This is a genomic window from Streptomyces sp. NPDC048248 (assembly GCF_043201875.1).
Taxonomy (GTDB): Bacteria; Actinomycetota; Actinomycetes; order Streptomycetales; family Streptomycetaceae; genus Streptomyces.
The window spans coordinates 361,145-417,134 of sequence record NZ_JBICZL010000009.1 but is presented as its reverse complement, the minus strand read 5'-3'; the positions used below and the strand labels follow the sequence as shown (position 1 = coordinate 417,134).

The window sequence follows — 55,990 nt, the reverse complement described above, 5'->3', positions numbered from 1 at the left end:
GAAGAGGTCGCCGTAGTGCGCGGCGACTCCTTCGTCGGGGGCTTCGGCGGGAACCGCACCGGGCAGCGACAGCAGGGGGCTGGCTTTCGAATGTCGCAGCATGAAGCCAGCCTACGACTCGGCCGCGCGCGGGCTACCCCTCGGCCTGGGCGGCCTTTGCGGTGCAGGACGTGCATCGCCCGAAGATCGCGAAGTGCTTCATGTCCGTCGCGAAGCCGAACCTCTCGCGCAGCTCCGCGGTGAACGGCTCGGCCACCGACAGATCCGCCTCGATGACCTCCGTGCAGTCCCGGCACACCAGGTGGATGTGGTGGTGGCGGTCGGCGAGGTGGTAGGTCGGGGCGCCGTGGCCGAGGTGGGCGTGGCTGACCAGGCTCAGCTCCTCCAGCAGCTCCAGGGTCCGGTAGACCGTGGAGATGTTCACGCCGCCCGCCGTCTTGCGCACCTCGGTGAGGATCTCGTCGGGGGTGGCGTGTTCCAGCCTGTCCACAGCCTCCAGCACCAGCTGCCGCTGTGGGGTCAGGCGGTACCCGCGCCTGCGAAGGTCGCTCTGCCAGTCGGTGGTCACCACACAGCCAGTGTAGGAGGGCGGACGGCCGGTGCGTACGGCGTGGGCGTCAGCCGTGGCGTACTCCGCGCAGATAGTGGGCCAATGCGCTGATCGCGGCGGGGTTGCGGGGGCTCTCGACGAGTTCGGCGTAGTCCATGACGTAGATCCGCCGGTGCTTGATCGCCGAGACGTTCGCCAGCGGGGGATAGGACAGCAGGAATTCCTTCTTCCGCTCGGCGCCGGTGTCGCCGTAGTCGTTGATGACGATGACCTCCGGGTCGCGGGCGACGACGGTCTCCCAGCCCACCGTGGTCCAGGAGTCCTTGAGGTCCTTCATGACGTGGTCACCGCCCGCCTTGGTGATGATGTCGTGCGGGCCCGCGTAGAAGCCCGAGGTCAGCGGCTTGTCGCGGCCGTCGTCGTAGAGGAAGACGGAGGGCCGGTCGCCCGGAGCGGGGATCTTGGCGCGGACCTGCGCGACCTGCTTCTCGTAACCCTTCACCAGGGCTTCGGCCCGGTCCCGCACGTCGAAGATCTTCCCGAGCGTCCGCAGATCGGTGTAGAGCGCCTTCAGCGGCGGCATCACGCCGCGGGCGCTGCCGTCCGGGCCCTTGCGGCAGGACTCGGTCAGGACGTAGCTGCCGATGCCGAGCTTCTTCAGGGAGGCGGGGGTGAGGTCGTTGTCCTCGCCGAAGCCGTAGTTCCAGCCGGCGAAGACCAGGTCCGCCTTGGCGTCCAGGGCCATCTCCTTGGTGACGGCCTTCTTGGAGAGCCGGGGCACCTTGTCGTAGGCGTCCTTGTAGGGCACCGCGTCGAGGTCGCCCTTGTCGTCGGGCATCACATAACCGGCCATGTGCTTCTCCAGGCCCAACGCGAACATCAGCTCGGTGATGCCCACGTCGTTGGTGACCACGCGCTGCGGTGCCTTGTCGTACGTCGTGCGGACGCCGCAGTTCTCGATGGTCACCGGATAGTGGCCGGAGCCCCCTGCGGCCTTCTTGCCGTCGGGGGCGACCTGCGCGCCGCAGCCGGCGAGTGCGAGCGCGAGGACGGTGAGCAGGGCGGCGGGGCGGCGGGCCGGGATCATCGGGCGGGTCCTCACAGAGCGGTCGGGTCGGCCTGGGCGGGCCGGGGGAGGGCGACAGGGGCACAGGCGCCAGGGGCGGCGCCCGCGTGCCCCAGGCGGTCGAACAGCAGCTGTACGGCGCCCGATTCGGGGTGCCGTACGCGGTGCGCGCGGACGCCGAAGACCTCGGCGAGCAGCTCGGGGGTCAGGACGTCGTACGGCGGACCGGAGGCGACGATCCGGCCGTGCGCGATGACGTACAGCTCGTCGCAGTGCACGGCGGCCAGGTTGAGGTCGTGCAGTGCGGTGAGCACCGTCAGCCGGCTGTCCCGCACCAGCGCGAGGACCTCCAACTGCTGGGCGATGTCGAGGTGGTTGGTGGGCTCGTCGAGCACCAGCACGGCCGGTTCCTGGGCCAGCGCGCGGGCGATGAGGACCCGCTGCTTCTCGCCGCCCGACAGGCTCAGGAAGCCGCGGCCCGCGAGGTGGTCCGCCCCGACCCGGGCCAGTGACCGCTCGCACACCTCGGTGTCCGTGCGCCGTGCGCGACCGGAGCCGCGCTGATGCGGCAGCCGTCCCATCGCCACGACCTCGGCGACCGTGAAGTCGAACTCGGTACTGGCCTCCTGCGGCAGCGCGGCCAGCAGCCGTGCGCCCTCCCGCACGTCCATGGCGTGCAGCTCTTCGCCGTCCAGGCGCACGGTGCCCGCGGCCGGGCGCAGCGCGCGGTAGACGCACCGGAGCAGCGTCGACTTGCCGCTGCCGTTGGGGCCCACCAGCCCCACGAGCCGGCCGCTGCCGGCCCGCAGCGCGATGTCGTGGACCAGCCGGTGCCCGGCCACCTCCACCGACAGGCCGTCGATGTCGAGCCGCATCAGGCGCCGCCTCCGAAGGTGTAGCCGCGCCGCCGCATCAGCAGCACGAAGCAGGGCACGCCGAGGACGGCGGTGATCACGCCCACCGGCAGTTCGACGGGCGCGAGCAGCACACGCGAGAGCAGATCGACCCACACCAGCAGCACCGCGCCCAGCAGAGGCGCGACCGCGAGCACCCGGCGGTGGTCGGCGCCGACCAGCATCCGCGTCACATGCGGCACCATCAGCCCGACGAAGCCGATCGCGCCGCTGACCGCGACCACCGCCCCGGTGACCGCGGCGGCGATCACGAACAGCTCACGGCGCAGCCGCTCCGCGTCGACCCCGAGCGCCGCCGCGGTCTCGTCGCCCATGGCCAGCGCGTTCAACCGGCCCGCGGAGAGCAGCAGATGGGCAAGGGCGGCGGCCACCGCGGCCGCCGAGATCGGCACCGAACCCCAGCCGGCCCCGCTCAGGCTCCCCAGCAGCCACATCATCGCGGAGCGGGCCGCCTCGCCGCGGTCGGCGGTGAACACCATCAGGGTGGTGACGGCGGAGAACCCGTAGTACATCGCGGTACCGGTCAGCACCAGGCGCAGCGGGGTGAGGCCGTGGGCGGTGCGGGCGGCCGCGTACACCAGGACCATCGCGATCAGCGCGGAGACGAACGCGGACACCGACAGGGCCCAGACGCCCAGCGCGCCCAGCGCCCCGAAGAGGAGTACCGCGTTGGCGCCGACGGCGGCGCCGGAGGAGATGCCGAGCACGAACGGGTCGGCGAGCGCGTTGCGGACCAGTGCCTGGACGGCGACGCCGATGGCGGACAGTCCGGCGCCCACGACGGCCGCCAGCACGGCCCGCGGGAAGCGCAGCTCCCACACGATGGTGTACGCGGAGACCTCGTCCGCGTCGATTGTGCCGCCGGTCAGTCCCGCGCCGAGATACCGCACCACCTGCGCCCAGCTCAGTCCGGCGGCGCCGAGGCCGACGCCGCACAACAGGGAGCCGAGCAGGACGACGGAGAGCGCGGCCACCAGGAACGGTACGGGCAGCCGTCGGGGCGGCACGGGGCCGGGCGGCGGTGCGGGGGCACGGGGCGTGGCCTCGGTGGTCGCCACGGGCGGTCCGCCTTCGGTCGGGCCGCGTACGGAAGGAGGCACGGCCCGGCGCGGGTGGCGGCGGAGGCGTCCCCTCGCAGTCCACGGCGAGTTGTCAGGATCCGGCGCCGCCGCGGGCGATCGGGCTTGCGGAAAGTGTGCTTCCGCTTACCGTTGCGGGTCAGCGCCGGACTCTCACCGGACTTCCCCCGCGGGGCGCTGTCGTGCGTGTGCAGATGTACGGCAGTGGCGGGCCGCGGTCCTGGGACCGCGCGGCCCGCTCGCCGCCGGGCGTCCTACTTGAAGAAGGCGATGCCGTCGTCGGGCAGGTCCTTGAGGTCCTTGGCCCACTCGCTCGGGTCGACGACCTTCTTCAGGTGTGCGGACATGTACGGGCGCAGCGGCACCTCGGGCGTGGCCTTCTCGCCGACCCACATCAGGTCGCTGTTGACGTAGCCGTAGAGCCGCTTGCCACCGCTGTACGGGCCGGAGGAGGCGGTACGGGCGACGGCGTCAGTGGCCAGGTCGATCTGCGGCTTCTGGTCGGCCAGCTCGCCGTACCAGACCTCTGCCACGCCCTGGTCGCGGATCATCACGACCTCGACCTTGCGGTCCGCGTCGATGCGCCAGTAGCCGCTCTCGGTCTCCAGCGGGCCGACCTTCTTGCCCTCGCCGTCGAGCACCCAGCTGTGCGAGGTGTATTCGATGAAGTCGCGGCCGTCGTGCGTGAAGGTGACTTCCTGCCCGAAGTTGCACTTCTCGGTGCCGGGGAAGTCCGCGACGCCCGCGCCCTCCCAGTTGCCGAGGAGGAAGGCGAGCGGCACCAGGGCCGGGTTCAGGTCGGACGGGATCTCGATCATGAGCTCAGACGATCTGTAGGAGAGGGGACAGCCGGGGCGCGCGGCGCTCCTGCTGAGGGCAGGGGGAGGGGCAGGTTCAGCGCTGGCCCTGGTACAGCTTCTTCCAGGTCAGGCCGGCGAAGGCGACGACGCCGACGGCGACCAGGACGAGCAGGGTGGTGAAGACTGCCTCAAGCACGAGCGCGCTCCTTGGACGGAGTGAGGTGTTACGGACCGCAGGCAAGTCTAGTCGGCGCCGGGGCGACCGGCGCTGTGAGGTTCCCCGCCCCGCCCCGCGCCCCGCCGCGCCGGGCGGGGCGCGGGGCACGGGGCCGTACGGGCGCGGGTCCCCGGAGGCGGTCGGCCGGGCTCTAGGCTGAGGCCATGGCGAAGAAGCTCGTGATCAAGGTGACGGCGGGTGCGGACGCGCCCGAGCGGTGCTCGCAGGCGTTCACGGTGGCGGCGGTGGCGGTGGCCAGCGGCATCGAGGTGTCCCTGTGGCTGACCGGCGAATCGGCGTGGTTCGGGCTGCCGGGGCGGGCGGCCGAATTCGAGCTGCCGCACGCCGCGCCGCTGCCGGAGCTGATCGACGGCATCATCGCGGGCGGCGGGGCGATCACGGTCTGCACGCAGTGCGCGGCCCGGCGCGACATCGAGGAGAAGGACCTGATCGAGGGCGCGGGCATCGCCGGCGCCCAGGTCTTCGTCAGCGAGATCATGCCGGAGGGCGTCCAGGCGCTGGTGTATTGACGCGGAGGGCGGGCCGGACGCGGCGCCAGGCCCTGGGGCCCTGGGGCGTGTCCTACTGCGGGTGCTTGTCGTCCTTGTCGTCCAGCTCGCGCCACCAGCGGTCGGACTCCGGGTCGCCGGACTCGTCCCACCAGCGCCAGCCGGGCTCCCGGCGGTTTCCGACGATCGCCGCGACCGGCGGGATGACCATCGCGACCACGCACATCCCCACAGCGGCGGGCACCGACCAGAGGCGCACGACGCTCCACGCCAGCACGAACAGCACGATGCAGACGCCCATCAGCAGGAAGTACCTGCGATGGCGGCGTTGCGCGGGCAGCAGGCGACGGGCGTGCATAGCTCCACGGTAAGACCGCGGCCGGTGGGAGAGAAGCCCGGACGCGCGGGCGCGCAGCACGGAGGGCCGCACCCCGGTCAGGTGTCCAAACCCCTGGGGTGCGGCCCTCCGGCCGTAAGGATCGCTGCCGATCCCGTCCTCCATGCCGTCAGACGGCGATGGCGACCTCCGCCAGGCCACCCTGCTGGGCGACGACGGTGCGGTCCGCGGTGCCGCCGGGGACCAGGGCGCGCAGCGTCCAGGTGCCCTCGGCCGCGTAGAAGCGGAACTGTCCGGTCGCCGAGGTGGGCACCTCGGCGGTGAACTCGCCGGTGCTGTCCAGCAGGCGGACGTAACCGGTGACGGGCTCGCCGTCGCGGGTCACGCTGCCCTGGATGGTGGTCTCACCGGGCTTGATGGTCGAGGCGTCCGGGCCGCCTGCCTGTGCTCCACACATGGGGGTACTTCCTTGAGGGGTCGGGGAGGGAAGCTTGCTTACTTGTTCGCGCCGAGCTCGATCGGCACGCCGACGAGCGAGCCGTACTCGGTCCAGGAACCGTCGTAGTTCTTGACGTTGGTCTGGCCGAGCAGCTCGTGCAGCACGAACCAGGTGAGCGCGCTGCGCTCACCGATGCGGCAGTAGGCGATGGTGTCCTTCGCCAGGTCGACCGACTCGCCCTCGTAGAGCTCCTTGAGCTCGTCGTCGGACTTGAAGGTGCCGTCGTCGTTGGCGTTCTTCGACCAGGGGATGTTGCGGGCGCTGGGCACGTGGCCGGGGCGCTGCGACTGCTCCTGCGGAAGGTGCGCCGGCGCGAGCAGCTTGCCGCTGAACTCGTCGGGGGAGCGCACGTCGACGAGGTTCAGGTTGTCGATCGCGGCGACGACGTCGTCACGGAAGGCGCGGATGGCGGTGTTCTGGGCCTTCGCCTTGTAGTCGGTCTTCGCGCGGGTGGGCACCGCGTCGACCAGGTCGCGGGAGTCCAGCTCCCACTTCTTGCGGCCGCCGTCGAGCAGCTTGACGCTGTCGTGGCCGTAGAGCTTGAAGTACCAGTACGCGTAGGAAGCGAACCAGTTGTTGTTGCCGCCGTAGAGGACGACGGTGTCGTCGTTGGCGATGCCCTTCTCCGAGAGAAGCTTCTCGAAGCCCGCCTGGTCGACGAAGTCGCGGCGCACCGGGTCCTGGAGGTCCTTCTGCCAGTCGATGCGGATCGCGTTCTTGATGTGGTTCTTCTCGTACGCGGACGTGTCCTCGTCGACCTCGACGATGACCACCTTCGGGTCGTCGATGTGGGCCTCGACCCAGTCTGCGTCCACCAGGACGTCGGTACGGCTCATGTTCTTCTCCTCCGGGGCAGTTGCGGGGGGCAGTTGCAGAAGTGCACGCGGTGACGCCGGATGCGCGCGGCTGACGGCGCGCGGCGCTGCGCGAGGGCATGCGGGAATCGGCCCGGGGGCCGAAAAAGGACGGGACGCGGAAAAGGGGCCCGTCAGACAGGGCGACAGAGCATGGCGGCGACGCGGCACAGGTCCACTGCCCGCCGCTTCGTCAGGACCGCCTGTCCCCGCGGACGGAGACCGCTCAATGAGCTCTGCATGCCACCGATCGTAGGGAGAGACGGCGGGGCGTGTCACCGGCGTGTCATATTGCGAGATGTGATTGTCCGCGATGTGGGATGCGGATGCCGCGGGCGGTCGCACGGAGGTGCGGGCGGGGCCGTGTTCCGGTGCGGACGTCTGGCCGACGGACTGCCCTGTCTCAGGGGGTGGACGTCGGCCGCAGGGGGTGCACCGGGGACCGGGAGGTGCGGTGAAGCCCGGCCAGGGGCGGTACGGGGTGCGGGCGGGCCGGTGGGGCGGCCCGCCACGCGGTCGGCCGGTCAGCCGGAGAGTTCGACGTCCTTGCCCGAGGCGGCGATCGAGATGCCCTCGGCCGTCGTCACGACCTTCTCCAGCTTGAGGTTGCCGGGCAGCTGCGCAAGCTTCCACTCGTGGTCGGTCTGCGAGCGCACCTTCGACTCGCAGCCGGGGATCGTCCGGCACATCGCCGGGATCGAGTCGGCCCGCAGGCGCACCGTGTCGCCGCCGACGGTGGTGATCGAGCCGGTCACCTGGAGGGAACTGAGGAGCGGGACGTTCGGCGAGATCGTGACCTGGCTGCGGCCGTTCTCCTGGCCGGCATAGCTGATCTTCACGCCGCCGCCTGCGGCCTTCGTCAGGTCCGCGTAGCTGATCCGGGCGGTGCCGGTGGCCGAGGCGGCCCGCTCGACGGAGGAGTAGTCGCTGGTCAGCTGCACGTCGTGAAACTGGGCGCTGAGCTTGCTCACCCGCAGGGTATGGCCCTGGGCACTGGCCTCGACGCCGTCGAGGTCCGCGTCCACTTCTTGGAGGGACCGCCCGGCGACCTGGGTCAGGAACGGAAAGCCCTTGATGGAGATGCCCGGCGCCTTCGCCAGGCCCCCGCTGACGCGGATCTTGTCCGCGACCTTCTCCTCCGCGAGGCTCACCGCGACGCGGTCGCCGACCACGAACAGCGCCCCGAGTATGACGACGATGACCAGCAGCACCCGTAGTGCACGCATCGAACCACTTTCCCCACGCAAGGGCCGGACGCCCGGCCGTCTCCGCCATGCCTGCAGGCTCCCCGGCCTGCGCACGGGGAGCCTAGACGACCGGGTCCGGCGGGCGCTCCCGTTGGCCGCGGGAGGGCACGAGCGGCCTCCCGGGGCGGGACGGGCGCACCCGCCGGTCCGTGCGGCTCAGGCCAGGGCGCGTCCCAGGACGTACACGGCGGGTGCCGCGAGGGCCAGGGGCAGGGCCACGCCCGCCGTCATGTGGACGAAGCGGGACGGGTAGTCGTAGCTGGCCACCCGCAGGCCGATCAGCGCACAGCCACCTGCTGCGAGTCCCAGGAGCGCGCCCGCAGGACCGAGGTCGGTCAGCCCCCCGGCCGCGACCCCGGCGCCCGCCGAGGCCACCAGGGCGACGGCCACGGAGACATAGGGCGGCAGCGGCAGGGCGCGGGCGAGCGTCGCGACGCCCACCGCGACGGCGCCGACCACCACCGCGTGCGGTGCGGCGGCGAGCTGGCCGGAGGCGAGCACGGCGAGGGCGGTCGAGGCGAGCCCTGCGGTCAGCGCGTACATCCGCTCGTCCGCGCTGCTGCGGTTGCGCAGCTGGAGGACGAGGACGAACAGGCACCACACGCCGAGCGTGCCGACGGCCACGACGGGGGCGTCCCCGCGGTCCGTGGCCAGCAGTGCCACATCGGTGGTCAGGCCGGCCAGGAAGGCCAGCGCGATGCCCTGCCGCGCGGGCCACATGCCGTTCAGCCGGAACCAGCCCGCCGCGGTGACGGCCTGCAGGAGGACCACCGGCACGAAGAGCGCCGGTTGGCCCAGCGGCGCGGCGAGCGCGAGCAGCAGGGCGAGCGCGGCGGTCAGGAAGGCCGGCTTCCGCCCGGGCGGGATGATCGGCGAGCGGCCTTCGGCGCGGGCCCGCTGATGGGGCGCCAGAGGAGCTGCCGGGCGGGCGGCGGCCGTGCCCTGTGGGTGCGGCTTGGCCCGCTGGGGGTGCTGCCGGGCGTACGGCTCCTCCGCCGGCGGCGCGGTCTGGTGCTGGGTGGGCAGGTGGGTGGTCTCCGCGGCGGCTGCCGGGACCGGCGGCTGGGTGCCGGTCTCCCAGGTCGGGGCGTCCCAGGTCTGCGTCTGCGGGCCGTGCGACTGCGGGGCCTGCGGGGTGCCGTGCGCGTCCCGGGCGTGCGGCTGCTGCGCGGCGGGGTCGTAGCCGTACTGGCCGGAGCCGTACTGGGCGTGCCGGCCGCCGGCCGCGGGCCATGGCGTCTGGGGCTGCTGACGGGGCTCCTGCTGCGGCTGGTGAGGCTGCTGCGCCGCGTAGGGCTCGTGCGGCTGCCCCTGGGCCGGTCCCTGCTGCTGCCCGTAGGGACGGCCGTACGGCGCCTGCGGGTCGTAAGGGGCCTGCGGGTCGTACGGGGTCTGCGGGGTGTTCTGGGCGTACGGGTCCGGTGCGGCGTAGGGCTCGTGGGAGCCCTGGCTCTCCGGGTGCAGGTAGGGGTCGTGCGGTTCGTACGGCTTGCGGTGGCGCGGCTGGTTGTCGCTCATGATCGTGGGCTCACCCTCCCGCGAACGGCGGCAGGACCTCGACGGTGGCGCCCTGGGCCAGCGACACCGCCGCGTGGTCGCGAGTGCCGACCGGGTCGCCGTCCACCAGGAAGGAGCAGCGCATCAGGACACGCGCGAACTCCGGGTTCGCCGCATGCGCGGCGCGCGCCGCGTCGAGCGCCTCGGCGAGCGTCGCCGCCGCGTACGGCTCCTCTGCCGTGCCGGCGGCGGCTTTGGCCGCGGCCCAATAGCGCACGGTGCCAGTTGTTGTCACGGCGACCTCTTCATCGTGTCGGTCGTAGGAGGGCGGGCCGTCGGTGTGGACCGCCCCCGTCGTTGCCGCCTCCATGATGGCGTACGGCGCGACCGGCCCGGTTCCGGGCAAGTTCCGGCAAAGGTCGCGGGCGGGGCGCCGGGGAAAGCGGATAATTCGATTGCCGAAGGCAAGCGTTCGCATAGGCTCACTCCGTGTTGGTCCGACTCGCGAAGGCCCATCTGCGGCCGCATAGGCGCTCCATATCCCTGATCGTGGTGCTCCAGCTCATCCAGACGCTGGCCACCCTCTACCTGCCCACCCTCAACGCCGACATCATCGACAACGGTGTCGTCAAGGGGGACACGGGCTACATCCTCCGTCTCGGCGGCCTGATGACCGCCGTCACGCTGCTGCAGATCGTCTGCGCGATCGGCGCCGTCTACTTCGGCGCCCGGACCGCCATGGCCCTCGGCCGTGACATCCGCGCCGCCGTCTTCGACCGGGTGCAGTCGTTCTCCGCACGGGAGATGGGCACCTTCGGCGCACCGTCGCTGATCACCCGCACCACCAATGACGTCCAGCAGGTGCAGATGCTGGTGCTGATGACCTTCACGATGATGGTCTCCGCACCGATCATGTGCGTCGGCGGTGTGGCCATGGCGCTCAACCAGGACGTGCCGCTGTCGGGCCTGCTCCTCGTCATCGTCCCGGTCCTCGGGATCCTCGTCTCACTGATCGTGCGCCGGATGCGCCCGCTCTTCCGCGGGGTGCAGGAGCGCATCGACACCGTCAACCGGGTGCTGCGGGAGCAGATCACGGGCATTCGCGTCATCCGCGCCTTCGTCCGCGACCGGCACGAACGCGAGCGGTTCGGCGCGGCCAACACCGACCTCTACGACGTCTCGCTTCGCGCGGGCCGGCTGATGTCGATGATGTTCCCGCTGGTCATGCTGATCGTGAACCTCTCCAGCGTGGCCGTGGTCTGGTTCGGCGGACTCCGCATCGACAGCGGCGACATGCAGATCGGCGCGCTCACCGCCTTCCTCAGCTATCTGATGTACATCCTCATGTCGATCATGATGGCGACGTTCATGGTGATGATGCTGCCGCGCGCCGAGGTCTGCGCCGAGCGCATCCAGGAGGTGCTGGCGACCGACACCAGCGTCACCCCGGCGGAGCACCCCGTCACCGAACTGCGCCGGCACGGCGAACTGGAGCTGCGCGGCGTCGAGTTCCGCTTCCCGGGCGCCGAGGAGCCGGTCCTCAAGGACATCTCGCTGGTCGCCAGGCCCGGCGAGACCACCGCCGTCATCGGCTCGACGGGCAGCGGCAAGTCGACCCTCCTCGGCCTCGTCCCGCGGCTGTTCGACGCGACCGGCGGCACGGTCCTGGTGGACGGCGAGGACGTCCGCACCCTCGACCAGGAGACCCTCGCCGACGCCATCGGCCTGGTCCCGCAGAAGCCATACCTCTTCTCCGGGACCGTCGCGACGAATCTGCGCTACGGCAAGCCGGACGCCACCGACGAGGAGCTGTGGCACGCGCTGGAGACCGCGCAGGCGCGCGACTTCGTCGAGCGGATGGAGGGCGGCCTCGCCGCGCCGATCGCGCAGGGCGGCGGCAACGTCTCCGGCGGTCAGCGACAGCGGCTGGCGATCGCCCGGGCGCTGGTGCGCCGGCCGGAGATCTACCTCTTCGACGACTCCTTCTCCGCGCTGGACTACGCGACGGACGCCGCACTGCGGGCCGCGCTCTCCCGTGAGACCGGCCGGGCGACGGTGGTGATCGTCGCGCAGCGCGTCTCGACGATCCGCGGCGCCGACCGGATCGTCGTCCTGGACGAGGGCCGGGTCGTCGGCTCCGGCACACACGCCGAGCTGATGGCGGACAACGAGACCTATCGGGAGATCGTGCTCTCCCAGCTCACCGAGCAGGAGGCGGCGTGACCACCGCGGACAAGGAAGCGGCCGGGCCGTCCGAGGCCCCACCGGCACCGGAGGCGCCCCGGCGCGGACCGGCTCCGGCGGCCGGGCCCGGCCGGATGATGGGCGGGCAGCCCATCGAGAAGTCGATGGACTTCAAGGGCTCGGGCAAGCGGCTGCTGCGCCAGATGCGGCCCGAGCGCGGCGTGATCTCGCTCGCGCTGGTGCTGGGCGTGCTGAGCGTGGCGCTCAGCGTGGTGGGGCCCAAGGTCCTCGGCCATGCCACCGACCTGATCATGGCGGGCATCGTCGGCCGGGGGCTGCCCGACGGCATCACGAAGGCCCAGGCCGCCGACCGGCTGCGAGCGCGCGGCGAGGACGGGCTCGCCGACATGCTCGGCACGATGCCGGTCGTGCCCGGCCACGGCATCGACTTCGGCGCCGTCGGCGTGGTCCTGCTGTGGGTCGCCCTGATCTACGCGGGCGCCTCGCTCTTCGGATTCGTCCAGGCGCGGATCGCCACCCGCGTCGTCCAGCGCGCGGTCTTCCGGATGCGCGAGCAGGTCGAGGAGAAGCTGGCCCGGCTGCCGCTGAGCTACTTCGACAAGCAGCAGCGCGGCGAGGTGCTCTCCCGGGCGACCAACGACATCGACAACATCCAGCAGACGCTCCAGCAGACCCTGAGCCAGATCGTGGCCTCGCTGCTGACCATCGTCGGTGTGCTGGTCATGATGTTCTGGATCTCGCCGCTGCTCGCGTTGGTCGCCCTGATCACCGTCCCGGTCTCCGTGGTCGTCGCCACCAAGGTCGGCAAGCGCGCCCAGCCGCAGTTCGTCCAGCAGTGGAAGACCACCGGCAAGCTCAACGCGCACATCGAGGAGATGTACACCGGCCACGCCCTGGTGAAGGTCTTCGGCCGCCAGCGGGAGTCCGCGGAGCTGTTCCGCGAGCAGAACGACGCCCTGTACGCCGCCGGCTTCAAGGCGCAGTTCATCTCCGGGATCATCCAGCCCGCGATGATGTTCATCGGCAACCTCAACTACGTCCTGGTCGCGGTCGTCGGCGGCCTCCGCGTCGCGTCGGGCAGCCTGTCCATCGGTGACGTCCAGGCGTTCATCCAGTACTCCCGGCAGTTCAGCCAGCCGCTCACCCAGGTCGCCTCGATGGCCAACCTCGTGCAGTCCGGCGTCGCCTCCGCCGAGCGGGTCTTCGAACTCCTCGACGCGGCCGAGCAGGACCCCGACGCCCAGCGGCCGGCCCGCCCCGAACACGTCACCGGCCGCGTCGAGTTCCAGAACGTCTCCTTCAGGTACGACGAGGACAAGCCGCTCATCGAGGACCTGTCGCTGGCCGTCCATCCCGGCCAGACGGTCGCCATCGTCGGTCCCACCGGCGCCGGCAAGACCACCCTCGTCAACCTCCTGATGCGGTTCTACGAGGTGCGCGGCGGGCGGATCACCCTCGACGGCGTCGACATCGCCGAGATGTCACGCGAGGAGCTGCGCTCCCATATCGGCATGGTCCTCCAGGACACCTGGCTCTTCGGCGGCACCATCGCCGAGAACATCGCCTACGGCGCGCCAGCGGGCATCTCGCGCGACAAGATCGTCGAGGCGGCCAGGGCCACCCATGTCGACCGTTTCGTGCGCACCCTGCCCGACGGCTACGACAGCGTCATCGACGAGGAGGGCGGCAATGTCTCGGTCGGCGAGAAGCAGCTGATCACCATCGCCCGGGCGTTCCTCGCCGAGCCCGCCATCCTCGTTCTCGACGAGGCCACCAGCTCGGTCGACACCCGCACCGAGGTGCTGATCCAGCACGCCATGGCACAACTGCGCACCGGCCGCACCAGTTTCGTCATCGCGCACCGCCTCTCCACCATCCGCGACGCCGACGTCATCCTGGTGATGGAGTCCGGCGCGATCGTCGAGCAGGGCACCCATGACGGGCTGCTTGCGGCCGGCGGCGCCTACGCCCGCCTGTACGCCGCGCAGTTCGCGGAGGCGATGGCGGAGACCGAGTGAGCTGAGCGAGCCGGCGGCCCCGGGCCTGTGGTCCGGGGCCGGCCGTCGCGACCCGGTGGGTCAGCCGTGCGCGGTGATCCACTCCCCGATCCGCTCCAGCAGCTCCGGCTCCGCCGCGTTCTCCGCGTGCCCGAAGCCGCGCTCCAGCCACAGCTCGGTGCTCGCGGGGTCGGCGGCGGCCATCAGCATGTGGGGGTGGTCCACGGGGAAGTACGGGTCGCGGTCGCCGTGGACGAGCAGCAGTGGGGTCGGCGCGATCAGCGGAACGGCCTCGGTGGGCGACAGCGGGACCGGGTCCCAGTCCTCGGGATGGATGCGGGTGCGCAGGCCGAGGCGGGAGACCAGGCGGCCGGTGGGCCGGGTGACGACCCAGTGGAGGCGGCGCATCGATGTGGTGCCGCGGTAGTACCAGCGGGCGGGGGAGCTCACCGCGACCACGACGTCGGTGTGCGCACCTGTGCGCCCCCCACGCTCCCCCTGGCCGTAAATCGCCGCATGCCGCAGCACGACCGAGCCGCCCATCGAGAACCCGACGGTGGCGACCCGGCGGTACCCCAGGGACCGCGCCCAGCGGACCGCGGCGGCCAGATCATGGACCTCCCGGTCGCCGACCGTGGAGTGCCCGCCGGAGCGGCCGTGCCCACGGAAGGAGAACGTGACCACGCCGGCACGCTGGGTGAATGCGGCAGCCGCCCGGCGCAGCGCGGGGCGTTCCAGGGCGCCGCTGAAACCGTGCGCGAGGACCACCACAAGATCGTCCGAAGGCGGCCCGGCGGAGGCCGTACGGGGGGTGTGAGCGGCCTCGATGCGAACGTCGTCCTCCGTCAACAATGACGCCCGATGACCACTCGAAGTGATCGACGAAACACAGGAACGTGCAAAATCGGCCTCGGCTCCGGAACCCATGTGAGCTATTCTGTCGGGCATGAAGGATCCGGGCAGCGTTGCCCCCGGGTCCTTTTGTGCTTTCAGCCAGGGTGAGCCGCGGCTGGGAGAACCGTACGAAGCAGTGCCGCAGACTCCCCCGGCCAGTCCGGGTGGTGCCCCCGTCGCAGGGACCGAGGAGGAACCAGACGTCATGGGCGAGCGAAGCGAGCAGGACCGCGAGCAGCACAGGATGAAGCACGCCGAGAACCGGGTGGGTGGTCGGAAGTGAGTTCGCTCCTGCTGCTGACCAACGCACTCCAGCCTTCGACGGAGGTGCTCCCGGCGCTGGGCCTGCTTCTGCACAGTGTGCGGGTGGCTCCCGCCGAGGGGCCGGCCCTGATCGACACCCCCGGGGCCGACGTCATACTGATCGACGGCCGTCGTGATCTGCCGCAGGTGCGCTCGCTGTGCCAGCTGCTGCGGTCCACCGGTCCGGGCTGTCCCCTGGTCCTGGTGGTGACGGAGGGCGGACTCGCCGCGGTCACCGCGGACTGGGGCGTCGACGACGTCCTGCTGGACACGGCGGGGCCCGCCGAGGTCGAGGCGCGGCTGCGGCTGGCCATGGGCCGCCAGCAGATCACCACCGACGACAGCCCGATGGAGATCCGCAACGGTGACCTGTCGGTGGACGAGGCGACCTACAGCGCGAAGCTCAAGGGCCGGGTCCTGGACCTGACCTTCAAGGAGTTCGAGCTGCTGAAGTATCTGGCCCAGCACCCCGGCCGCGTCTTCACCCGGGCCCAGCTCCTGCAGGAGGTCTGGGGCTACGACTACTTCGGCGGCACGCGCACGGTCGATGTGCACGTCCGGCGGCTGCGCGCCAAGCTCGGCCCCGAGCACGAGTCGCTGATCGGCACGGTCCGTAACGTCGGCTACCGCTTCGTGACCCCGGAGAAGGTGGAGCGGGCGGCCGCGGAGGCCCAGGCCAAGGACAAGGCGGCGCAGGCCGCCAAAGCCGCCAATGCGGCCAAAGCCGTCGAGGGCGATGCCCGGGCCGGGAACGGCGCGGCGAAAGCCGTGGCATCGGGTGCCGAATCGGCCGGCGGACGGCCTGCCCAGCGGTAGGACCACCCGCGTAGACTGCCGCGCGTGGCCAAGGTGACGCGGGATGATGTGGCAAGACTGGCGGGTACGTCCACCGCCGTTGTCAGCTACGTCATCAACAACGGACCAAGGCCGGTCGCCCCGGCCACGCGCGAGCGGGTGCTCGCCGCCATCAAGGAGCTCGGCTACCGGCCGGACCGCGTCGCGCAGGCGATGGCGTCCCGCCGTACCGATCTCATAGGGCTCATCGTGCCGGACACCCGGCAGCCGTTCTTCGCGGAGATGGCGCACGCCGTCGAGCAGGCCGCCGCCGAGCGCGGAAAGATGGTGCTGGTCGGCAACGCCAACTACCTCGACGAGCGCGAGGTGCACTACCTGCGCGCGTTCCTCGGGATGCGGGTGTCCGGGCTGATCCTGATCAGCCAGGGCCCCAGCGAGCACGCCGCCGCCGAGATCGATGCCTGGGATGCCCGGGTGGTGCTGCTGCACCGCAGGCCGGACGCCATAGACGATGTCGCGGTCATGACCGACGACGTGTGGGGCGCCCAGCTGGCGACCCGGCATCTGCTGGAGCACGGCCACCCGTACGTCGCCTTCCTGGGCGGAACGGAAGAGACCCCGAAGTCCGGCGACCCGGTCACCGACCACGTCGAGGGCTGGCGCCGCGCCATGCAGGAGTCGGGCAAGTCCGTCGAGGGCCGCTACTTCCAGGCACCGTACAACCGCTACGACGCCTACCAGGTCGCGCTGAAGCTGCTCGCGGGCCCGGACCGGCCGCCGGCCATCATGTGCGCGACGGACGACCAGGCGATCGGTGTGCTGCGGGCCGCCCGCGAGCTGCGGATCGATGTGCCGGACGGGCTGGCGGTCGCCGGGTTCGACGATGTGAAGGAAGCGGGGCTGACCGACCCGCCGCTGACGACGGTCGCCTCGGACCGCGAGGCGATGGCGCGGGCCGCGGTCGACCTGGTGCTGGACGACGGACTGCGGGTGGTGGGATCGCGCCGCGAGCGGCTGCGGCAGTTCCCGTCGCGGCTGGTGGTCCGGCGGTCCTGCGGCTGCCGGGACTGACGCGGCCGACGCACGGCCGAGCCGCCCGCCCGGCGGGAAGGCGTCCGCGGCACCGGCGCTCCCGGCGTCTTTATACCGGGCATACCCACTTCTGTCGGGTCTCTCAGGGCACTCTCAGACCGTTCTCATGCACCGGTCGCACAGTCATAGTCATGACCGAGAGCTACCGCCGAAGCGGCGACGACATCCCCCAGGGCCGGCCCTACGACCACGGCTACGGCGCCCCACAGGACGCGCGGCGCGAGCGCGAGCGGGCGTTCCCCCCGCCGCCTCCGTTCGCGCCGGCCCGTCCCGTCGCCGCGGGTGACGGGGTCACGGTGTGGCCGGGCGAGGGCAGCGGTACGGGTGCGGCGGACGGCGCGGGGGCGCCGGGCGGGTACGCCGTCCACGGGGCGCCGGCCCCGTCCGCGGCCGGCGGGGGCCAGGGGGGCGATGGCGCGTACGCCGGGTTCGGTGCGGGCGGCCCGCACGTCCCCGGGCCGCGGGAGCACCGCAAGGCCCGCCGCCCGATCGCCCTGATCGCGGCGGTGGCGCTCGCCTCCGGACTCATCGGCGGTGGCAGCGCGGCGCTGCTCGCGGGCGCCGGCGGGAGCACGGGGAGCAGCGCGGGTACCCCGGTCGTCAACGCCGGGCAGAGCAGCGGCAGCGGCGTCTCCGCGGTCGCCAAGGCGGTCAGCCCCGCCATCGTGGAGATCAACGCGCGGACTTCCGGCGGCCAGTCGACCGGCTCGGGTGTGGTGATCACCGGTGACGGCGAGATCATCACCAACAACCATGTGGTGTCCGGGGCGGACACGGTGTCCGTCACCTTCAGCGACGGCAGTAAAAAGACCGCCGACGTCGTGGGGACCGACCCGGACAAGGACCTGGCGCTGATCAAGGTGCGGGGCGCCAAGGGCCTGACCAAGGCCACGCTCGGCGACTCCGGCAAGATCGCGGTCGGCGACCCGGTCGTCGCCATCGGCTCGCCCGAGGGGCTCACCGGCTCGGTGACCAGCGGCATCGTCTCCGCGCTCAACCGGGACGTCACGGTCGCGAAGGACGAGGACCAGGGCCAGGGCCAGGGTGGCCAGGGCGGCGGAGGCGGCTGGCCGTTCGAGTTCGGCGGGAACCAGTACAACGGCGACACCGGCTCGTCGAAGACCTCGTACAAGGCGATCCAGACCGATGCCTCGCTCAACCCGGGCAACTCCGGTGGCGCGCTCATAAACATGCAGGGCCAGATCGTCGGCATCAACTCGGCCATGTATTCGCCGAGTTCGGCGACGAGCAGCACGGCGGGCAGTGTCGGTCTCGGCTTCGCCATCCCGATCAACACCGTCAAGGCCGACCTCGACGCCCTGCGCGGCGGCGGCAGCGGCAGCAGCGGCGTCTGACCGCGCTCCCCTTCACCGAGTACGTCCTAGGAGGCCGACATGGCCCACAAGATCACGGTTCCGGTCCACCGTGCCCGACGGGCGCTGGCCTCGGCCATCGCCTGGGGCGCGGGCGGCGAACGCCGCAGCGCGCAGCTGCACTCCGTACGGCACCGCTCCGGCCGCACCGGTCCGGCGGACCTGGACCTCGCACTCGCCTCGGTGCTCGCCTCGGCCGTCGCGGACGCCGCCCGGGTGGCGGCGGTGCCCGCGGCGGACGGCCGCCCCGACGAGGTCGCCGCCGAACCGCGCACCCGCGGACGGGCTGCGGCAAACCGGCGCCGGGCAGCGGCCAGGTGGTGACCGCCGGTCCCCGCGTCGACCGACGCGCCCCACCCGGCACCGTGCAAGGCTGAAGGGCGACTCCGACAGTCGTCAGCCGTCCGTCATCCCACTCCCGAGGTAGTCACGCACATGAGTTCCGCCGAGCACGGTGACCAGCCCGCCCGCATCCTCATCGTCGACGACGAGCCCGCGGTCCGCGAGGCACTGCAGCGTTCGCTCGCCTTCGAGGGCTACGGGACGGAGCAGGCCGTCGACGGCCTGGACGCGGTCGAGAAGGTCGCCGCCTTCGACCCCGAGCTGATCGTGCTGGACGTCCTCATGCCGCGGATGGACGGGCTGACGGCTGCCCGCAGGCTGCGGGCGAGCGGTGTGACCGTGCCGATCCTGATGCTGACCGCGCGGGACACCGTCGGGGACCGCGTCACCGGCCTGGACGCCGGCGCCGACGACTACCTCGTCAAACCTTTCGAACTGGATGAACTGCTCGCCAGAATCCGGGCGTTGCTGCGGCGCAGCTCCTACGCGGCGGCGGCCGGCGCGCGCCCCGAGGAGGGCGAGGTGCTGGCCTTCGCCGATCTGCGGATGGACCTGGCCACCCGCGAGGTGACCCGGGGCACGCGGCCGGTGGAACTGACCCGTACCGAGTTCACGCTGCTGGAGATGTTCCTCGCCCATCCGCGCCAGGTCCTCACCCGTGAGCAGATCCTCAAGGCCGTGTGGGGCTTCGACTTCGAGCCCACCTCCAACTCCCTGGATGTGTACGTGATGTATCTGCGCCGCAAGACCGAGGCGGGCGGCGAGGCCCGGCTGGTGCACACCGTGCGCGGTGTCGGCTACGTCCTGCGTGTGGACGGCGGCGCCGAGTGACCGGCCTGGACCGCTACCGCAGACTGCCGCTGCGCTCGCGCCTGGCGATGCTCACCGCCGTCGCGGTGGCCATCGCCGTCGCCGCCTCGGCCGCCGCCTGCTGGCTGATCACCCGCGACCGGCTCACCGAGCAGCTCGACACCACGCTGCGGACCGTGGACGTGAACTCCGGCTATGTGCAGGCGCTGACCGCCGCGTGCTCCGGCACCGCGCCCGACGGCATGCGCTTCCAGCCCACTCCGTACACCGTCCAGCTGGTGTCGGTCGAGGGCGAGGTCTGCACCTCGCCCGAGAAGTCGCCGATTCCCGCACAGCGGTCGGACGTGGCGGTCGCCGAGCGGCATCTGCCCAGCTCGGTGCACACCACCAAGGCCAGGAACGGCGAGGAGATGCGGGTCTCCACCGTGCCCCACCGCGGCCCGGTCACCGACGCCCGCGGCAACCGCCTCGCGGTGTCCGTCGCCGCACCCATGGACCAGGTGACCGATCCGCTCAACCAGCTCGCACTGGTGCTGCTGATCGTGACCGGCGTCGGTGTGCTGGGCGCGGCGACGGCGGGCCTGTGGGTCGCCCGCGCCGGCCTGAAACCCGTCGACCGGCTCACCGAAGCCGTGGAACACGTCGCCAGGACCGAGGACTTGGCCATCCGCATCCCCGCGGAAGGTGACGACGAGATCGCCCGCCTCTCCCGCTCCTTCAACTCCATGACGGCCGCGCTGGCCGCCTCCCGCGACCTCCAGCAGCAGCTGATCGCCGACGCCGGACACGAACTGCGGACCCCACTGACGTCGCTGCGCACCAACATCGACCTGCTGGTCCGCAGCGAGCGCTCCGGCCGGCAGATCCCGGCCGCGGACAAGGAGGCGCTGCTGTCCTCGGTGAAGGCGCAGATGGGCGAGCTGGCGTCGCTGATCGGCGACCTCCAGGAGCTCTCCCGGACTCCGGAGGCGGGCCCCGGCAGTGCGGGTGCCGTCCGGGTCGTCGCGCTGCACGAGATCGTCGGCGCGGCCCTGGAGCGTGCCCGGCTGCGCGGCCCCACGCTCACCGTCATGGCGGACCTGGACCCCTGGTTCGTACGGGCCGAGCCCGCCGCCCTGGAACGCGCGGTGGTCAACCTGCTCGACAACGCCGTGAAGTTCAGCCCCGCCGGTGAAACCGTCCTGGTCCGGCTGGCCTCCGGCGAACTCACCGTCCGCGACCACGGCCCCGGCATCCCCAAGGACGAACTGCCACACGTCTTCGAGCGCTTCTGGCGCTCACCCTCCGCCCGCAGCATGCCCGGCAGCGGTCTGGGCCTGTCGATCGTGGCCCGCACAGCGGAACAGGCGGGCGGCGGCGTCCGCCTGCGCCCCGCCGAGGGCGGCGGCACCGAAGCGGTACTGACCCTGCCGGGCGCCGCGACACCACCACCGGAACTGCCGACGGGGGAGGGACCCGCCGAAGAGTAGCGGGACACGCCGCACACCACTGCCGCCACAGCTTGTTTCGTCCGACACGGGCCGCGCGTCCCGGGGCTCGGGCCGCGCGCCTGGGGCCGGTCAGGTGCGCGGCTTCGGTGGTCGTTACCGGGGGAAGCCCGACCCCAGTGCCGCGCCCGACTCCGGGCCGCCCAGGGTGCCGGGGCCGTAGGAGACCGCGCCGGTGGTGGTCAGGCCGGTGGGGGAGCCCAGCAGGGACCAGGCGGCGCCGGTGTCCTTGAGGGTGGTGCCGTCCTCGCCGGGGGCGCCGGTGGTCAGGTCGGCCTTGCCGTCGCCGTTGGTGTCCAGGAGGGCGAGCGCCTCGCCGTGCCGGTCACCGGCCTCGGCGACGCCCGGCACACCCGGGGTGTCCTGGGTGAACGCCTGGGCTCCCGTGCCGGACAGGCCGCCCTTGCCGCCCTTGAGGAGCACGGTGCTGCCCGCGTCCTTCAGCGCCCGGCCGGCGGAGTTGGTGAGGTCCTCGAAGGGGATGCCGACCGCGACATCCGCGTAGCCGTCGCCGTTGACGTCACCGGCGCTGAGGCTGTAGCCGAACTGGTCGCCCTCCTCACCGACCCCCGGGACACCGGCGCTGTCCTGGGTGAGCGTCGTGGTGCGCGCGCCGGGGCCGCCCGCCGCGCCGTAAAGGACCTTGACGGTGCCCTTGTCGTACGGCTGGTCCTCGACGACGCCGTTGGGTACGGGGCGGAAGATCAGGTCGCCGTAGCCGTCGTTGTCGACGTCGCCGACGGCGCCGGCAGCGGCGTCGGGCAGGGCGGTGGCCGTGCTGCTCAGGCCCTCTCCGGTGCCCCGCCACAGCTGGCTGCGCTCGGACATCTCCTCGAAGGCGTGGAAGCTGACCAGGTCGTCCTTGCCGTCGCCGTCCAGGTCACCGGCCACCAGGTCCACGGAGCCGAAGGTGCGTCCGGTGTTGATGGTCCCGGTCGAGGCCGGCCGGCCGTCGCGGGTGAACGGGCCGTAGGCGACGTGTAGTTGCGGCTCCTCGCCGTCCTTGGCGTCGGAGACCAGATCGGTGTGGCCGTCGCCGTTGAAGTCGCCGGCGGTGACGTTGCGGCCGATGCCGGGCAGCGTCGACGCGCCGCCCTTGCCGTCGGTCGATCCCCAGAGCACGGTCATCTCGGAGGCGTAGCCGGTGTCCATGACGAGGTCGTCGCAGCCGTCGCCGTCCAGGTCGCGCGCGACGGTGCGGTACCCGAAGAGCCCGTCCTCGGTGGGTTCTCCGGGGACGCCCGCGGTGGCCTGGCTGATCACCTGGCGCTTGGCGGTGTCGGCGCCCTTCGCAGAGCCGTGGACGACGGTGATGTAGCCGGCACCGGGCTTGCCGGCGACGGTGCCGTGCGGAGCGGTGGCAACGATGTCGGCGTAGCCGTCGTTGTTGAAGTCGGCGGTCGCTGCGGTGGGGCCGGCCGGTTCGCCCTCAGCCGCGGTGGCGACGGGGCCGCTGACCGCGAGCGGGGTGGCCAGCAGAGCAGCCACCGCGATGCGGCGCGCGGTGGTGGAACGGGAGCGGTGACGCACAGGTCCTCCTGGGGCCGATGGTGGCGTGTGCGCGTACGCCGCGTGCGCGCCGTCGCGCACCCTCGGTCAAGCACCCGCACGCCGGTTAGGACGTGGCCTCCGTGCGCGCGGTTCTGTCGTTCACCACCCCGTTACCTGTCCAAGCCCCCACCGCACCCCGCTCGTTCACCCGGTGCCGCAACCCCGTGCCCGTCGCCCGATGCGTCGCCCCGCTACTTCTTCGCGGCGTCCCCGAAGGGCAGGTCCGTGCCCGACAGGTCGGCGCGGATGCCTTCGCGCTCGACGCTGATGTTGCGCAGCCGTACGTCGCCAGGCGTCTTGGGCAGCTGGAAGGAGAGCGACAGCTGGTCCGCGAGCTGCGGCTTGGTCAGGGCGGTGAGGCCGCCGAGGACCTTCGGGTCGATGCCGACCTTCTCCAGCAGCCACGGGTGGTCGGCCACCACGTCGACGAGGTTGACCTGCATCAGCTTGCCGATGAAGCGTGGCGACCCGGTCAGCTGGTGCAGCTTCTCCTCGCTCTGCAGCGCCTGCTGGATGTACGGCCGGGGGATGCCGATCCGGTCCGCGATCGCGGGGACGGAGAGCATCGCCTTCACCTTGGCCGCCTGGCGGCTGACCTCGGCGGCGGCCTTGCGGGTCAGCCGCAGGCCCTCTTCCTTGCCGGTGCCGGGGCGGTAGACGGCGACGTCACCGAGGTCCAGGCGCATCCGGCTGATGTCGGTGGAGATGCCGCGGTCGCCCGCGCGCTGGATGCGGGCCTCGGCCCGTACCCGCAATTCGTGCCCGGCGATCGGCAGCCGGCCGACCGCGCGCACCGCGTTCGGGCCCATCTCGCTGAATTTGACCTGGGAGGCGCCCAGTTCACGATTCATGTCGTCGAAGGCGAGCAGTACGCTGCCGTGCATTCTGCCGATCGTGGCGCCCTTGATCGAGCTGGGCAGATCGCCGTTGATGCGGACGTCGTTGGCGCTCGCCTCGAATTTCGCCAGGGAGACCCGGTCGGCCGCGAGGTCCGGAATGGCGACGTCGACCTGGTCGAGACGCTTTCCGAAGACCTGGGTGAGGAAGGGGAAACCCTTGATATCGACTTCCGGGGTGGCCGTGAGGTGCAGCGAATCCTTCAGCTTTTCCTCGGCCTTGTTCTGCGCGTACAGCAAGGCGAAACGGTCCGAAACCGTCAAAAAGGCCGTGCACGCCAGGACGGCGACAAGCAGCTTCGCGGCGAACGGGACGGCGGCGAAGCGGCTGACGCCGCGCTTCCTGCGCCGGTGGTTGGGCGGTGTCCAGTCCTCGCTCTCCTCGTCCGAGCGGAGACCCAGGCCGAGCGGGTCGTCACTGTCGTCGCGCTCGTTGAGGTAGCCGCGCGTCGGCTCGGGGTCGGCGAGGGCGGCCAGGTCCGCATAAGGATTGACGGTTTCGATCTCTCTGGTGTCGCCGCGCGGGTCGTCCTGCGGGGCCGACGCGGGCGATTGGGAATGCAGCCCGGCGGTCGGTGAGGACGACGATGAGGGTATGCGTGTGGGGGTTCGCATCCGCTCATCCCACCACGCGCTGGGCCCTTGAACGCAAGTCTTACCGGAAGTAAGTGAGGTACGCGAAGGTTGTCCGGCCGACTTGGGGAAAGTTGCCCGATCCGTGTGGCGAAAAAGCGCCGGGTGGTGGGGCCGCCTGAACTGCCGTCACCCTGCTCGGCGCAATGAACAACGTGGTGACGCCAACAATCCGGCGGGATGAACAAAAGCCGGTGAAACGGCCCCTGTCACGGAATGTGCCCGGACTGTCGCACACCGGAATTGCGCCGTTGGGCCGTGCCGAGCGCTCCCATGATCGCGATAACCGGAGCGATCGGCAATACCGGCGAGATCTCCCACAGCCCTCCCGTTCTTTCTTCTGCCGGGGCGCCGCCGGAAAACCCGTTGATCTTTCCGAGTCGCCCGTCCTACGGTCCGCGCATGCTGCCTCGCGTGGACACGGACGAAGAGTGGGACGCGATCGTCCCCGACGAACAGGTGATGCGGCCGGGCGCCGAGGCGCTCTGCGGGCGCCTCGGCCTGACCGGCGCCCCACTGGTCCGCTACCCCACCGGTTCCCAGCCCGTCTACGCCGTGGGGAACCGCTACGTCCTCAAGCTCTTCCCGGCCGCCGCCGCGGACGACGGCCTCGCCGAGGCACATGTCCTCGCCCACGTCCAGGGCCGCCTGCCGGTCCCCACCCCGTACGTCCACGACGCGGGGGAGTACGACAACGGCTGGCGCTATGTGCTGATGTCCCGGCTGCGCGGCACCGACCTGGCCGTGACCTGGCCCCGGATCCCCGCCACCGAACAGGACCGCATCGCCACCGAGGCCGGGGAGACCCTCGCCGCGCTGCACTCACTGGACCCGGCCCCGCTCGCCGACATCCTGGGCCCCGGCGACTGGGCCGCATTCCTCGACGCGCAGCGCTCCTCGGCCGTCGCCCGGCAGGCCGCCCACGGCCTCGCCGAACCCTGGCTCGAACAGATCCCGGGCTTCCTCAACTCCGTCGCGCTGCCCCCGGAGCCCGCGGGAACCCTGCTGCACACCGAGTTCATGCGGCAGCATCTGACCGTCGACGAGTCCGACGACTGGCGGCTGACCGGACTCCTCGACTTCGAGCCCGCCATGATCGGCCACCGCGGCTACGACTTCGTGGCCGTCGGCCTCTTTCTCTCCCGCGCCGATCCGCGGCTGCTGGCCAGGGTCCTGCGCGCCTACGGCGAGACCTTCGACCCCCGCGAACTCCTCGCCTGTGCCCTGCTGCACGTCTCCAGCGATCTCCCCCGGTATCTCCGGGAGCTGCCCGCCCCGCCGGAGCCCACGCTGGAATCCCTGGCGCAGGCGTGGTTCGGGACGGGCTGAGGTCCTGCCGTGCCGTGGCGGCCCGCCGGGCTCGGCAACCGGCGCGTGCCCGGAGGCCGCCGTCGGCTCAGAAGTCGACGCGGGCGCGGTCGTCCACCCGGGCCACCGACTCCTGGGCGAATCGCTCGGTGTACGCCGCCCGGATCAGCTCGATCTTCGGGTCGTTCGGGCGGGCCCGGGACGCGGGATAGAAGAGAGTCAGCTCGTAGGACCGCTCCCGCTCGATGATGCCGTGCGCGTCGCGGTACTGGCCGTACCCCTCCTGGACGGTCAGTCCGCCGGGGAATCTCGGGGTGACGACCTGGTCGACGAAGGCGCGGAACTGCCGGTCGGTGACCGCCGGGCCGCCGTCCGGGCGGGCGGTGCCGAAGAACAGGCTGGTCTCGACATACGGGCTGCCGTGCGCGAGCTGCGGCGGCCGGGAGGCGGGGGAGTGCGCGGGGGCGGCGGGGGCCGCGGCGCCGAGCAGGGCGGTGGACACCGCCAGGACGGCGAGACGCAGCAGTGCCGGAGGCTTCGGGGGCAAGGGCTTTCCTCTCGTGGTGACTTCGGCTGGGTAACGACGAGAGGGCGGCGAGGGGATGCGGCTCGCGATGTGGTCCGCCGGGCGGGCGCCGCTGTCCGGGTGACGCGCGACGACGGCCGGTGGGGGAGCCCCCACCGTCCGTCGTGTTTGCCGCGCCGGGCAGAACCGGCTCGGGTGCCGAACCATCGGCCCCGGAGTGCTACTTCACCACCGTGATGCGATCGGCCTTCGGCGGGGCGAGGGGCTTGTCCGCCGAGGAGTGGGCCGCCAGGTAGGCGGTGAAGGCGTCGAGGTCGGAGGCGCCGACGTACTTGTTCCCGCCGTCCTTGAAGGCGGTGAAGCCGTCGCCGCCGCCGGCCAGGAACTCGTTCATGGCGACCCGGTAGGTCTTGCCGGGGTCGATGGCCTTGCCGTCCAGCTTCACCGAGTCCTTGACGACGCGGTCGGCGCCGGACTTGGTCATGTCCAGGGTGTACGTCAGGCCCTCGGAGACCTGGAGGACCTTCGGGGACGCCTCGTTCGGGCCGCTGACCTGCTGCTGGAGGCCGCTGAGCAGTTGCGCGCCGGTGAGGTCGACGACGTTCATCATGTTGGTGAAGGGCTGGACGGTGAACGCCTCGCCGTAGGTGACCACGCCGTCGCCTTCCGCCCCGGACGCCTTGAAGGCCAGGTCGGAGCGGATGCCGCCCGGGTTCATCAGGGCGAGCTGGGCGCCTCCCTTGTCGGCTGCCGTGGTGGCCTCCAGCTGGGCGTCGGAGATGAGGTCACCGAGGGGCGACTCGGGGGCCCCGGAGCCGCGGCCCGCGATGTCGGCGGAGACATGGCCCACGGGGCGGCCCGCCACCGGTGCGGCGAGCTTGTTCCAGCGCGCGATCAGGGAGGTCATGTCCGCGGCCTTGGGCTGGGTGCGGTCGACGACGTGGTTGGCCGCGCCGGGCGCCTTGACGCCGGTCCGCACGATGTCCTTGGTGCGGCGGTCGTACGTCAGCGTGGTGTCCGTGTAGAGCTTGCCGTAGGACGCGGCGGAGGTGACGGTGCGCGGCGCGCCCGACGGGTCCGGGACGGTGCAGGCGTACGCCTGGTGGGTGTGGCCGGTGACCAGCGCGTCGACCTTCGGGGTCACCTTCTCGGCGATCTCGGTGATCGGCCCGGAGATGCCGTCGCCCGGGCCGGGGCTGTCGCAGCGGTAGTTGTACGAGGTGGAGGCGGGCAGGCCGCCCTCGTGGATGAGCGCGACGATCGACTTCACGCCCTTGCGGTTGAGGACCTTGGCGTACTTGTTGATCGTCTCGATCTCGTCATGGAACTTCAGGCCCTTGATACCGCCCGCGTTGACGATGTCCGGGGTGCCCTCCAGCGTCACACCGATGAAGCCGATCTTGACGCCCTTGTGCTTCCAGACGGTGTACGGCGCGAGCAGCGGCTTTCCGGTCTTGTCGTCGGTGACATTGGCCGTCAGGTAGGGGAAGTCGGCTCCCCGGAACTTCTTCCCGTCCTCGAAGCAGCCTTCCTTCGGGTGGCAGCCGCCCCGCTGAAGGCGCGTCAGCTCCGTGCGGCCCTCGTCGAATTCGTGGTTGCCGACGGAGGTGACGTCGAGGTCCAGCTTGTTCATGGCCTCGATGGTCGGCTCGTCGTGGAACAGCCCGGAGAGCAGCGGGCTGGCCCCGACCATGTCGCCGGCCGCTGCCGTGACGGAGTAGGGGTGGCCCTTGCGGGCCGTCCGCAGGGACTGCGCGAGGTATTCCACCCCGCCGGCCTGGACGGTCTTCTTGCTGCCGTCCGGCTGGAGCTCCTCGACGGTGCCGGAGGAGCCCTGCGGGGGTTCGAGGTTGCCGTGGAAGTCGTTGAAGGAGAGGAGCTGGACGTCGACCGTGCGGCCGTGGCGCGGCCTGCCGTCGTCGGCGCCGGCCGGCAGGGCCGTCGCGGTGACCCCGACGGCGGCGGCCAGTACGGCGGTCGCGGCCGTCAATCTGCGGACGGTGCGCCGCCGTTGAGGTGTCGCTGGCATGAGATCCCCTTCGTGGACCGGACGGGCGGCCGTGGTGGCTGCCCGAGCGGTCGGCAGCATATTGTCAACGCGCGTAGCGCAACAGGGGGAAAAGGGTTACGAGCTGGTTGCCGCGAGGTCGGCGCCGCGTCCTGCGGCCTTCCCCGGCGCCCCGGGCCCGTTCGCCGCCCGCGGGGCGAGCTGGTCGTACGCTTCACGCATGACTGACGCTGCACACGAGACGGGCCGGATGGGCCGCAGGATTCAGGTGGCCGACGAGCTGGCGCCGGAAGAGGCCGCGGCCGTCCTCGAACTGATCGAGCAGGCCGCGCACAGGGACGGGCAGCCCGCCGTGTCCGAGCAGGGCCGGTTGCAGTTGCGCGGCGGGCCGCGGGAGGGCGTCCGGCATGTGCTGGTGTACGTGCCGGGGGAGGACGCGCCCGAGCTCGTCGCGTACGGACAGCTGGAGGACACCGACCCGGTGGAGGCGCCGGCCGCCGAGCTGGTCGTGCACCCCGGGCACCGCGGTCGCGGCCATGGCCGGGCGCTGGGCAGCGAGCTGCTCGGCCAGTCCGGGCGCCGGCTGCGGGTCTGGGCGCACGGCGGGCATCCGGCCGCCCGGCACCTCGCCCAGACCCTGGGCCTGACGAAGTTCCGCGAGCTGCGGCAGATGCGGCGCTCGCTGGCGGACCTGGAGCTGCCGGAGCCGGTGCTCCCCGAGGGGGTCTCGGTGCGGACCTTCCAGCCGGGCACCGACGACGCGGCCTGGCTGGAGGCCAACGCCGAGGCGTTCGCCCACCACCCCGAGCAGGGCGCGCTGACCCAGCGCGACCTGGACGACCGCAAGGGCGAGGCGTGGTTCGACCCGAAGGGCTTCTTCCTCGCGGAGAAGGACGGCCGGCTGGTCGGCTTCCACTGGACCAAGGTGCACGCCGAGGAGGGCATCGGCGAGGTCTATGTGGTCGGCGTCCTGCCGGGCGCGCAGGGCGGTGGCCTGGGCAAGGCGCTGACCGCGATCGGGCTGCGGCACCTGGCCGGGCAGGGCCTGCCGACGGCGATGCTGTACGTCGACGCGGACAACGTCTCTGCCCTCACCGTCTACGAACGGCTCGGCTTTCTCACGCACGAGACGGATCTGATGTACCGCTCGGAGACCTGAGCGCACGCCGGAGATGAGGAGGGCGGGACGGTCCTTCGCGACCCCGTCCTCCGGTCCGGCTATCCGGCCCCGCCCGCCCGTTCGGCCTCCTGCGCGTGCCACTCGCGCGCCAGGAGGGCGTAGACGACCTCGTCGCTCCATTCGCCGTGGAGGAACTCGTTCTCGCGCAGATGGCCTTCGCGGCGCATCCCCAGGCGCTCCAGGAGCCGGGCGGACGCGCCGTTGCGGCCGTCCAGCTCGGCCTGGATGCGGTGCAGCAGAAGGTCATCGAAGCCGATCCGCAGCAGGGCGCGTGAGGCCTCGGTGGCGTAACCGCGGCCGGCGAAGTCGGGGTTGAAGACATAGCCGATGCCGCCCTGGCGGTGCTCGCGGCTGGTCAGGACGAGGGTGACGTCACCCACCAACTGCCCTGTCTCCCGCACCACGACGGCGAGTTGGAGGACGTCACCGCTTTCGCGCAGGGTCGTGCGGGCCGCCTTGGTGGTGACCGAGGCACGCGACGCGGCCTCGTCGAAGGGGCCCCAGTAGAGATAGCGGCAGACCTCCGGGCGGCGCTGGTAGGCGTGGATCGCCTCGAAGTCGTCGGCCCGCACGGGGCGCAGGTCCAGCCGCTCGGTGCGTATCGGGTAGTCGGGGCGGTACGGCAGCGGCGGCGTGGGAGGCGCGGTGGGTGTGGGCACGCGGTCAGCGTAGGCAGCCGGGGGTCCGGGTGCAGCCCGATTTTCACGTGATCAGGTGCCGGCGCTTTCCGGTAACGCGGCGGCGCACGCCGGGGGCGCTCCGGCCGGCCCGTGACGGCATCGGGGGCCGTGGGCGGGTCTGAGACGCGCGGCGCGGGGTAGACACCCGGAGCGGGCCGCCCGGACCGTCGCACTCCGCTTCCCTCCGGGCCCGTCAACCGCTCGTGATGTCACCGCGAAGCCCCGGGGAGTAGCGCCCCGCTTGCCTGGTCGCCATATCCGCGTTACCGGCGATTCAATGTCGCTTGCGAGCATCAGCGAATGCAGCCCGCCGTGCCGAATGTCCCGAGCCCGGGGCGCCGTGTGGATCCGCCCCCGTCCGACGCGCCTGGACGGGCCGGAGCGCGGAAGAATGGGGTCATGAACCAGCAGCCCAGCGCTCAGGCCCAGGTCCAGCCCGAGACGGCCTCCCGCAAGCCCCGGCAGGCCCCGCCGGAGGGCTCGGGCTCGTCGGCCCAGCCGTCGGTCGGCTCCATCGCCGCGCACCGGCCGCACGCCGTCGCCGCGGCGCTGCCCGAGCTGGAGCCGGACCTCGACGCGGAAATGGACGCGTACGAGGACGAGGGCGTGCCCGGCGCGGACGGCGAGGAGCTGCCCAGCGGCCGGTTCCTGGACCGTGAGCGCAGCTGGCTCGCGTTCAACGAGCGGGTGCTGGAGCTGGCCGAGGACCCGGCCACCCCTCTCCTCGAACGGGCGAACTTCCTGGCGATCTTCGCCAGCAATCTGGACGAGTTCTTCATGGTCCGGGTGGCCGGTCTCAAGCGACGGATAGCGACCGGCGTCGCCACCCGCTCCGCATCCGGTCTGCAGCCCCGCGAGGTGCTGGACCTGATCTGGACGCGCTCGCGCGAACTCATGGCCCGGCACGCCGCCTGCTACCAGCAGGACATCGCCCCCGAACTCGCCGACCGGGGCATCCACCTCATCCGCTGGCCGGAGCTGACCGAGAAGGAGCAGGCTCGCCTGTTCACCCTCTTCCGCCAGCAGATCTTCCCCGTCCTCACGCCCCTCGCGGTGGACCCCGCGCACCCGTTCCCGTACATCTCCGGGCTGTCCCTGAACCTGGCCGTCGTCGTCCGCAACCCGGTGAGCGGCCACGACCACTTCGCGCGGGTCAAGGTGCCGCCGCTGCTCGCCCGCTTCCTGGAGGCGTCCCCGCAGCGCTACGTCCCCATAGAGGACGTCATCGCCGCGCACCTCGAAGAGCTCTTCCCCGGCATGGAAGTGCGTGCGCACCACATGTTCCGGGTCACCCGCAACGAGGACCTCGAAGTCGAGGAGGACGACGCGGAGAACCTCCTCCAGGCGCTGGAGAAGGAGCTGATGCGGCGGCGGTTCGGCCCGCCGGTGCGCCTGGAGGTCGAGGAGTCCATCGACCCGGCCGTACTGGATCTGCTCGTCCAGGAGCTGAAGGTCTCCGACGCCGAGGTCTACCCGCTGCCCGGGCCGCTGGACCTCACCGGCCTGTTCGGCATAGGAGCGCTGGACCGGCCCGAGCTGAAGTACCCGAAGTTCGTCGCCGGGACCCACCGCGACCTCGCGGAGGTCGAATCGGCGTCAGCGCCCGACATCTTCGCCGCCCTGCGCGCCCGGGACGTCCTCCTGCACCACCCCTACGACTCGTTCTCCACCTCCGTGCAGGCGTTCCTGGAGCAGGCCGCCGCCGACCCGGACGTGCTCGCGATCAAGCAGACGCTGTACCGCACCTCCGGCGACTCGCCGATCGTGGACGCCCTGATAGACGCCGCCGAGTCCGGCAAGCAGGTGCTGGTCCTCGTCGAACTCAAGGCACGCTTCGACGAGCAGGCCAACATCAAGTGGGCCCGCAAGCTGGAGGAGTCCGGCTGCCACGTCGTCTACGGGCTGGTCGGGCTCAAGACGCACTGCAAGCTCTCGCTGGTCGTCCGCCAGGAAGGCGAGATGCTGCGCCGCTACTCCCACGTCGGCACCGGCAACTACCACCCCAAGACCGCCCGGCTGTACGAGGACCTGGGGTTGCTGACCGCGGACCCGCAGGTCGGAGCCGACCTCTCCGACCTGTTCAACCGGCTCAGCGGCTACTCCCGCCGGGAGACCTACCGGCGGCTGCTGGTCGCCCCCAAGTCCCTGCGGGACGGCCTGATCCAGCGCATCACCGACGAGATCGCCCACCACCGTGCGGGGCAGCCCGCCTTCGTGCGCGTCAAGGTCAACTCCATGGTCGACGAGGCCGTCATCGACGCGCTCTACCGCGCCTCGCAGGCCGGCGTGCCCGTCGATGTGTGGGTACGCGGAATCTGCGCGCTGCGCCCGGGCGTGACCGGCCTGAGCGAGAACATCAGGGTCCGCAGCGTCCTCGGCCGCTTCCTGGAGCACTCCCGGGTCTTCGCCTTCGGCAACGCCGGCGAGACCGAGGTCTGGCTGGGCAGCGCCGACATGATGCACCGCAATCTGGACCGGCGGATCGAGGCGCTGGTGCGGGTGGCCGACCCGGCCCACCGCACCTCCCTCACCAGGCTCCTGGAGACCGGGATGTCGGACGCGACGTCCTCCTGGCACCTGGGACCGGACGGCAATTGGACCCGGCACGCGGTGGACGCGGAGGGCGCGCCGCTGCGGAACGTACAGGAAATGCTCATTGACGCGCGGAGGCGCCGGCGTGGCCCAGCGACATGACCAGCCGGCCGGGGGGCCGGCCGGTCCCACCGGTATCGGATACGAGCCCGCCGGGGCTCCGGGAGCCCGCGCCGCGGTGGTGGACGGGCCGCCGGGACACGCCGGCCCGTACGACCCGCACGGCCTCCTCGACAGGCAGGACCCGGCGGACGGACCGCTCGGCGGCCGCACCGCGGGGGAGGTGCTCGCCGCATACCTGCACCGGCAGTCGGGGGACTTCCTGCGCAGCCTGCGGCTGCACCGCGAGAGCGGATCGGACGCGGAGGGCGCCGGTGAGGCCACCTGGCAGCTGCGCTGCGCCGCCCGCCGTATCAGCGCCACCCTGCACACCTTCCGCCCGCTGACCGAGGAGAGCTGGGCCGATCAACTCCGCTCCGAACTCGGCTGGTTGTCCGGCACCCTCGCGCGTGAGGAAGCCTGCACCGCCCGCCGCGAGCGGCTAATGACGGCCCTGGCACGGCTGACCGGACGAGCCGAGCGGGCCGACCGGACGGACCGCCCGGCGGCGACGGGCCGAGGGACCGCGACGGGCCGCGGCGAGCGCACCGCCGTCGCGAGGGCCGCGGAGCCGGACCCGGAGGGCGCCCTGGCCGCCGGCGCGGCCCGCGCCGGAGCACTCCTGGACCGCCAGCTCACCCTCGCCCGCACCCGCGCGCACTCCACCGCCCTCCAGGCGCTCGGCTCCTCCCGTTTCCACGCCCTCGCCGACTCCGTCGCGGTACTCGCCTCGGAGGCGCCGCTGACCCGTACGGCCGCGGACGGCCAGGCCGCCGAGGTGCTGCCGCCGCTCGCCGAGCAGGCCCACCGGCGGCTGGCCGAGGCGGTCGCGGCGCTGCCGCTGTCCCGCGCCGGCCACCCGTACAACGCCGACGCCCTGGCCGCCGACCACCGCCAGGACGCGCCCTGGCACCAGGCGCGGATGCTGGTGCGGCTGAGCCGCTACGCCCAGGAGGTGCTCGGGCCGGAGCATGCCGATCCGCGGCTTGTGGAGGCGAGCCGCGCGCTGGAACGGCACCGGGACGCCGCTGAGGCCGCCGCAGCTGCCGCCGCGGCGGCCCGCACTCCCCGGATCGCGCCCGCCACGGCGTACGCGCTCGGTGTGCTGCACGCCGACCAGCGACACGAGGTGGAGGCGGCCCGCTTCGCCTTCGGCCGGGTATGGCTGCCGGGCCCGGCGGGCGACATGGGACGGGGGCGTGGCCAGGGCTAGCGGCCCTGTGAAGGCGGACCTGGCAGGCTGAGGCCACGCGGCCGTGCGTGGGACGACGGAGCGGAAGGGACGATGACGTGACGGTGACTCAGGATCCGGTATACGCGGCGGGTTGCGTGCTGTGGCGCCGCGCCGCGTCCGACGACGGAGGACTGGAGATCGGGCTGGTGCACCGTCCCAAATACGACGACTGGTCGCACCCCAAGGGCAAGCTCAAGCGCGGCGAGGGCGCGCTGGCCGGAGCGGTGCGGGAGGTCGCGGAGGAGACCGGCATGGACTGCCGGCCCGGTGCCCCGCTGCCCACAGCGCACTACCTCGCCAACGGCCGCCGCAAGCAGGTGCGTTACTGGGCGGCGGAGGCGTGCGCGGGCAGATTCCGTCCGAACCGCGAGGTCGACCGTCTGGTGTGGCTCTCGCCGGCCGAGGCCAGGTCCCGGCTCACGCACGAGCGGGACCGGCCGCTGGTCGACGCGCTGCTCGCCGCTCTGCACCTGGCGTGATCCCGGCCCACGCGGGCGGCCGGTGGGTCAGCGCCTGCGCAGGGACGCCTCGGTGAGGGCCGGCGGCAGGTAGTAGCTGTCCGCCCGGTTGAGGTCGGTGCCCGGTGGCACGATCGCGTCGATCCGGTCCAGTACGTCCGCGCTCAGCGCGACCTCGGCGCCTTCGAGCAGACCGGTGAGCTGGTCGAGGGTGCGCGGGCCGATGATCACCGAGGTGACGGCCGGGTGGGCGCGGACGAACGCGGTCGCCAGGTGCGGCAGCGACAGACCGGCTTCGGCGGCGACCTTCGCCAGGGCGTTGACCGCCTCCGCCTTCCGCGCGTTCTCCGGGACCGACAGATCGAACTTCTGGGTCTCCAGACCGGCCCGCGAGCTGGCCGACAGATCCCGCCCGGACAGCCAGCCCGCGCTGAGCGGGCCCCAGGTCAGCACGCCCATGCCGTAGCGCTGCGCGGTCGGCAGCACCGCGGCCTCGGCGCCGCGCGCCAGCATCGAGTACGGCGGCTGCTCGGTGCGGAACCGGACATGACCGCGGCGCTCGGCCGTCCACTGCGCCTCGACGATCTGCTCGGCCGGGAAGGTCGAGCAGCCGACGGCCCGCACCTTCCCGGACCGTACGAGGTCGGAGAGCGCGTCCAGCGTCTCGTCGATGTCCGTCGCGGGATCGGGGCGGTGCACCTGGTAGAGGTCGATGTGGTCGGTGCCCAGCCGGCGCAGGCTGTCCTCCACCGCCCGGATGATCCACCGCCGGGAGTTGCCGCCGTGGTTGGCGTCCGGCCCCATCGAGTTGAAGAACTTGGTGGCCAGCACGACGTCGTCGCGCCGCCCCTTGAGCGCCTTGCCGACGATCTCCTCGGACTCGCCCGCGGCGTACACGTCCGCGGTGTCGACGAAATTGATGCCGGCGTCCAGCGCGCGGTGCACGATCCGTACGCAATCGTCGTGGTCGGTGTTGCCCCAGGCGCCGAGCATCATCGTGCCCAGCGCGTACTCGCTGACCGAGATGCCGGTGCCGCCGAGGATCCTGCGCTTCATGAGCTGCTCCTTCTGCAGAGTGGGTCGATTGGGTCGAGGGCCGGGTGGATCGAGTGGGTTCGAGTGCGCCGGGTGCGCCGAAGGGGACGAGCGCCGAGGCGGGGCCGGTGCGGGTGGCCGTGCGGCCGGCCCCTTGCCGTGGGAGGGGACCCCGCCACCACCTTGGGGTCCGCCGTGGCAGACGACCAGGCCCGTCCCAGCCTGGGTCCGGCGGAACCACCCGACCGGCGGTGCGCCGCATACTGGACGGATGCTGCATGCCGAAGTCGAGATCAGCTCATTTCTCAAGGCGCGCCGCGCGGCGCTGGACCCGGCCGAGATCGGTCTGCCGGGCGGGATCAACCGACGGCGGGTGCGGGGGCTGCGGCGCGAGGAGGTCGCCCAGCTCGCGGGCATCAGCGTCGACTACTACACCCGGATCGAGCAGGGCCGGGCGCACGCCATCTCCGACTCGGTCCTGGACGCGATCGCGCGGGCGCTGCGGCTGACCGACGGCGAGGTGACCTACCTGCGCAACGTGGCCGATCCGCGGCGCCGCACGGCCGACTGCGCCCCCGCAGGCCCCGGGCAGACCGTGCGCCCGGAGATCCAGCAGCTCCTGGACGCGATGGAGTCCGCCGTCCCTGCCATGATCATCGGTCGTGGGATGGACATCCTGGCCTGGAACGCCCTCGGTGGCCGGATCGCGTTCGACCTCGAAGCGCTCGACCGCCGCCGCCGGAACTCGGCGCTGCTGGTCTTCCTCGACCCGGCGGCGCGCGCTCTGCACCCGGAGTGGGAGCGGATCGCGGAGGAGGTCGTCGGCAATCTGCGGGCCGAGAGCGGTCGCCATCCGGAGGATCCGCGGCTCTGTGAGGTCGTCGGTGAGCTGCTCGACCGCAGTGCGCAATTCCGGCGGGCCTGGGAGGCGCAGGCCGTGCACGAGTGTCTGCGCGGCACCAAGCACATCGTGCACCCCCAGGTGGGCGAGCTGCAGGTGAGCTTCGAGAGCTTCCGCCTGAGCACCGACCCCGACCAGGTTCTGGTGACCTACAACGCGCCGCGCGGCTCGGTGACCTCGGCGCGGCTGCGCCACCTGGCCGAGCTGGTGGCCGCCGACCGTACCGCCGCCGACCGCCCCGCCCCCGACCGCCCCACGGCGCCGCTGTCCGGCCCGGTGGCCAGGGCCGGAGTGGCGTAGGCGACGCACGAGTCGGCGCCGTCGGGCGGAAGGACCGGCGGGCGTCCGCAGGCAGCGGGCATCGGACAGGAGCGGAGCCGTCGGGCGGCGGCCACCCGTCTCACCTCCGCGGGGCCAGGGCCTCCCACCGCACCGTGACCTCGCCCTGACGGCGGCGCCGCGGGTCACCGGCGAGCGGCCAGTCGGCCGCCAGGCTGCGCACCGCGGCGAGCCACCGCTGGCGCGCGCCCAGTGCACCCAGCGGGGCGGCCGCCGCCCAGGCACGGTCGAAGTCACGCAGGAAGGCGTGCACGGGCTCGCCCGGCACATTGCGGTGAATCAACGCCTTCGGAAGGCGTTCCGCCAGGTCGGATGGGGTCTGTAGGGAGCCGAGCCGGGTCGCGAAGGTGACCGTTCGGGGCCCTTCGGGACCCAGGGCCACCCAGACGTGCCGCCGCCCGATCTCGTCACAGGTGCCCTCGACCAGCAGCCCGCCCGGAGCAAGCCGCGCGCACAGCCGCTGCCAGACGGCGGCCACCGCCTCCTCGTCGTACTGCCGCAGGACGTTCGCGGCGCGGATCAGGACCGGCGCCCGGCCGGGCCCGCCGGGCAACGGCACCTCGAACCCGCCGTGCACGAACTCCAGCCCCGGTCGCTGATAGTCCCGGGCGGCCTCCACCCGGGCCGGTTCGATCTCGACGCCGACGACCCGGGCGTCCGGGCGCACCGTGCGCAGCCGGCCGAGCAGCTCCACCGCGGTCCAGGGGGCGGCGCCGTATCCGAGGTCGACCGCGACCGGGTCGCCGGTGCGCCGCAGCTCGGCGCCGTGCTCCGCGGCGATCCAGCGGTCCATGCGGCGCAGCCGGTTGGGGTTGGTGGTGCCGCGGGTCACCGTTCCGACGGGACGGGAGGGTGAGGGTGGGGATGCCGGGACGGCGGAGACGGAAGTGCGGCGGGCCATGCCGTTGAGCCTACGGGGGCGGGGGACCGGGACCGGACGGCCGGAGTCGGTCACGCTTTGGCAAAGTATGAAGAGTGCGCGCCGGACGGAAATGCGGGGCTGCCTTCCCTTGTTGACGGGGGTCGGAGGCGCGCAGCCCGCCCCGGCTAGGAGGTAGCTCGCAGTGAGCCCATACGTATCCCGGCTCCGCAGCCGTCCCCACGGCCAGTTCCCGGGCCAGTCGCGCCTGCGGCTGCCCGGCGGCGCGCGACGGCCGCGGCGCGTCGCGATGCTCAGCGTGCACACCTCCCCGCTGCACCAGCCCGGCACCGGCGACGCCGGCGGCATGAACGTCTACATCGTCGAGCTGGCCAAGAAGCTCGCCTCGATCAACATCGAGGTGGAGATCTTCACCCGTGCCACCACCGGCACCCTCCCGCCCACCGTCGAGCTGGCCCCCGGCGTCCTCGTCCGGCATGTCGACGCCGGACCGTACGAAGGTCTGGCGAAGGAAGAGCTCCCGGCCCAGCTGTGCGCGTTCACGCACGGCGTCATGCAGGCATGGGCGGGCCACCGCCCCGGCTACTACGACCTCGTGCACTCCCACTACTGGCTGTCCGGGCACGTCGGCTGGCTCGCCTCGGAACGCTGGGGCGTCCCCCTGGTGCACGCCATGCACACCATGGCCAAGGTCAAGAACGCCTCGCTCGCCGTCGGTGACAACCCGGAGCCCGCCGCCCGCGTCATCGGCGAGACCCAGGTGGTGCGGGCCGCCGACCGCCTGATCGCGAACACCGCCGAGGAGGCCGACGAACTCGTACGGCATTACGAAGCCGACCCGCAGAAGGTCGCCGTCGTGCATCCGGGCGTCAACCTCGACCGCTTCCGGCCCCTCGGCGGCGATGTCGCGCGGAGCCGGGCCGCGGCCCGCGACCGTCTCGGCCTGCCGCAGGACGCGGTCATCCCGCTGTTCGCCGGCCGCATCCAGCCGCTCAAGGCCCCCGACATCCTGCTGCGCGCCGCCGCCGCGCTGCTGGACGAGGACCCGTCGCTGCGGTCCCGGCTGGTGGTGCCGGTGGTCGGCGGGCCAAGCGGCAGCGGTCTGGCCAAGCCCGAGGGCCTGCAGAAGCTGGCCGCCCGGCTCGGCATCGCCGACCTGGTGCAGTTCCGTCCGCCGGTCGGCCAGGAGCAGCTCGCCGACTGGTACCGCGCCGCGTCCGTGCTGGTCATGCCCTCGTACAGCGAGTCGTTCGGACTGGTCGCCATAGAGGCCCAGGCGTGCGGCACCCCGGTGATCGCGGCCGCTGTCGGCGGTCTCCCGGTGGCCGTCCGCGACGGTGTCAGCGGCTTCCTCGTCCCCGGACACATCCCGGCCGACTACGCCCGGGCGATCGGCCGTTTCGTCGCCGACCCGGCCCTGTCGACCCGCATGGGTGCCGAGGCCGCCCGGCACGCCCAGTCCTTCGGCTGGGACACCGCCGCCGCCGCGACCGGCGAGGCCTACACCGCCGCCCTGCAGGAACACCGGCGTCACCTACGATCCCCCCATGGGTGACGTGGCTGATGTTTCTGACGGGTCCGGTGCGGCCGGTGTTTCCGACGGGCCCGGTGCGTCCGGCGCGTCCGGAGTGCATCCGACGGGCGAGGTGGCTACCGCGCGCCAGGTGATCGAGCGGACCCTCGACGACGCCGACCTGGAGTGGGAGTCCCCCTCGGAAGGCACGTACGTCGTCAAGCTGCCGGGCACCCGCAAGCTGTCGACGACCTGTTCGCTGATCGTCGGCAAGCACTCGCTGTCGGTCAACGCCTTCGTCGTGCGGCATCCGGACGAGAACCACGAGGCCGTGCACCGCTGGCTGCTCGAACGCAACACCCGCCTGTACGGCGTCAGTTACGCCATCGACAAGCTCGGCGACATCTACCTCGTCGGCAAGCTGCCGCTCGCGGCCGTCACCGCGGACGAACTCGACCGCATCCTCGGCTCGGTCCTGGAGAACGCCGACGGCAGCTTCAACACCCTGCTGGAGATGGGCTTCGCGACAGCCATCCGCAAGGAGTACGCCTGGCGGGTGGCGCGCGGCGAGTCCACCCGCAACCTCGACGCGTTCACGAACCTGACCGGCCGGTCGCCGGAGTAGCCGATGCCGGGCGGGGGCGAAACCGCGCCCCGCCCGTCGCCCCGCTTCACGCGACCCTCGCTGTCTACGCCGACGCCGACGCCGACGCCGACGTTGCCGGGGCGGGCGCCGGCTCCGCACCCGTACCCCCACCCGCAGGTGTCTTCGCCGTGGAAGCGGCCACCGGTTCCGTCTGTCCCGGCACCTTCCGCAGCAGCAGCCCGTAGCCCACCGCGGCGACCGTTCCCACGACCGCGCAGCCCGCCCAGAGCGCGTTCGCGCCGAACCTGTCGATCACCGCGCCGCCGAGCAGCGGCGCCGCCAGCGAGGCGATCGACCAGGACAGCGCGTACATGCCCTGGTAGCGGCCGCGGCCGTGGACCGGCGAGAGGCGGACCACGAGTCCCATCTGCGTCGGCGAGTTGATGATCTCGCCGAGGGTCCAGACGGCGACCGCCACCGCGTACATGGCGACGGAGCCGGCCAGGGCCGTCAGCCCGAAGCCGTAACCGGCGAGCAGGGCCGAGCCGATCAGGAGCATCGCCGGGCTGCGGTGTTCGATGAAGCGGGTCACGGGGATCTGGAGCAGCACGATGAGGACGCCGTTGACCGCGATCACCAGGCCGAAGTCCGCGCTGGAGAAGCCGTCCTGACCCATCGACACCGGCATCGACACGTAGGCCTGCTGGAAGAGCAGCGCCAGCAGGAGGTTCAGGCCGACGACAGTCATGAAGCGGCCGTCCCGCAGCACGGTCAGCATCGAGATCCGTGCGGGCGCCGCACCGGCCGGGTCCTCGGAGCCGGACTCCCGGCCCGCTTCGGGGCGCGATTCGGGGAGCTTCCGGAAGACCACGAGCGCGCAGGCCAGGACGAGTGTGGCCTCGCCCAGGAAGAGGGCGAGATAGCCGTGCCGGGCGATGAGCCCGGCCGCGGCCGAGGAGATCGCGAAGCCGAGGTTGATCGCCCAGTAGTTGAGGGAGAAGGCCCGCACCCGGTCCTCGGGGGCGACGATGTCCGCCATCATCGCCTGCACCGCGGGCCGTGAGGCGTTGGACGCCATACCGACCAGACAGGCGACCACCGCGATGACCACCGGGTCCGTCATGAAGCCGAGCAGCGCCACGGACGCGGCCGTCGACAACTGGGCGATCAGCATCGTGGGCCGCCGCCCGAGCCGGTCGGTCAGCACGCCGGCCCCGATCGACGAGACCACGCCGCCGAGCCCGTAGAGCGCGCCGACCAGGCCCGCGTAGGAGGCGGAGTGGCCGCGCTCGACCGTCAGGTAGAGCGCCAGGAAGGTCGCGACGAAGCCGCCGAGCCGGTTGATCAACGTGCTGGTCCACAGCCACCAGAACTGCCGCGGCAGCCCGGAGACGCTCTCCACGGCGGCCCGTCGTAGCGTCACCCCTCTGCCCGTACGCGCCTGACCGGCCGGACCGCTCGCGTCGGCCGACGGCCCTGATGTGGATGCGGACATGACATCTCCCCCCGTGGAGTCGTGCGGTGGTGGCGTGCGGCCGCCGAAAGTGGCAGGCGGTGGTGCGGAACGCGGTGCGGAAGCGGTGCGGGTGCGCGCGGCGCGGTGGGGCGGCGCGCGGAAGCGGCGGTGGGAAGGGGTGGGAGCGCCGCGCCCCGTGTAAGCGGTGCAAGCGCAGTTCACAACCTACTTTTGCCGGGTCTTCCGCCGCCACTCAATTGACGGGAAGCGTCAAACGTCGCCGCGGATTCCAGGTACTGGGCCCCGGCGAGGCCCCCTTCGGTTTTCGATTACGCTCGACGCCATGGCCGACGCACCGTACAAGCTGATCCTCCTCCGCCACGGCGAGAGCGAGTGGAATGCGAAGAACCTGTTCACCGGCTGGGTGGACGTGAACCTCAACGAGAAGGGCGAGAAGGAGGCGGTCCGCGGCGGTGAGCTGCTCAAGGACGCCGGTCTGCTCCCCGACGTGCTGCACACCTCCCTCCAGAAGCGCGCCATCCGCACCGCGCAGCTGGCCCTGGAGGCCGCCGACCGCCACTGGATCCCCGTCCACCGCAGCTGGCGTCTGAACGAGCGCCACTACGGTGCGCTCCAGGGCAAGGACAAGGCGCAGACGCTCGCCGAGTTCGGCGAGGAGCAGTTCATGCTCTGGCGCCGCTCGTACGACACCCCGCCGCCCGAGCTGGCCGACGGCTCCGAGTTCTCCCAGAGCGACGACCCGCGCTACGCGACCATCCCCAGCGAGCTGCGCCCCCGCACGGAGTGCCTCAAGGACGTCGTCACGCGGATGCTGCCGTACTGGTACGACGACATCGTCCCGGACCTCGTCGCCGGCCGCACGGTCCTCGTCGCCGCCCACGGCAACAGCCTCCGCGCGCTGGTCAAGCACCTCGACGGCATCTCCGACGCGGACATCGCCGGCCTGAACATCCCCACCGGCATCCCGCTCGCCTACGAGCTCGACGCCGACTTCCGCCCGGTCAAGACCGGCGGCACCTACCTCGACCCGGACGCCGCCAAGGCCGCCATCGAGGCAGTGAAGAACCAGGGCAAGAAGAAGTAAGCACGGCGATCAGGCTCCTCGCCTGCACTTTTGGTGCAGGCGAGGGGCTTTCGTCGGCGCCGGACCCTCTGTGGGCCCTCAGTGCAGAGAGCCGGCTGGCCGCGTCCGCTCGCCGACAGCCTTGCGCGCACGGTCACGACCGCTTCCTCCGGCGTCAGCACGCGCGCTGCCGCGGGTACCACCCACTCTCTGGGCGGCACCCGCCACCTCGCCGTCGTCCCGCACTTCGCCACCGGCCCTCTCTGGTCGGCCGCTTTCCGGCCTGCGCCGACGGCCCGACCGATCGGGGGAAAGGGGTGAGTCGTCGCCAGAAATTGCGAACGACGGTGGGTGGCGTCGACGACTCAACAAGGATGTCCAGTCGGGTGCCAAGCAGGGCACCAAGGGGCGCGATGCCTCGGCGACCGATGAGGTGCGAAATGTCTTCGGCTGACCAGGCCGCTATCTGTGCCGGTCCCTCCCTTCGCCGGGTGGGCGCGGCACCTCGCAGCGCCGGGGCGTGGTTCGGCGCACTGGGGCTGGTTGCCCTCGTCTCCGTCTTGCCGCTGTGGCTCTTCTGCTCGGATCCGGAGCCGCGCCGGACGGCGATTCTTGTCGCGCTGGGGTGCGCCCTGGCCTCTGTCGGCGGCATCGCTGTCTCCCGGCGCGCGGCAGGGGGGCGTCGGCCGTACGCCGCGGTCGCCGTCGCCGAGTTCTCGGGTGCCGCGGAGACGGGCGGACCGGGTGCCGCGGAACCGGTGGCGTATCCGCCCCGGGTGCTGCCCTCGCGCCGGCGCCTGCAGGTGCGTTCCCTCGCGTGGTACCTGGGGGTCTGCACAGCGCTGGTGACCCTTCTCGCGCTGGTGATGGGGGCGCCCCAGCGGCCGGAACACATGCAGCGGATCGCCGACGCCGGTGCGGAATTCGCACTCGTCCCAGTGGAGAAGGTCAGCGACGTCCAGTTGCACGACCCGAGCAAGGGCCGTGACTACTACACCTCCACGACGGTCGTCCGGCTTGCCACGGGAGCGGGCGGGGAGCCGTTGACGGCAACGGTCCATCCGGTCACGCCCGAGCGTCCGCACGCGGGGGGCAGGGTCTCGGTCCTCCACGCCCCGGCGCGTCCCGGATTGGGCGCCCTCGCGGGGGACGAGCACAGTCTGGGTGCGGCATTGGAGGGCTCCACGATGGGGACCGGCCGCGTCTGGATCGTCGGCCTCGCCTGGGCCGCCGGCATCGTCCTCTCCGTGGTCGGCCTTTCCCTGCGCCATGGGTTCGGTTCCTTCTCCCGGCTGGGCGCCGCCGACATGGCCGTGCGCGGGAAGTGCCTGGGGCCCGGATTCTGGCAGCGGGACTCCCAAAAGGAGCGGTGCCTGAGAATCGTCACCACGTCATCCCGCACCGCGCATTTCCTGGCCTCCCTCGCAGAGGACCATGTGCCCGAATCCCTGACGGGTCAGCAACTGTGGCTGTGCTGGGACGCCCGGCGCTGCGCCGACGGCGGTCGGTCCTCCGCGGGCAGCACCCCGGCGGCGCTGGTGTCCGACGACGGCTGGGTGATGCACGGGATGCTCAAGGTGGACGATGCGCGGATGATGGCCGCCGAGGGCGTCTCCGTCGAAAAGGCCGCCGCCGGGAACGTCGAGCCACGCGCTCTGCGGCTCTGGGACCCCCACTCCGCGTGGCTTCTTTATGTGGCACCGTCCGTACTGGTGCTCGCCGCGGTGCTCATCGGCTGCGCCGCGCTGCTGACCTTCGACATCGCGGGCGTCTGGCGCTGGGTGACCGGCATTGCCGGCGCCGTCGCCGGGCTGACTCTCGGCTATCTCGCGACGACTGCGCCGTACTCGTCGAAGGCGCGCCCCGAAGAGACCCAGGGCAAGAAGAAATAACCCGTAGCAACGAGCCCCCTGTCTGTGGATTCTTCGCAGGCAGGGGGCTCGGCTGTGCTTGGGGCCTCGTGGCTCGGTGCGATCAGCCCTCGGCGCCCGGGGTGACCGCGGTGACGGTGAAGGTGTCGCCGCACACCCGCAGGCCCTCGGTGCGCGCGGTCATCGCATCGGTGGAGCCGGGCGCGTAGACGTAAACGATCTTTGCTGTCGGTCGGCACGGGACGTCCTTGACGCCGTCGTTGAGGGTGTGGAGGACGGCGTGCGCGCTCCGGCCCGGGGCCAGCTTGACCACCTTCCCCGCGCCTCCCTCGTGCGTCGCGGGCGCCCCGATCTGCCGGCCGTCGCCCGCGCGCAGCGAGACGCCGGGGAAGCCGCGGAGGGCGCAGGTGCTCTTGCCGGTGTTGGTGAAGACCAGCGGGTAGTGGATGTTGCCGGCACCCGGGTCGGCGTGGCCGAGGCGCAGGCTCATGTCCTGGGAGGTGCACCGGTCCGTGCCCAGCTGCGCCGAAGGACCGGAGCCGGAGGCGGCCCGTGCGGTGCCGGACTCCTTGCCCGGCGTGTCCTGTCCGGCGGCACCGCTGTCGCTCGCGGACGAGGCCGCCGTGGTCTGCGCCGAGGAGTGGGGTGCCGCGCTGCTCTTCCCGTCCTGGCAAGCGGTGAGCGCGAGCGCCGCGGCGCCGATCATCGCGGCGGCGGCGACCTGGCGGCCGCGGCGGAGGGAGGAGCTGGTGAGCGACATGAGGTTCCCCTCGTTGTGTGCGTGCGAGCTGTCCTGCGGTGTACGAGGAAGAGCCTGGTGCGGGCTGCTGGTGATCGGCTAACGAGTCACTAACGGGCCGGGCCACGGGAGCCGGAGAGAGTCGGGAGAGCTCGAAGGCCGGGAGAGCGGCCCTCCGAGCTTGCGGCTTCCCTCGTAAGCCCGGAAAGCCGGGAGACCGGGGAAGTCTGAGCCCGCACCGGCCGCCAAGGGCGGGGGCCTCGCTACACACCAGGGAGGTAGCTCCACCGGGGCGCGTACACGTCCTCCGGGTCACGCCGCGTCCGTATCCCGTGTCGCCGCCCCGATCACCCGCGCCGCGCCTTCCCCTCCCCGTCGTCCCCCTCCACCTTTGGTCACGACACCTCTGGTCACGACAACGCACAGCGGCCCCGACCGGCGGTCTGCCGTTCGGGGCCGCTGCTGCGCAGTCGCGCACGCGCGATCGCGCGGCGAAACCGTGTCGCGCCGTGGTCCTGCGCTGCTGCGCTGCTGTGTCGCGCCGTGCCGCCGTGTGTCGGTGTATGCCGCTCCGGACCGCTCTGACCGCTCCGGACCGCTGCGTGGCGAGCTGGCTAGCAGCCTCCGCACTGGCACGGTCCGCCGGATTGGCAGCCGCAGCTGCAACCGGAGCCGCAGCCGCAGGCGCCGAGCACCGGGAGTCGAGGGCGGTCGACGGCCGTCGGCTCGTCGCGCGGCGCCGGGTTGGGGGAGTCCGCCGTGAGTGCCATGAATTGCCTCCTAGGGGTCACCTTGTGGCCATTGCATGCCCGGACCGAGCGGCGCGTCAACGGCGCGCGGAGGCATGGCGGCACGGCGCACGGCGGCACGAGAGGCGCTTGAGCGCCCCTCTCACGCCGTCCCGGTCACGCGCCTTCCACGGCGGTCGGCGGGGCGATCTCGTCGGCATGCTCGCCGGTCACGAGGTAGACGACCCGCTTGGCCACGGAGACCGCGTGGTCCGCGAACCGCTCGTAGTAACGGCCCAGCAGGGTCACGTCCACCGCCGTCTCGATGCCGTGCTTCCAGCGGTCGTCCATCAGGTGCTGGAAGAGGGTCCGGTGGAGCGTGTCCATGGCGTCGTCGTCCTGCTCCAGCTGGAGCGCGAGGTCGACATCCTTGGTGATGATGACCTGCGCGGCCTTGGCCATCAGGCGCTGCGCCAGCTGCCCCATCTCCAGGATGGTGGCGTGCAGGTCGCTGGGTACGGCCGTCTGCGGGAAACGCAGCCGGGCCAGCTTCGCCACGTGCTGGGCGAGGTCGCCGGAGCGCTCCAGGTCGGCGCTCATCCGCAGTGAGGTGACCACGATCCGCAGATCGGTGGCGACCGGCTGCTGGCGCGCGAGCAGCGCGATCGCCCGGGCCTCCAGTTCGCGCTGGAGGTCGTCGACCTTCTCGTCGCCGGCGATGACGTTCTCGGCCAGCTTGAGATCAGCGTCGAGTATCGCCGTGGTGGCGCGCCCGATCGCGGAGCCGACGAGCCGGGCCATCTCGACCAGGCCCTCGCCGATCGAATCGAGCTCCTCGTGGTACGCGTCCCGCATCAGTGACCTTCTCTCGCATCGAGTGGTGGTGGTGTGGCAGGTGGTGGAGAAGGGGAGCGAACGGCCGCCCTTCCTCCACGCTCCCACGGTCTGTGCCCGCGCGAGCCGTTGTCCGAGGACCCGGTCCCCGTGGAGCCCTGCCCGGCGGGCCGCTGCCCGAAGAGAGGCTCCGCGGGTTCGGTCCGGAGGCCGCGGTTCGTGGTCCGCCCGGGGCCGTGGCCCCGCGGCTCGCCTGAAATCCGCTGCTCCGGAGCCGGACCCCGGGGTTCCCGGCCGCGCGCCGGTGCGGGATCGTTTCCGCACCCGCACCCTCACAGTGCGGGCGCAGCGCGACCTGCGGTCCCACCGGGAGTGAATCGCCGCCGACGTGAAGGTGAACTCTGGGCGACGTCACCGTCTCCCCGGGAGGTCGCGCGAAGGGGATCCGGGCCCTCGCGAGATCGTCCGGAAGGTCGGCCGGCCGGACTTCTCCAGAGCCCCCGGGTCACCCGGACGGCTCAGCAATGACGCCCCAAAAGCCCTCCCAGGCCCCGTGCGGCCCTCCGGAGTGAACCGGCACCGACGCCCGGGTGAACTCTGGGCGACGTGTGTTCGAGCAGACGCTCGGACGGCTGGGGAAGTGTCCGAGCAGGCGCATAACCTGGAGTCATGAACGTGGACGCGGCCGTCGCCGCAGTGGCAGCGATCGCCGGGTTGTGCACCGGGGTCTTCGCCATGCTGGCGTTCCGATGGAGCGAGCGCGAGCAGGCCAAGCCCACCCGGTCCTCCCTGCACACCGACGCTGTCCTGCCCCCAGGCGTGGACACCGTGCTCTCGGTGCTGCGCTCGTCCGCGGTGGTCCTCGACGAGGCCGACGCCGTCGTCAAGGCAAGCTCCGCCGCGTACGCCCTCGGGCTGGTCCGGGGCGGCAAGCTCGCCGTCGAGCCGATGCTGCAGATGACCCGGGACACCCGCAGGGACGGCGAGATACGCCAGGTCGAACTGGATCTCCCCCGCCGTGGCACGGGCCGGGGGGACGCCCTCGCGGTCTCCGCCCGGGTCGCCCCGCTCGGCTCCCGCCTGGTGCTGCTTCTGGTGGAGGACCTCACCGAGGCCCGTCGCATAGAGGCGGTCCGGCGTGACTTCGTGGCCAACGTCAGCCATGAGCTGAAGACCCCCGTCGGCGCCCTGTCGCTCCTCTCCGAGGCCGTGATGGACGCCAGCGACGACCCCGAGGCCGTCAACCGCTTCGCGGGCCGCATGCAGAACGAAGCCACTCGCCTGACCAACCTCGTCCAGGAGCTCATCGACCTCTCCCGGGTCCAGAACGACGACCCGCTGGAGGACGCCGAGCCGGTCCGGGTGGACGAACTGGTCGCCGAGGCGATGGACCGCTGCCGCCAGCAGGCCGCCACCAAACAGATCACCATGGCCAGCTCGATCGGCGGGCCCGCGGGGGCCTCCACCCTGGGCGTGGGCGAACCGGCGGGGCGCACCGCCGACCTGAGCGTCTGGGGCAACCGCGGCCAGCTCGCCGCGGCGCTCGGCAACCTCGTCGAGAACGCCGTCAACTACTCCCCGTCGCGCACCCGCGTCGGGATCGCCGGCCGCCGCGTCCCCGCCCCCAGCGGCGGCGGCACCCAGGCTTCCGGCACCGGGGGATTCATCGAGATCGCGGTGACCGATCAGGGCATCGGGATATCGGAGAAGGACCGCGACCGAGTCTTCGAGCGGTTCTACCGAGTGGACCCGGCGCGCTCGCGCGCCACCGGCGGGACCGGCCTCGGCCTCGCCATCGTCAAGCACGTGGCGGCCTCGCACGGCGGGGAAGTCACGGTGTGGAGCGCTGAAGGACAGGGCTCCACCTTCACCCTGCGTCTCCCCGAAGCCGGTGCCGCACGCGACCGCGAGCGGACCACCGACCTCACTGCCACGGAGGGCCTCGACGACGAGGACCGCCCGTACGAGACCTTCAACGATCCCCTTCCTGCTCACCCAGCCCCGGAGGTCCTTCCGTGACCCGAGTGCTCGTCGTCGAGGACGAGGAATCGTTCAGCGACGCACTGTCGTACATGCTCCGCAAGGAGGGTTTCGAGGTCGCCATCGCGGCTACGGGCCCCGACGGACTGGACGAGTTCGAGCGCAACGGCGCCGACCTGGTCCTGCTCGACCTGATGCTGCCGGGCCTGCCCGGCACCGAGGTCTGCCGCCAGCTGCGCGGCCGTTCCAACGTCCCGGTCATCATGGTGACCGCCAAGGACAGCGAGATCGACAAGGTCGTCGGCCTGGAAATAGGAGCCGATGACTACGTCACCAAGCCCTTCTCCTCCCGCGAGCTGGTCGCCCGCATCCGCGCGGTGCTCCGCCGCCGCGGCGAGCCCGAGGAGGTCGCCCCGCAGGCCCTGGAGGCGGGCCCGGTCCGGATGGACGTCGACCGGCACGTCGTCACGGTCTCCGGCGGCAAGGTCGACCTCCCGCTCAAGGAGTTCGACCTCCTGGAGATGCTGCTGCGCAACGCGGGCCGCGTGCTGACCCGCATGCAGCTGATCGACCGGGTCTGGGGCGCCGACTACGTGGGCGACACCAAGACCCTCGACGTCCACGTCAAGCGGCTGCGCGCCAAGATCGAACCGGACCCGGGCGCGCCGCGCTATCTCGTCACCGTCCGCGGCCTGGGCTACAAGTTCGAGCCGTAAACCGCGCAGCGGCAAGCGCAACACCACGGGACCGTACGGCGCGGAGCAGTGAAGTGCCCTGCTGTGCCGTGCCGTTGAGCCGTGCCCGGTGTGCTGCGAGCCGCGGCTCCGGACGGTATGCCCGGCCCTCGGCCCTGGCACCGACTTCCGGCCACCTGGTCGGCACCGCCGACCTGCGGCAGCTATGCGTCAGGGGCGCCTCCCGAATCGGGGGCGCCCCTGACGCGTTTCGCCATGTGCGGCCCGGCAGGTGACCCCTCGCGGCGTCAGTGACCGGCGTGCGCAGCCTGGGTGGCCTGGCCGGACGGGCTGGTCGAGCCGGAGGGCGACGCGGAGCCGGACGGGGACGCCGACCCCGTGGGCTCCGTGGAGCCGGACGGGGACGCCGAACCGGACGGCTTGGGCGCCTCGCTGGGGCCGTAGCTCTCGAAGTAGCTCTTCGCCGGGACGACGAAGGCCGACATCTTGATCTTGCCGCTGTTGCTGAGGTTGAAGGTCACCGCCTGGGCGTTGCCGTCCTGCACGGCCTCCCGGCCGCTGGGCAGGATGGCCTGGGCGTTGCCCTGGCCGCCGATGACGACGGAGCCGCCGGCCGGCACGGTGATCCCGCCGGCGCGGCCCTTGGCGGACTTCAGCTCGGCCGATGTGTTGGTGCCGTCGACGGTGATGGCGGTCAGCTTCTCGGTCTTGGCGCCGTTGTTGAACACGGTCGCGGTGATCGCGGCCGGGCCCTTGGCGTCGAGGTCGGGCTGGGTGACGACGGAGGCGTTCTGGATCTTGATGTCGCCGACGGCGGTCGCGGCGTTGTCCGGCTTCACCTGCAGCGTCTGGGCGTCGTTCCCGGCCCCGCAGGCGGCGAGCGAGGCGATCGAAAGCGAGAGGACGGTTGCGGCGAGGACGCCGCGTCGAAGGCTGCGGCTCACGGCGGCGGCATCTCCTTGACGAGCTACGGCGGCCGAACTTCGTGCCCGGTCGCGGATGGACGGCTGGGGCGGCCGTGGCGTACGCGTCATGACGACGGGTGCGTAAAGCCGCCCTAAGGGTGTGTCAGCGCCGCTAGGTTACCGAGCCGCCCCCGCGGCGCCGCACCCGACCCGCCCCCTGCGCGACCGCACCCCGCCGAGCCTCCCCGGACAACACCCCACCAAGCCCTGCGGCGCGGCGCCTGAACCGGTTACCGGGGCGCTCCTCAACAGGCCCGAATCGGCACGTGGAACAGGATCCGCCTCCATCAACCCGGCCCCGCCCGCCCGGCATTCCCACCCGTTCTCGTGCGGCCCGTTCCCGCGGATCCGCGGGAGTCCGCCACGCCGCCGTGTGCGAACCGAGGAAAAAATCCCGTCGGTGCCTCAAGCCGATCGCCTTCCGTCCGCCTCCTGTCCGGATCGGCTTCCCGCCCCTGGCCCAGGTCCCATTCCGCCGGCCCCTTCCGGCACACGATTCCCGTCCGCTTCCGCGCGTCGGACGATGCTCATCCCGAACGGGTTCCCGGTTGCGGCGGACGGGTGTTCACCGTTCCTCCGTGAGTCCTCCGCGAGTCCTTCCGGGGCGTGCCCGGAGAAGTGGGGTGAATATTCGACCGAAGGCCGTTCGGGTGACGGGCCCGCGTTTCGGCCGGTGAAAAGCAGTATTCGATGCGGAATGCAGGTGCCCGGCGGAATTGATCAAGCCCCGTCGCCCGCCGCGTGATCAATTCCGGAAACCGTCCTCCCGCGGGCTCCGCCGACCGAACGGAGTAGCGGAAGTAGCTCATACGGATCCGCGCAAAACGGGACGTTCGTCATGTCGATCATCAAGTTCACACGGTGTGACGGGCATGTTTCCGCTCGCCCGCGAAGCCCCTCCGACCTGCGAATACCTGTCCCGGACAGCCCCTCGCAGCACGTTCCGGTCACTGTTGTCAAGCCCCGAGATGCGCCCTGACCTGCGAAAACGCCATTCAGAACGGTCCGTTCCCGTGTTAGCATGGATAGCCACGGAAGGGGTACCTGTCACATGACGTTCAAGGTTGGCGACACCGTGGTCTATCCCCATCACGGGGCCGCGCTGATCGAGGCCATCGAAACTCGCCAGATCAAAGGCGTGGACAAGACCTACTTGGTGCTGAAGGTCGCCCAGGGCGACTTGACTGTTCGTGTGCCAGCGGACAATGCGGAGTTCGTCGGCGTACGCGACGTGGTTGGTCAGGACGGGCTGGACCGGGTCTTCGAGGTGCTTCGTGCACCGTATGCCGAGGAGCCGACGAACTGGTCTCGTCGTTACAAGGCAAATCTCGAGAAGCTCGCTTCCGGTGACGTGATCAAGGTCGCCGAAGTAGTTCGCGACCTGTGGCGTCGTGAGCGTGAGCGCGGACTCTCCGCCGGTGAGAAGAGGATGCTCGCCAAGGCCCGCCAGATTCTGGTGAGCGAACTCGCCCTCGCGGAGAACACCAACGAAGACAAGGCCGAGGCTCTGCTCGACGAGGTCCTCGCGTCCTGACGACGCTGTGCATCAAGAAGTGTGCGTGAACGCCACGTGAATTGACTTTGCGTGTTGTCCGCGTGTGATTCGACGCAGCAATGCCGCGGTGCCCGAGTGACGACCCCTTCCCGGGGTCTGTTGCCGGGCGCTGCGGCATATCTGCGGTCGGTCGCCCCGCTTCTTCCTTGCCGGGCTTCTTCTTCGCCTGCCCGTTCCTCGCCCTCTGATTCTGCTGCCCCGCCTGTGCCGTCGGTTCCGGCTGACACCAGGGTCCTCGCACGGTCCGCCGTGCGGCCCTCGTGTCCGGTGGGAGCCGCTGCGCCGGGCAGCGACGCCGGCCGAAGGGGAGGGGGAAGGCCCCGTACGCCACCTCTGGCGTGCCGGGCTCAGGCAGCTGCCTCGACCGATGTCACGGAAGGGGTCCGGTCAAGGCGTCGCGCCCGGCACGCTGTGGCCATACCCACCTCCCACGAGGAAACAAACCTGTCTGCGCCAATTCCGGGGTCGCCCCGGAACTCCGGAGCCTTCGATGTCTGATCCCTCCCGTCCGATCCGCACCGCCGCGGTGATTCCCGCCGCCGGCCGCGGTGTCCGGCTCGGCCCCGGCGCCCCCAAGGCGCTGCGCGCCCTGGGCGGCACCCCGATGCTGGTGCACGCCGTCCGCGCGATGGCCGCCTCCCGAGCCGTCTCCCTCGTCGTCGTGGTCGCACCGCCCGACGGCGCCCTCGACGTCCGCCACCTTCTCGACGAGCACGCCTTCGGCGACCGCACCGACATCGTGGTGGTGCCCGGCGGCGAGACCCGCCAGGACTCCGTACGCCGCGGTCTGGCGGCGCTGCCCGAGACCATCGATGTGGTGCTGGTGCACGACGCGGCGCGTCCGCTGGTCCCCGTCGACACGGTCGACTCGGTGGTCGCGGCCGTGCGCGCCGGGGCGCCCGCCGTCGTGCCCGCCCTGCCTCTCTCGGACACCGTCAAGCAGGTCGACCCGCAGGCCCCGGGAGCACCGGAGCCGGTGGTCGGCACTCCGGAGCGGTCCCTGCTGCGCGCCGTCCAGACGCCGCAGGGATTCGACCTGGAGACGCTGCTCAAGGCGCACGACACGTCCGTCGAGGGTGAGGGCGCCACCGACGACGCCGGGCTGGTCGAGCGTCTCGGCGCCCCGGTCGTGGTCGTGCCCGGACACGAGGAAGCGTTCAAGGTGACCCGGCCGCTGGACCTGGTCCTGGCCGAGGCCGTACTCGCCCGGAGGAGGGCCACCGATGGCTATGTCTGAGCCGGTCGTGCCGGAATCGTCCGCCGGGGCCGCTGTGCCTGCGGGGTCCGCGGACCCCGTAGCCGGCGGCGGCCTGCCGGGCATCCCTCTCGTCGGGATCGGCACCGACGTGCACGCTTTCGAGCCGGGCCGCGAGCTGTGGTGCGCCGGCCTGCTCTGGCCGGACGAGGAGTACGGTCTGGCCGGCCACAGTGACGCCGACGTGGCGGCGCACGCCGCCTGCGACGCGCTGTTCTCGGCAGCCGGTGTCGGCGACCTCGGCGCGCACTTCGGTACGGGCCGCCCCGAGTGGTCCGGCGCCTCCGGCGTGACACTGCTGGCCGAGGCCGCGCGGATCGTACGGGCCGAGGGATTCGCCATCGGCAATGTCGCGGTGCAGGTCATCGGCGTACGGCCGAAGGTCGGCAAGCGGCGGGACGAGGCGCAGAAGGCGCTGTCCGCGGCGGTCGGGGCGCCGGTCTCGGTGTCCGGGACGACCACGGACGGCCTCGGGCTGACCGGCCGCGCCGAGGGCCTGGCGGCGATCGCCACGGCACTGGTGGTCCGCACGGCCTGAGCCGTCACGCACCTGCGCGCGTCCCTGCGGCGCCCGGCACTCCCCGCGATATGGGAATGCCGGGCGCCGCACGGACGTTGGGGCTTGTCGGAGAACTCGTGACCATCGGATCGACTTCGGCCCGCCCCAGGAGGCACCCCGTGTCAGCCACTCTGTCCGACGACCTCAAGAAGCTCCTCGACACCCCGGTCTTCGTGTCCGTCGCGACGATTCAGCCCGACGGCAGCCCCCAGGTGTCCCCGGTCTGGGTGAAGCGGGACGGCGACGACCTGCTGATCTCGACGACCGTCGGACGCCGTAAGGAGGCCAACATTCGCCGTGATCCGAGGGTGTCGGTGGTGATCCAGCCGTTCGACGCGCCGTACACCTACGCCGAGATCCGTGGCTCCGCCACCCTCACCACCGAGGGCGGGCAGGAGCTGATCGACGAGCTCGCGCGGAAGTACACGGGGAAGGACTACGCGGAGTTCAATCCGTCGGCCGGCCAGGACGCCGCGCGCGTCGTGGTCCGGATCACCCCGCGCAAGGTGGTGGGCCGCATCTGACCGGCCCCGCCCCGTCCGCCTGGGCAAACGCGCCGGGCGGGCGACCGGGGAAGCGGCCGGGGGCACCCCCGATCCGGCCGGCCGTCACGCTTCTGTGTGCCGGTAACCCAAGGGGGCACAGGGCACTGCCTCGTTCCGACTACCCTGGTTCCGTGACGATTCGCCTGTACGACACCAGCGCCCGGCAGATTCGCGATTTCACCCCGCTCACGCCGGGCTGTGTCTCGATCTACCTGTGTGGTGCCACCGTGCAGGCCGCCCCGCATATCGGGCACATCAGGTCGGGACTGAACTTCGACATCATGCGCCGCTGGTTCGAGCACCGCGGCTACGACGTCACGTTCGTACGGAACGTGACCGACATCGACGACAAGATCATCAAGAAGTCGGCAGAGCAGGGCCGCCCGTGGTGGGCGATCGGCTACGAGAACGAGGTCGCCTTCAACGCGGCGTACGACGCTCTCGGCTGCCTGCGCCCGACGTACGAGCCCCGCGCCACCGGCCACGTCCCCGAGATGATCGAGATGATGCGCGGCCTGATCGAGCGCGGTCACGCCTACGCCTCCGACGGCAACGTCTACTTCGACGTGAAGTCCTACCCGGGCTATCTGCAGCTGACCAACCAGGAGTTGGACAACCTCCGGCAGCCGTCCGGCGAGGACGAGACCGGCAAGCGGGACCCCCGCGACTTCGCGATGTGGAAGGCCGCCAAGGAGGGGGAGCCCAGCTGGGAGACCCCGTGGGGCCGCGGCCGGCCCGGCTGGCACCTGGAGTGCTCGGCGATGGCGCACAAGTACCTGGGCAGCTCCTTCGACATCCACGGCGGCGGCGTCGACCTCGTCTTCCCGCACCACGAGAACGAGATCGCGCAGGCCAAGGCGTTCGGCGACGACTTCGCCGCCTACTGGGCGCACAACGCCTGGGTCACCATGAGCGGCGAGAAGATGTCCAAGTCGCTGGGCAACTCCGTGCTGGTCTCGGAGATGGTCAAGCGCTGGCGTCCGATCGTGCTCCGCTACTACCTCGGCACCCCGCACTACCGCTCGATGATCGAGTACAGCGAGGAAGCTCTGCGCGAGGCCGAGTCCGCGTTCGCGCGGATCGAGGGCTTCGTCCAGCGCGTCGTGGAGAAGGTCGGCGTCGTCGAGCCGGCGCCCGAGGTGCCGCCGGCCTTCGCCGAGGCGATGGACGACGACCTCGGTGTCCCGCAGGCGCTGGCGATCGTGCACACCACCGTCCGCCAGGGCAATGCCGCGCTCACCGCGGACGACAAGGAATCGGCGGTCGCCAGGCTGGCCGAGCTCCGGTCGATGCTCGGCGTCCTCGGCCTCGACCCGCTCGACGAGCGCTGGTCCGGCGGCGGCGCGGACCGAGGCGCGGACCTGCACGGCGTGGTGGACTCGCTCGTCCGGCTGGTGCTCGACCAGCGGCAGGCGGCCCGTAGCCGCAAGGACTACGCCACCGCCGACGCGATCCGCGACCAGCTCCAGCAGTCCGGCCTGGCGATCGAGGACACCCCGTCCGGCCCGCGCTGGTCGCTGTCCTGAGCACCGCCGTGACCCCAAGCCGACGTCCGGATTCGCCCTTCCCGGGCGCTGCGGGCGACACTCAATCCATACGTACGTACCCACTCCACGTCGAGAGACGTCGAGAGCAGTGAAGAAACAGGTGACCCATGGCCGGCAACAGCCAGCGCAGGAACCGCCGCACGTCCAACAAGAAGGGCGCGCAGATCGGCAGTGGCGGTAAGCGGCGCCGGGGCCTGGAAGGCAAGGGTCCGACCCCGCCCGCCTCCGAGCGGAAGGGGCATGTCAAGAACCGCGTGGCCAACGCCAAGGCCAAGCACGCCGCCGCCAGGCGTCCGGCCCCCCGGCGCGGCGGTGCGAAGGGCACCTCCGAGCTCGTCGTCGGCCGTAACCCGGTCTTCGAGGCACTGCGCGACGGAGTGCCCGCGACGAATCTCTACGTCCAGCAGTTCATCGACACCGACGAGCGGGTGCGCGAGGCGCTCCAGCTCGCTGCCGAGCGCGGCAACATCAACCTCATGGAGGCGCCGCGCCCCGAGCTGGACCGGATGACCAACGGCCTCAACCACCAGGGCCTGGTCCTCCAGGTGCCGCCGTACGACTACGCGCACCCCGAGGACCTGGCCGCGGCCGCCTTCGACACCGGCGACGACCCGCTGATCGTGGCGCTCGACGGCGTCACCGACCCGCGCAACCTCGGCGCCGTCGTCCGTTCCGTGTGTGCCTTCGGGGGCCACGGCGTGGTCGTGCCGGAGCGCCGCGCGGCCGGGATGACGGCCGGTGCGTGGAAGACCTCCGCGGGCACGGCCGCCCGTACGCCGGTCGCGCGTGCGACGAACCTGACCCGGACGCTGGAGGCGTACCAGAAGGCGGGCCTGACGGTCGTCGGTCTGGCCGCGGACGGCGAGATGGAGCTGCAGGACGTCGAGGCGC

52 protein-coding genes and 1 riboswitch (2 of these 53 cut by a window edge) are annotated in these 55,990 nt (G+C 71.8%); of the genes, 27 read left to right on the top strand and 25 right to left on the bottom strand.

Annotated features, from left to right (window positions below; translation table 11 throughout):
• The 6 genes from ACGFZW_RS22060 to ACGFZW_RS22035 all read right to left on the bottom strand — a co-directional run.
• Positions 1-102 carry the 5' end (the start) of a YgfZ/GcvT domain-containing protein gene (locus ACGFZW_RS22060; RefSeq protein WP_393894863.1) on the bottom strand. 879 nt of this gene lie to the left of the window's left edge, so the window shows 102 of its 981 coding nt (coding positions 1-102); it begins with the start codon at positions 100-102; the stop codon falls past the left edge of the window.
• Between the two features lie 31 nt (positions 103-133).
• On the bottom strand, positions 134-571 hold the full coding sequence (locus ACGFZW_RS22055; RefSeq protein ID WP_393894862.1) for a Fur family transcriptional regulator: 438 nt from the start codon (positions 569-571) through the stop codon (positions 134-136).
• A 46-nt stretch (positions 572-617) separates the two neighbouring features.
• Positions 618-1,637, bottom strand: coding sequence for an ABC transporter substrate-binding protein (locus ACGFZW_RS22050; protein WP_393894861.1), 1,020 nt, complete (start codon positions 1,635-1,637; stop codon positions 618-620).
• A gap of 11 nt (positions 1,638-1,648) precedes the next feature.
• Positions 1,649-2,491, bottom strand: a complete 843-nt coding sequence (locus ACGFZW_RS22045) for an ABC transporter ATP-binding protein (RefSeq protein ID WP_393894860.1) — start codon at positions 2,489-2,491, stop codon at positions 1,649-1,651.
• On the bottom strand, positions 2,491-3,588 hold the full coding sequence (locus ACGFZW_RS22040; protein ID WP_393894859.1) for a FecCD family ABC transporter permease: 1,098 nt from the start codon (positions 3,586-3,588) through the stop codon (positions 2,491-2,493). The genes ACGFZW_RS22045 and ACGFZW_RS22040 overlap by 1 nt, the downstream gene beginning before the upstream one ends.
• Positions 3,589-3,702: 114 nt before the next feature.
• A riboswitch (cobalamin riboswitch) is annotated at positions 3,703-3,777 on the bottom strand.
• An 86-nt stretch (positions 3,778-3,863) separates the two neighbouring features.
• The gene (locus tag ACGFZW_RS22035) at positions 3,864-4,427 is read right to left on the bottom strand and encodes an FABP family protein (RefSeq protein ID WP_393894858.1); all 564 of its coding nucleotides are present in this window, start codon (positions 4,425-4,427) and stop codon (positions 3,864-3,866) included.
• Between the two features lie 363 nt (positions 4,428-4,790).
• Here ACGFZW_RS22035 and ACGFZW_RS22030 point away from each other — a divergent pair, with 363 nt between their 5' ends.
• Positions 4,791-5,156 (top strand): DsrE family protein, encoded by a 366-nt coding sequence (locus ACGFZW_RS22030; protein WP_393894857.1) that lies wholly within the window; start codon positions 4,791-4,793, stop codon positions 5,154-5,156.
• Between the two features lie 52 nt (positions 5,157-5,208).
• Here ACGFZW_RS22030 and ACGFZW_RS22025 read toward each other — a convergent pair whose 3' ends face one another.
• The 7 genes from ACGFZW_RS22025 to ACGFZW_RS21995 all read right to left on the bottom strand — a co-directional run bounded on the left by ACGFZW_RS22025 (position 5,209) and on the right by ACGFZW_RS21995 (position 9,846).
• Positions 5,209-5,493 (bottom strand): DUF3099 domain-containing protein, encoded by a 285-nt coding sequence (locus tag ACGFZW_RS22025; RefSeq protein WP_393894856.1) that lies wholly within the window; start codon positions 5,491-5,493, stop codon positions 5,209-5,211.
• Between the two features lie 148 nt (positions 5,494-5,641).
• The gene (locus ACGFZW_RS22020; protein ID WP_030085405.1) at positions 5,642-5,929 is read right to left on the bottom strand and encodes a DUF1416 domain-containing protein; all 288 of its coding nucleotides are present in this window, start codon (positions 5,927-5,929) and stop codon (positions 5,642-5,644) included.
• Positions 5,930-5,967: 38 nt separating this feature from the next.
• The gene (locus ACGFZW_RS22015) at positions 5,968-6,807 is read right to left on the bottom strand and encodes a sulfurtransferase (RefSeq protein WP_393894855.1); all 840 of its coding nucleotides are present in this window, start codon (positions 6,805-6,807) and stop codon (positions 5,968-5,970) included.
• Positions 6,808-6,959: 152 nt separating this feature from the next.
• A complete protein-coding gene (locus ACGFZW_RS22010) occupies positions 6,960-7,067 on the bottom strand; it encodes an Ms5788A family Cys-rich leader peptide (RefSeq protein ID WP_371873992.1) in 108 nt (35 codons plus the stop codon).
• A 282-nt stretch (positions 7,068-7,349) separates the two neighbouring features.
• Complete coding sequence (locus tag ACGFZW_RS22005) at positions 7,350-8,051, bottom strand: DUF2993 domain-containing protein (protein WP_393894854.1); 702 nt, start codon at positions 8,049-8,051, stop codon at positions 7,350-7,352.
• 177 nt (positions 8,052-8,228) lie between these two features.
• Complete coding sequence (locus ACGFZW_RS22000; protein WP_393894853.1) at positions 8,229-9,590, bottom strand: hypothetical protein; 1,362 nt, start codon at positions 9,588-9,590, stop codon at positions 8,229-8,231.
• A 10-nt stretch (positions 9,591-9,600) separates the two neighbouring features.
• Entirely contained in the window at positions 9,601-9,846 is a 246-nt protein-coding gene (locus ACGFZW_RS21995) for a MoaD/ThiS family protein (RefSeq protein ID WP_393894916.1), read from the bottom strand.
• Positions 9,847-10,058: 212 nt separating this feature from the next.
• Between ACGFZW_RS21995 and ACGFZW_RS21990 the strand changes: the two genes are divergently transcribed.
• Positions 10,059-11,792 carry an ABC transporter ATP-binding protein gene (locus ACGFZW_RS21990; RefSeq protein WP_393894852.1) on the top strand — a complete coding sequence of 578 codons (1,734 nt, stop codon included), beginning with the start codon at positions 10,059-10,061 and terminating at the stop codon, positions 11,790-11,792.
• Positions 11,789-13,792, top strand: coding sequence for an ABC transporter ATP-binding protein (locus tag ACGFZW_RS21985; RefSeq protein WP_393894851.1), 2,004 nt, complete (start codon positions 11,789-11,791; stop codon positions 13,790-13,792). The genes ACGFZW_RS21990 and ACGFZW_RS21985 overlap by 4 nt, the downstream gene beginning before the upstream one ends.
• Positions 13,793-13,852: 60 nt before the next feature.
• Here ACGFZW_RS21985 and ACGFZW_RS21980 read toward each other — a convergent pair whose 3' ends face one another.
• On the bottom strand, positions 13,853-14,698 hold the full coding sequence (locus ACGFZW_RS21980) for an alpha/beta hydrolase (protein ID WP_393894850.1): 846 nt from the start codon (positions 14,696-14,698) through the stop codon (positions 13,853-13,855).
• A 246-nt stretch (positions 14,699-14,944) separates the two neighbouring features.
• Between ACGFZW_RS21980 and ACGFZW_RS21975 the strand changes: the two genes are divergently transcribed.
• The 6 genes from ACGFZW_RS21975 (at position 14,945) to ACGFZW_RS21950 (ending at position 20,849) form a co-directional block, all read left to right on the top strand.
• Positions 14,945-15,784, top strand: coding sequence for a response regulator transcription factor (locus ACGFZW_RS21975; RefSeq protein ID WP_393894849.1), 840 nt, complete (start codon positions 14,945-14,947; stop codon positions 15,782-15,784).
• Positions 15,785-15,808: 24 nt separating this feature from the next.
• The gene (locus ACGFZW_RS21970; protein WP_393894848.1) at positions 15,809-16,834 is read left to right on the top strand and encodes a LacI family DNA-binding transcriptional regulator; all 1,026 of its coding nucleotides are present in this window, start codon (positions 15,809-15,811) and stop codon (positions 16,832-16,834) included.
• A 152-nt stretch (positions 16,835-16,986) separates the two neighbouring features.
• Complete coding sequence (locus ACGFZW_RS21965; RefSeq protein WP_393894847.1) at positions 16,987-18,210, top strand: S1C family serine protease; 1,224 nt, start codon at positions 16,987-16,989, stop codon at positions 18,208-18,210.
• Between the two features lie 39 nt (positions 18,211-18,249).
• On the top strand, positions 18,250-18,552 hold the full coding sequence (locus ACGFZW_RS21960; protein WP_393894846.1) for a hypothetical protein: 303 nt from the start codon (positions 18,250-18,252) through the stop codon (positions 18,550-18,552).
• A 111-nt stretch (positions 18,553-18,663) separates the two neighbouring features.
• Positions 18,664-19,401, top strand: coding sequence for a response regulator transcription factor (locus ACGFZW_RS21955; RefSeq protein ID WP_393894845.1), 738 nt, complete (start codon positions 18,664-18,666; stop codon positions 19,399-19,401).
• 47 nt (positions 19,402-19,448) lie between these two features.
• Positions 19,449-20,849, top strand: coding sequence for an ATP-binding protein (locus ACGFZW_RS21950; RefSeq protein ID WP_393894915.1), 1,401 nt, complete (start codon positions 19,449-19,451; stop codon positions 20,847-20,849).
• A 114-nt stretch (positions 20,850-20,963) separates the two neighbouring features.
• Here ACGFZW_RS21950 and ACGFZW_RS21945 read toward each other — a convergent pair whose 3' ends face one another.
• On the bottom strand, positions 20,964-22,397 hold the full coding sequence (locus ACGFZW_RS21945; protein ID WP_393894844.1) for an FG-GAP repeat protein: 1,434 nt from the start codon (positions 22,395-22,397) through the stop codon (positions 20,964-20,966).
• Between the two features lie 212 nt (positions 22,398-22,609).
• Entirely contained in the window at positions 22,610-23,929 is a 1,320-nt protein-coding gene (locus ACGFZW_RS21940) for a DUF2993 domain-containing protein (protein ID WP_393894843.1), read from the bottom strand.
• Between the two features lie 420 nt (positions 23,930-24,349).
• Between ACGFZW_RS21940 and ACGFZW_RS21935 the strand changes: the two genes are divergently transcribed.
• Entirely contained in the window at positions 24,350-25,276 is a 927-nt protein-coding gene (locus ACGFZW_RS21935) for an aminoglycoside phosphotransferase family protein (protein WP_393894842.1), read from the top strand.
• A 67-nt stretch (positions 25,277-25,343) separates the two neighbouring features.
• On the opposite strand, the gene ACGFZW_RS21930 is transcribed toward ACGFZW_RS21935, so the two are convergent.
• Together ACGFZW_RS21930 and ACGFZW_RS21925 are read right to left on the bottom strand one after the other, a co-directional pair.
• Positions 25,344-25,802 (bottom strand): DUF3574 domain-containing protein, encoded by a 459-nt coding sequence (locus ACGFZW_RS21930; RefSeq protein ID WP_393894841.1) that lies wholly within the window; start codon positions 25,800-25,802, stop codon positions 25,344-25,346.
• A gap of 199 nt (positions 25,803-26,001) precedes the next feature.
• Positions 26,002-27,810 (bottom strand): bifunctional metallophosphatase/5'-nucleotidase, encoded by a 1,809-nt coding sequence (locus ACGFZW_RS21925; RefSeq protein ID WP_393894840.1) that lies wholly within the window; start codon positions 27,808-27,810, stop codon positions 26,002-26,004.
• Positions 27,811-28,009: 199 nt separating this feature from the next.
• Here ACGFZW_RS21925 and mshD point away from each other — a divergent pair, with 199 nt between their 5' ends.
• Positions 28,010-28,948 carry a mycothiol synthase gene (gene mshD, locus ACGFZW_RS21920; RefSeq protein ID WP_393894839.1) on the top strand — a complete coding sequence of 313 codons (939 nt, stop codon included), beginning with the start codon at positions 28,010-28,012 and terminating at the stop codon, positions 28,946-28,948.
• A gap of 59 nt (positions 28,949-29,007) precedes the next feature.
• Here mshD and ACGFZW_RS21915 read toward each other — a convergent pair whose 3' ends face one another.
• The gene (locus ACGFZW_RS21915) at positions 29,008-29,628 is read right to left on the bottom strand and encodes a GNAT family N-acetyltransferase (RefSeq protein ID WP_393894838.1); all 621 of its coding nucleotides are present in this window, start codon (positions 29,626-29,628) and stop codon (positions 29,008-29,010) included.
• A 420-nt stretch (positions 29,629-30,048) separates the two neighbouring features.
• Here ACGFZW_RS21915 and ACGFZW_RS21910 point away from each other — a divergent pair, with 420 nt between their 5' ends.
• From ACGFZW_RS21910 to ACGFZW_RS21900, 3 genes are all read left to right on the top strand, one after another.
• Positions 30,049-32,343 (top strand): RNA degradosome polyphosphate kinase, encoded by a 2,295-nt coding sequence (locus ACGFZW_RS21910; RefSeq protein ID WP_393894837.1) that lies wholly within the window; start codon positions 30,049-30,051, stop codon positions 32,341-32,343.
• Positions 32,306-33,553, top strand: coding sequence for a CHAD domain-containing protein (locus ACGFZW_RS21905; protein ID WP_393894836.1), 1,248 nt, complete (start codon positions 32,306-32,308; stop codon positions 33,551-33,553). Before ACGFZW_RS21910 ends, ACGFZW_RS21905 begins: the two co-directional genes overlap by 38 nt.
• Before the next feature lie 77 nt (positions 33,554-33,630).
• Positions 33,631-34,053 carry an NUDIX hydrolase gene (locus tag ACGFZW_RS21900; protein ID WP_393894835.1) on the top strand — a complete coding sequence of 141 codons (423 nt, stop codon included), beginning with the start codon at positions 33,631-33,633 and terminating at the stop codon, positions 34,051-34,053.
• Positions 34,054-34,080: 27 nt separating this feature from the next.
• Here ACGFZW_RS21900 and ACGFZW_RS21895 read toward each other — a convergent pair whose 3' ends face one another.
• Positions 34,081-35,088 carry an aldo/keto reductase gene (locus ACGFZW_RS21895; RefSeq protein ID WP_393894834.1) on the bottom strand — a complete coding sequence of 336 codons (1,008 nt, stop codon included), beginning with the start codon at positions 35,086-35,088 and terminating at the stop codon, positions 34,081-34,083.
• 250 nt (positions 35,089-35,338) lie between these two features.
• On the opposite strand from ACGFZW_RS21895, the gene ACGFZW_RS21890 reads away from it, so the two are divergent.
• On the top strand, positions 35,339-36,268 hold the full coding sequence (locus ACGFZW_RS21890) for a helix-turn-helix domain-containing protein (RefSeq protein ID WP_393894833.1): 930 nt from the start codon (positions 35,339-35,341) through the stop codon (positions 36,266-36,268).
• 100 nt (positions 36,269-36,368) lie between these two features.
• On the opposite strand, the gene ACGFZW_RS21885 is transcribed toward ACGFZW_RS21890, so the two are convergent.
• A complete protein-coding gene (locus ACGFZW_RS21885; RefSeq protein WP_393894832.1) occupies positions 36,369-37,208 on the bottom strand; it encodes a class I SAM-dependent methyltransferase in 840 nt (279 codons plus the stop codon).
• A 163-nt stretch (positions 37,209-37,371) separates the two neighbouring features.
• Between ACGFZW_RS21885 and mshA the strand changes: the two genes are divergently transcribed.
• Both mshA and ACGFZW_RS21875 read left to right on the top strand, forming a co-directional pair.
• Complete coding sequence (mshA, locus tag ACGFZW_RS21880; protein ID WP_393894831.1) at positions 37,372-38,742, top strand: D-inositol-3-phosphate glycosyltransferase; 1,371 nt, start codon at positions 37,372-37,374, stop codon at positions 38,740-38,742.
• Positions 38,735-39,325 (top strand): YbjN domain-containing protein, encoded by a 591-nt coding sequence (locus ACGFZW_RS21875; RefSeq protein WP_393894830.1) that lies wholly within the window; start codon positions 38,735-38,737, stop codon positions 39,323-39,325. Before mshA ends, ACGFZW_RS21875 begins: the two co-directional genes overlap by 8 nt.
• A gap of 64 nt (positions 39,326-39,389) precedes the next feature.
• Here ACGFZW_RS21875 and ACGFZW_RS21870 read toward each other — a convergent pair whose 3' ends face one another.
• Positions 39,390-40,781, bottom strand: a complete 1,392-nt coding sequence (locus ACGFZW_RS21870) for an MDR family MFS transporter (RefSeq protein WP_393894829.1) — start codon at positions 40,779-40,781, stop codon at positions 39,390-39,392.
• 304 nt (positions 40,782-41,085) lie between these two features.
• On the opposite strand from ACGFZW_RS21870, the gene ACGFZW_RS21865 reads away from it, so the two are divergent.
• Complete coding sequence (locus ACGFZW_RS21865) at positions 41,086-41,847, top strand: phosphoglyceromutase (protein ID WP_393894828.1); 762 nt, start codon at positions 41,086-41,088, stop codon at positions 41,845-41,847.
• A 470-nt stretch (positions 41,848-42,317) separates the two neighbouring features.
• On the top strand, positions 42,318-43,718 hold the full coding sequence (locus ACGFZW_RS21860) for a hypothetical protein (protein WP_393894827.1): 1,401 nt from the start codon (positions 42,318-42,320) through the stop codon (positions 43,716-43,718).
• Positions 43,719-43,800: 82 nt separating this feature from the next.
• Here the strand turns inward: ACGFZW_RS21860 and ACGFZW_RS21855 are convergent, their stop codons facing one another.
• Both ACGFZW_RS21855 and phoU read right to left on the bottom strand, forming a co-directional pair.
• On the bottom strand, positions 43,801-44,457 hold the full coding sequence (locus ACGFZW_RS21855; RefSeq protein ID WP_393894826.1) for a DUF4232 domain-containing protein: 657 nt from the start codon (positions 44,455-44,457) through the stop codon (positions 43,801-43,803).
• Positions 44,458-45,341: 884 nt separating this feature from the next.
• A complete protein-coding gene (gene phoU / locus ACGFZW_RS21850; RefSeq protein WP_393894825.1) occupies positions 45,342-46,019 on the bottom strand; it encodes a phosphate signaling complex protein PhoU in 678 nt (225 codons plus the stop codon).
• 648 nt (positions 46,020-46,667) lie between these two features.
• Between phoU and ACGFZW_RS21845 the strand changes: the two genes are divergently transcribed.
• A complete protein-coding gene (locus tag ACGFZW_RS21845) occupies positions 46,668-48,017 on the top strand; it encodes a sensor histidine kinase (RefSeq protein WP_393894824.1) in 1,350 nt (449 codons plus the stop codon).
• On the top strand, positions 48,014-48,694 hold the full coding sequence (locus ACGFZW_RS21840) for a response regulator transcription factor (RefSeq protein ID WP_030063828.1): 681 nt from the start codon (positions 48,014-48,016) through the stop codon (positions 48,692-48,694). Before ACGFZW_RS21845 ends, ACGFZW_RS21840 begins: the two co-directional genes overlap by 4 nt.
• A gap of 266 nt (positions 48,695-48,960) precedes the next feature.
• Here ACGFZW_RS21840 and ACGFZW_RS21835 read toward each other — a convergent pair whose 3' ends face one another.
• Positions 48,961-49,617: a DUF461 domain-containing protein gene (locus ACGFZW_RS21835; RefSeq protein ID WP_393894823.1), complete on the bottom strand. Its 657-nt coding sequence runs from the start codon at positions 49,615-49,617 to the stop codon at positions 48,961-48,963.
• A 1,072-nt stretch (positions 49,618-50,689) separates the two neighbouring features.
• Here ACGFZW_RS21835 and ACGFZW_RS21830 point away from each other — a divergent pair.
• The 6 genes from ACGFZW_RS21830 to rlmB all read left to right on the top strand — a co-directional run.
• The gene (locus ACGFZW_RS21830) at positions 50,690-51,172 is read left to right on the top strand and encodes a CarD family transcriptional regulator (RefSeq protein WP_003953493.1); all 483 of its coding nucleotides are present in this window, start codon (positions 50,690-50,692) and stop codon (positions 51,170-51,172) included.
• A 511-nt stretch (positions 51,173-51,683) separates the two neighbouring features.
• A complete protein-coding gene (ispD, locus tag ACGFZW_RS21825) occupies positions 51,684-52,430 on the top strand; it encodes a 2-C-methyl-D-erythritol 4-phosphate cytidylyltransferase (protein ID WP_393894822.1) in 747 nt (248 codons plus the stop codon).
• On the top strand, positions 52,417-52,986 hold the full coding sequence (ispF, locus tag ACGFZW_RS21820; RefSeq protein ID WP_393894821.1) for a 2-C-methyl-D-erythritol 2,4-cyclodiphosphate synthase: 570 nt from the start codon (positions 52,417-52,419) through the stop codon (positions 52,984-52,986). The genes ispD and ispF overlap by 14 nt, the downstream gene beginning before the upstream one ends.
• Positions 52,987-53,126: 140 nt before the next feature.
• A complete protein-coding gene (locus ACGFZW_RS21815) occupies positions 53,127-53,531 on the top strand; it encodes a PPOX class F420-dependent oxidoreductase (RefSeq protein ID WP_393894820.1) in 405 nt (134 codons plus the stop codon).
• Between the two features lie 152 nt (positions 53,532-53,683).
• Complete coding sequence (gene cysS / locus ACGFZW_RS21810) at positions 53,684-55,078, top strand: cysteine--tRNA ligase (protein WP_393894819.1); 1,395 nt, start codon at positions 53,684-53,686, stop codon at positions 55,076-55,078.
• Positions 55,079-55,206: 128 nt separating this feature from the next.
• Positions 55,207-55,990: the 5' portion of a 23S rRNA (guanosine(2251)-2'-O)-methyltransferase RlmB gene (gene rlmB, locus ACGFZW_RS21805; protein ID WP_393894818.1), read on the top strand. The gene runs 173 nt beyond the window's last position; 784 of the gene's 957 nt are visible here — the first part of the coding sequence; the start codon lies at positions 55,207-55,209; the stop codon falls past the right edge of the window.

Bases quoted from the DNA above. Each gene is read 5' to 3' on its own strand.
- ACGFZW_RS21895 (WP_393894834.1), bottom strand. From the start codon at position 35,088: ATGAAGCGCAGGATCCTCGGCGGCACCGGCATCTCGGTCAGCGAGTAC.
- ACGFZW_RS21885 (WP_393894832.1), bottom strand. From the start codon at position 37,208: ATGGCCCGCCGCACTTCCGTCTCCGCCGTCCCGGCATCCCCACCCTCA.
- ACGFZW_RS21935 (WP_393894842.1), top strand. From the start codon at position 24,350: ATGCTGCCTCGCGTGGACACGGACGAAGAGTGGGACGCGATCGTCCCC.
- ACGFZW_RS21950 (WP_393894915.1), top strand. From the start codon at position 19,449: ATGCTCACCGCCGTCGCGGTGGCCATCGCCGTCGCCGCCTCGGCCGCC.
- ACGFZW_RS22020 (WP_030085405.1), bottom strand. From the start codon at position 5,929: ATGTGTGGAGCACAGGCAGGCGGCCCGGACGCCTCGACCATCAAGCCC.
- ispD (WP_393894822.1), top strand. From the start codon at position 51,684: ATGTCTGATCCCTCCCGTCCGATCCGCACCGCCGCGGTGATTCCCGCC.
- ACGFZW_RS22010 (WP_371873992.1), bottom strand. From the start codon at position 7,067: ATGCAGAGCTCATTGAGCGGTCTCCGTCCGCGGGGACAGGCGGTCCTG.
- mshD (WP_393894839.1), top strand. From the start codon at position 28,010: ATGACTGACGCTGCACACGAGACGGGCCGGATGGGCCGCAGGATTCAG.
- ACGFZW_RS21830 (WP_003953493.1), top strand. From the start codon at position 50,690: ATGACGTTCAAGGTTGGCGACACCGTGGTCTATCCCCATCACGGGGCC.
- ACGFZW_RS22015 (WP_393894855.1), bottom strand. From the start codon at position 6,807: ATGAGCCGTACCGACGTCCTGGTGGACGCAGACTGGGTCGAGGCCCAC.
- ACGFZW_RS21890 (WP_393894833.1), top strand. From the start codon at position 35,339: ATGCTGCATGCCGAAGTCGAGATCAGCTCATTTCTCAAGGCGCGCCGC.
- ACGFZW_RS21875 (WP_393894830.1), top strand. From the start codon at position 38,735: ATGGGTGACGTGGCTGATGTTTCTGACGGGTCCGGTGCGGCCGGTGTT.
- ACGFZW_RS22025 (WP_393894856.1), bottom strand. From the start codon at position 5,493: ATGCACGCCCGTCGCCTGCTGCCCGCGCAACGCCGCCATCGCAGGTAC.
- ACGFZW_RS22035 (WP_393894858.1), bottom strand. From the start codon at position 4,427: ATGATCGAGATCCCGTCCGACCTGAACCCGGCCCTGGTGCCGCTCGCC.
- ACGFZW_RS21980 (WP_393894850.1), bottom strand. From the start codon at position 14,698: ATGGGTTCCGGAGCCGAGGCCGATTTTGCACGTTCCTGTGTTTCGTCG.
- ACGFZW_RS22000 (WP_393894853.1), bottom strand. From the start codon at position 9,590: ATGAGCGACAACCAGCCGCGCCACCGCAAGCCGTACGAACCGCACGAC.
- ACGFZW_RS21940 (WP_393894843.1), bottom strand. From the start codon at position 23,929: ATGCGAACCCCCACACGCATACCCTCATCGTCGTCCTCACCGACCGCC.
- phoU (WP_393894825.1), bottom strand. From the start codon at position 46,019: ATGCGGGACGCGTACCACGAGGAGCTCGATTCGATCGGCGAGGGCCTG.
- ACGFZW_RS21955 (WP_393894845.1), top strand. From the start codon at position 18,664: ATGAGTTCCGCCGAGCACGGTGACCAGCCCGCCCGCATCCTCATCGTC.
- ACGFZW_RS21965 (WP_393894847.1), top strand. From the start codon at position 16,987: ATGACCGAGAGCTACCGCCGAAGCGGCGACGACATCCCCCAGGGCCGG.
- ispF (WP_393894821.1), top strand. From the start codon at position 52,417: ATGGCTATGTCTGAGCCGGTCGTGCCGGAATCGTCCGCCGGGGCCGCT.
- ACGFZW_RS21845 (WP_393894824.1), top strand. From the start codon at position 46,668: ATGAACGTGGACGCGGCCGTCGCCGCAGTGGCAGCGATCGCCGGGTTG.
- ACGFZW_RS21960 (WP_393894846.1), top strand. From the start codon at position 18,250: ATGGCCCACAAGATCACGGTTCCGGTCCACCGTGCCCGACGGGCGCTG.
- ACGFZW_RS21870 (WP_393894829.1), bottom strand. From the start codon at position 40,781: ATGTCCGCATCCACATCAGGGCCGTCGGCCGACGCGAGCGGTCCGGCC.
- ACGFZW_RS22050 (WP_393894861.1), bottom strand. From the start codon at position 1,637: ATGATCCCGGCCCGCCGCCCCGCCGCCCTGCTCACCGTCCTCGCGCTC.
- ACGFZW_RS22005 (WP_393894854.1), bottom strand. From the start codon at position 8,051: ATGCGTGCACTACGGGTGCTGCTGGTCATCGTCGTCATACTCGGGGCG.
- ACGFZW_RS21910 (WP_393894837.1), top strand. From the start codon at position 30,049: ATGAACCAGCAGCCCAGCGCTCAGGCCCAGGTCCAGCCCGAGACGGCC.
- ACGFZW_RS21855 (WP_393894826.1), bottom strand. From the start codon at position 44,457: ATGTCGCTCACCAGCTCCTCCCTCCGCCGCGGCCGCCAGGTCGCCGCC.
- ACGFZW_RS22030 (WP_393894857.1), top strand. From the start codon at position 4,791: ATGGCGAAGAAGCTCGTGATCAAGGTGACGGCGGGTGCGGACGCGCCC.
- ACGFZW_RS21865 (WP_393894828.1), top strand. From the start codon at position 41,086: ATGGCCGACGCACCGTACAAGCTGATCCTCCTCCGCCACGGCGAGAGC.
- ACGFZW_RS21925 (WP_393894840.1), bottom strand. From the start codon at position 27,810: ATGCCAGCGACACCTCAACGGCGGCGCACCGTCCGCAGATTGACGGCC.
- ACGFZW_RS22045 (WP_393894860.1), bottom strand. From the start codon at position 2,491: ATGCGGCTCGACATCGACGGCCTGTCGGTGGAGGTGGCCGGGCACCGG.